Source organism: Sphingobium sp. FG58 (assembly GCF_057809055.1).
This window is the reverse complement of the sequence record NZ_JBMDJF010000004.1, coordinates 284,480-342,150: the sequence shown is the minus strand read 5'-3', so window position 1 is coordinate 342,150 and position 57,671 is coordinate 284,480. Positions and strand designations below refer to the sequence as shown.

At 63.0% G+C, this 57,671-nt stretch carries 50 protein-coding genes (2 of these 50 running past the window's edge); 27 read left to right on the top strand and 23 right to left on the bottom strand.

Annotated features, from left to right (window positions below):
* The 11 genes from ACODR8_RS08115 to ACODR8_RS08065 form a co-directional block, all read left to right on the top strand.
* On the top strand, positions 1–574 hold the end of the coding sequence (locus tag ACODR8_RS08115) for a glycosyltransferase family 4 protein (protein WP_489006764.1). Its footprint begins 581 nt before the window's first position; 574 of the gene's 1,155 nt are visible here — the last part of the coding sequence; its start codon lies off the left edge, out of view; its stop codon occupies positions 572–574.
* Complete coding sequence (locus ACODR8_RS08110; RefSeq protein WP_489006763.1) at positions 567–1,502, top strand: glycosyltransferase family 2 protein; 936 nt, start codon at positions 567–569, stop codon at positions 1,500–1,502. The genes ACODR8_RS08115 and ACODR8_RS08110 overlap by 8 nt, the downstream gene beginning before the upstream one ends.
* Positions 1,499–2,542, top strand: a complete 1,044-nt coding sequence (locus tag ACODR8_RS08105; RefSeq protein WP_489006762.1) for a glycosyltransferase — start codon at positions 1,499–1,501, stop codon at positions 2,540–2,542. Before ACODR8_RS08110 ends, ACODR8_RS08105 begins: the two co-directional genes overlap by 4 nt.
* Positions 2,539–3,654: an acyl-CoA dehydrogenase family protein gene (locus ACODR8_RS08100; protein WP_489006761.1), complete on the top strand. Its 1,116-nt coding sequence runs from the start codon at positions 2,539–2,541 to the stop codon at positions 3,652–3,654. Before ACODR8_RS08105 ends, ACODR8_RS08100 begins: the two co-directional genes overlap by 4 nt.
* On the top strand, positions 3,648–4,328 hold the full coding sequence (locus ACODR8_RS08095; RefSeq protein ID WP_489006760.1) for a PIG-L deacetylase family protein: 681 nt from the start codon (positions 3,648–3,650) through the stop codon (positions 4,326–4,328). The genes ACODR8_RS08100 and ACODR8_RS08095 overlap by 7 nt, the downstream gene beginning before the upstream one ends.
* Entirely contained in the window at positions 4,325–4,915 is a 591-nt protein-coding gene (locus tag ACODR8_RS08090; RefSeq protein WP_489006759.1) for an SAM-dependent methyltransferase, read from the top strand. The genes ACODR8_RS08095 and ACODR8_RS08090 overlap by 4 nt, the downstream gene beginning before the upstream one ends.
* Positions 4,912–5,763, top strand: a complete 852-nt coding sequence (locus tag ACODR8_RS08085) for a glycosyltransferase family 2 protein (RefSeq protein ID WP_489006758.1) — start codon at positions 4,912–4,914, stop codon at positions 5,761–5,763. Before ACODR8_RS08090 ends, ACODR8_RS08085 begins: the two co-directional genes overlap by 4 nt.
* Positions 5,764–6,024: 261 nt before the next feature.
* Positions 6,025–8,712: a hybrid sensor histidine kinase/response regulator gene (locus ACODR8_RS08080; RefSeq protein ID WP_489006786.1), complete on the top strand. Its 2,688-nt coding sequence runs from the start codon at positions 6,025–6,027 to the stop codon at positions 8,710–8,712.
* Between the two features lie 170 nt (positions 8,713–8,882).
* Positions 8,883–9,980: a PAS domain-containing protein gene (locus tag ACODR8_RS08075; RefSeq protein ID WP_489006757.1), complete on the top strand. Its 1,098-nt coding sequence runs from the start codon at positions 8,883–8,885 to the stop codon at positions 9,978–9,980.
* The gene (locus ACODR8_RS08070; RefSeq protein ID WP_489006756.1) at positions 9,977–10,435 is read left to right on the top strand and encodes a response regulator; all 459 of its coding nucleotides are present in this window, start codon (positions 9,977–9,979) and stop codon (positions 10,433–10,435) included. Before ACODR8_RS08075 ends, ACODR8_RS08070 begins: the two co-directional genes overlap by 4 nt.
* A 97-nt stretch (positions 10,436–10,532) precedes the next feature.
* Complete coding sequence (locus ACODR8_RS08065) at positions 10,533–10,769, top strand: hypothetical protein (protein ID WP_489006755.1); 237 nt, start codon at positions 10,533–10,535, stop codon at positions 10,767–10,769.
* Between the two features lie 21 nt (positions 10,770–10,790).
* On the opposite strand, the gene ACODR8_RS08060 is transcribed toward ACODR8_RS08065, so the two are convergent.
* Positions 10,791–11,585, bottom strand: coding sequence for an SDR family NAD(P)-dependent oxidoreductase (locus ACODR8_RS08060; RefSeq protein WP_489006754.1), 795 nt, complete (start codon positions 11,583–11,585; stop codon positions 10,791–10,793).
* Between the two features lie 124 nt (positions 11,586–11,709).
* Here ACODR8_RS08060 and ACODR8_RS08055 point away from each other — a divergent pair, with 124 nt between their 5' ends.
* Positions 11,710–12,711 (top strand): GlxA family transcriptional regulator, encoded by a 1,002-nt coding sequence (locus ACODR8_RS08055; RefSeq protein WP_489006753.1) that lies wholly within the window; start codon positions 11,710–11,712, stop codon positions 12,709–12,711.
* Positions 12,712–12,808: 97 nt separating this feature from the next.
* On the opposite strand, the gene ACODR8_RS08050 is transcribed toward ACODR8_RS08055, so the two are convergent.
* The 6 genes from ACODR8_RS08050 to ACODR8_RS08025 form a co-directional block, all read right to left on the bottom strand.
* The gene (locus ACODR8_RS08050; RefSeq protein ID WP_489006752.1) at positions 12,809–14,065 is read right to left on the bottom strand and encodes an MFS transporter; all 1,257 of its coding nucleotides are present in this window, start codon (positions 14,063–14,065) and stop codon (positions 12,809–12,811) included.
* A 24-nt stretch (positions 14,066–14,089) separates the two neighbouring features.
* Positions 14,090–15,730 carry a sulfatase family protein gene (locus ACODR8_RS08045; protein ID WP_489006751.1) on the bottom strand — a complete coding sequence of 547 codons (1,641 nt, stop codon included), beginning with the start codon at positions 15,728–15,730 and terminating at the stop codon, positions 14,090–14,092.
* Positions 15,727–16,659: a formylglycine-generating enzyme family protein gene (locus ACODR8_RS08040; protein WP_489006785.1), complete on the bottom strand. Its 933-nt coding sequence runs from the start codon at positions 16,657–16,659 to the stop codon at positions 15,727–15,729. The genes ACODR8_RS08045 and ACODR8_RS08040 overlap by 4 nt, the downstream gene beginning before the upstream one ends.
* Before the next feature lie 4 nt (positions 16,660–16,663).
* Positions 16,664–18,598: a glycoside hydrolase family 3 protein gene (locus ACODR8_RS08035; protein WP_489006750.1), complete on the bottom strand. Its 1,935-nt coding sequence runs from the start codon at positions 18,596–18,598 to the stop codon at positions 16,664–16,666.
* Positions 18,592–20,283 (bottom strand): glycoside hydrolase family 3 protein, encoded by a 1,692-nt coding sequence (locus tag ACODR8_RS08030; protein ID WP_489006749.1) that lies wholly within the window; start codon positions 20,281–20,283, stop codon positions 18,592–18,594. The genes ACODR8_RS08035 and ACODR8_RS08030 overlap by 7 nt, the downstream gene beginning before the upstream one ends.
* Before the next feature lie 61 nt (positions 20,284–20,344).
* Positions 20,345–22,720 (bottom strand): TonB-dependent receptor, encoded by a 2,376-nt coding sequence (locus tag ACODR8_RS08025; protein ID WP_489006748.1) that lies wholly within the window; start codon positions 22,718–22,720, stop codon positions 20,345–20,347.
* Between the two features lie 255 nt (positions 22,721–22,975).
* On the opposite strand from ACODR8_RS08025, the gene ACODR8_RS08020 reads away from it, so the two are divergent.
* Entirely contained in the window at positions 22,976–24,040 is a 1,065-nt protein-coding gene (locus ACODR8_RS08020) for a LacI family DNA-binding transcriptional regulator (RefSeq protein ID WP_489006747.1), read from the top strand.
* Here the strand turns inward: ACODR8_RS08020 and ACODR8_RS08015 are convergent.
* The gene (locus ACODR8_RS08015) at positions 24,028–26,112 is read right to left on the bottom strand and encodes a TonB-dependent siderophore receptor (protein WP_489006746.1); all 2,085 of its coding nucleotides are present in this window, start codon (positions 26,110–26,112) and stop codon (positions 24,028–24,030) included. The two genes, ACODR8_RS08020 and ACODR8_RS08015, sit on opposite strands and share 13 nt — an antisense overlap.
* Positions 26,113–26,294: 182 nt before the next feature.
* Between ACODR8_RS08015 and ACODR8_RS08010 the strand changes: the two genes are divergently transcribed.
* Positions 26,295–26,591 carry a lipoprotein gene (locus ACODR8_RS08010; RefSeq protein ID WP_489006745.1) on the top strand — a complete coding sequence of 99 codons (297 nt, stop codon included), beginning with the start codon at positions 26,295–26,297 and terminating at the stop codon, positions 26,589–26,591.
* A gap of 101 nt (positions 26,592–26,692) precedes the next feature.
* On the opposite strand, the gene ACODR8_RS08005 is transcribed toward ACODR8_RS08010, so the two are convergent.
* The 4 genes from ACODR8_RS08005 to ACODR8_RS07990 all read right to left on the bottom strand — a co-directional run bounded on the left by ACODR8_RS08005 (position 26,693) and on the right by ACODR8_RS07990 (position 29,669).
* Positions 26,693–27,841, bottom strand: coding sequence for an extracellular catalytic domain type 1 short-chain-length polyhydroxyalkanoate depolymerase (locus ACODR8_RS08005; RefSeq protein WP_489006744.1), 1,149 nt, complete (start codon positions 27,839–27,841; stop codon positions 26,693–26,695).
* A 236-nt stretch (positions 27,842–28,077) separates the two neighbouring features.
* The gene (locus ACODR8_RS08000; protein ID WP_489006743.1) at positions 28,078–28,530 is read right to left on the bottom strand and encodes a PA2169 family four-helix-bundle protein; all 453 of its coding nucleotides are present in this window, start codon (positions 28,528–28,530) and stop codon (positions 28,078–28,080) included.
* A gap of 111 nt (positions 28,531–28,641) precedes the next feature.
* On the bottom strand, positions 28,642–29,469 hold the full coding sequence (locus tag ACODR8_RS07995) for a transglutaminase-like domain-containing protein (protein ID WP_489006742.1): 828 nt from the start codon (positions 29,467–29,469) through the stop codon (positions 28,642–28,644).
* Between the two features lie 77 nt (positions 29,470–29,546).
* Entirely contained in the window at positions 29,547–29,669 is a 123-nt protein-coding gene (locus tag ACODR8_RS07990) for a hypothetical protein (protein ID WP_489006741.1), read from the bottom strand.
* Positions 29,670–29,683: 14 nt separating this feature from the next.
* Between ACODR8_RS07990 and ACODR8_RS07985 the strand changes: the two genes are divergently transcribed.
* The 6 genes from ACODR8_RS07985 to ACODR8_RS07960 all read left to right on the top strand — a co-directional run bounded on the left by ACODR8_RS07985 (position 29,684) and on the right by ACODR8_RS07960 (position 35,423).
* Positions 29,684–30,463, top strand: coding sequence for an N-formylglutamate amidohydrolase (locus ACODR8_RS07985; protein WP_489006740.1), 780 nt, complete (start codon positions 29,684–29,686; stop codon positions 30,461–30,463).
* Between the two features lie 70 nt (positions 30,464–30,533).
* A complete protein-coding gene (locus ACODR8_RS07980; protein ID WP_489006739.1) occupies positions 30,534–32,033 on the top strand; it encodes a UxaA family hydrolase in 1,500 nt (499 codons plus the stop codon).
* Between the two features lie 53 nt (positions 32,034–32,086).
* Entirely contained in the window at positions 32,087–33,121 is a 1,035-nt protein-coding gene (gene rsgA, locus ACODR8_RS07975) for a ribosome small subunit-dependent GTPase A (RefSeq protein WP_489006738.1), read from the top strand.
* Positions 33,122–33,232: 111 nt separating this feature from the next.
* Complete coding sequence (locus ACODR8_RS07970) at positions 33,233–33,538, top strand: hypothetical protein (RefSeq protein ID WP_489006737.1); 306 nt, start codon at positions 33,233–33,235, stop codon at positions 33,536–33,538.
* Positions 33,535–35,118, top strand: a complete 1,584-nt coding sequence (locus ACODR8_RS07965) for a PepSY-associated TM helix domain-containing protein (protein ID WP_489006736.1) — start codon at positions 33,535–33,537, stop codon at positions 35,116–35,118. Before ACODR8_RS07970 ends, ACODR8_RS07965 begins: the two co-directional genes overlap by 4 nt.
* Positions 35,115–35,423, top strand: a complete 309-nt coding sequence (locus ACODR8_RS07960; RefSeq protein ID WP_489006735.1) for a hypothetical protein — start codon at positions 35,115–35,117, stop codon at positions 35,421–35,423. Before ACODR8_RS07965 ends, ACODR8_RS07960 begins: the two co-directional genes overlap by 4 nt.
* Here ACODR8_RS07960 and ACODR8_RS07955 read toward each other — a convergent pair.
* The 10 genes from ACODR8_RS07955 to ACODR8_RS07910 all read right to left on the bottom strand — a co-directional run bounded on the left by ACODR8_RS07955 (position 35,410) and on the right by ACODR8_RS07910 (position 46,691).
* The gene (locus ACODR8_RS07955) at positions 35,410–36,327 is read right to left on the bottom strand and encodes a response regulator (RefSeq protein ID WP_489006734.1); all 918 of its coding nucleotides are present in this window, start codon (positions 36,325–36,327) and stop codon (positions 35,410–35,412) included. The two genes, ACODR8_RS07960 and ACODR8_RS07955, sit on opposite strands and share 14 nt — an antisense overlap.
* Positions 36,324–39,683: a hybrid sensor histidine kinase/response regulator gene (locus ACODR8_RS07950; protein WP_489006733.1), complete on the bottom strand. Its 3,360-nt coding sequence runs from the start codon at positions 39,681–39,683 to the stop codon at positions 36,324–36,326. Before ACODR8_RS07950 ends, ACODR8_RS07955 begins: the two co-directional genes overlap by 4 nt.
* Positions 39,683–40,327 carry an urease accessory protein UreG gene (ureG, locus tag ACODR8_RS07945; protein ID WP_489006732.1) on the bottom strand — a complete coding sequence of 215 codons (645 nt, stop codon included), beginning with the start codon at positions 40,325–40,327 and terminating at the stop codon, positions 39,683–39,685. Before ureG ends, ACODR8_RS07950 begins: the two co-directional genes overlap by 1 nt.
* Complete coding sequence (locus ACODR8_RS07940) at positions 40,324–41,040, bottom strand: urease accessory protein UreF (RefSeq protein WP_489006731.1); 717 nt, start codon at positions 41,038–41,040, stop codon at positions 40,324–40,326. Before ACODR8_RS07940 ends, ureG begins: the two co-directional genes overlap by 4 nt.
* Positions 40,994–41,491, bottom strand: a complete 498-nt coding sequence (gene ureE, locus ACODR8_RS07935) for an urease accessory protein UreE (protein ID WP_489006730.1) — start codon at positions 41,489–41,491, stop codon at positions 40,994–40,996. The genes ACODR8_RS07940 and ureE overlap by 47 nt, the downstream gene beginning before the upstream one ends.
* 121 nt (positions 41,492–41,612) lie before the next feature.
* The gene (ureC, locus tag ACODR8_RS07930) at positions 41,613–43,325 is read right to left on the bottom strand and encodes an urease subunit alpha (RefSeq protein ID WP_489006729.1); all 1,713 of its coding nucleotides are present in this window, start codon (positions 43,323–43,325) and stop codon (positions 41,613–41,615) included.
* A gap of 157 nt (positions 43,326–43,482) precedes the next feature.
* Positions 43,483–43,788, bottom strand: a complete 306-nt coding sequence (locus ACODR8_RS07925) for an urease subunit beta (protein ID WP_489006728.1) — start codon at positions 43,786–43,788, stop codon at positions 43,483–43,485.
* Between the two features lie 67 nt (positions 43,789–43,855).
* Positions 43,856–44,158, bottom strand: coding sequence for an urease subunit gamma (locus ACODR8_RS07920; RefSeq protein ID WP_489006727.1), 303 nt, complete (start codon positions 44,156–44,158; stop codon positions 43,856–43,858).
* 4 nt (positions 44,159–44,162) lie between these two features.
* A complete protein-coding gene (locus ACODR8_RS07915; RefSeq protein WP_489006726.1) occupies positions 44,163–45,011 on the bottom strand; it encodes an urease accessory protein UreD in 849 nt (282 codons plus the stop codon).
* Between the two features lie 183 nt (positions 45,012–45,194).
* Entirely contained in the window at positions 45,195–46,691 is a 1,497-nt protein-coding gene (locus ACODR8_RS07910) for an agmatinase family protein (protein ID WP_489006725.1), read from the bottom strand.
* Between the two features lie 169 nt (positions 46,692–46,860).
* Here ACODR8_RS07910 and ACODR8_RS07905 point away from each other — a divergent pair, with 169 nt between their 5' ends.
* The 5 genes from ACODR8_RS07905 to ACODR8_RS07885 all read left to right on the top strand — a co-directional run bounded on the left by ACODR8_RS07905 (position 46,861) and on the right by ACODR8_RS07885 (position 53,273).
* Entirely contained in the window at positions 46,861–47,313 is a 453-nt protein-coding gene (locus ACODR8_RS07905) for a (2Fe-2S)-binding protein (RefSeq protein WP_489006724.1), read from the top strand.
* On the top strand, positions 47,310–49,493 hold the full coding sequence (locus ACODR8_RS07900) for a xanthine dehydrogenase family protein molybdopterin-binding subunit (RefSeq protein WP_489006723.1): 2,184 nt from the start codon (positions 47,310–47,312) through the stop codon (positions 49,491–49,493). The genes ACODR8_RS07905 and ACODR8_RS07900 overlap by 4 nt, the downstream gene beginning before the upstream one ends.
* Before the next feature lie 411 nt (positions 49,494–49,904).
* A complete protein-coding gene (locus ACODR8_RS07895) occupies positions 49,905–50,708 on the top strand; it encodes a peptidyl-prolyl cis-trans isomerase (RefSeq protein ID WP_489006722.1) in 804 nt (267 codons plus the stop codon).
* Position 50,709: 1 nt separating this feature from the next.
* Complete coding sequence (locus ACODR8_RS07890) at positions 50,710–51,711, top strand: HupE/UreJ family protein (RefSeq protein ID WP_489006721.1); 1,002 nt, start codon at positions 50,710–50,712, stop codon at positions 51,709–51,711.
* Positions 51,708–53,273, top strand: a complete 1,566-nt coding sequence (locus ACODR8_RS07885) for a tetratricopeptide repeat-containing sulfotransferase family protein (protein WP_489006720.1) — start codon at positions 51,708–51,710, stop codon at positions 53,271–53,273. The genes ACODR8_RS07890 and ACODR8_RS07885 overlap by 4 nt, the downstream gene beginning before the upstream one ends.
* A gap of 35 nt (positions 53,274–53,308) precedes the next feature.
* Here the strand turns inward: ACODR8_RS07885 and ACODR8_RS07880 are convergent, their stop codons facing one another.
* A complete protein-coding gene (locus ACODR8_RS07880; RefSeq protein ID WP_489006719.1) occupies positions 53,309–55,741 on the bottom strand; it encodes a TonB-dependent receptor in 2,433 nt (810 codons plus the stop codon).
* Between the two features lie 360 nt (positions 55,742–56,101).
* Here ACODR8_RS07880 and ACODR8_RS07875 point away from each other — a divergent pair, with 360 nt between their 5' ends.
* The gene (locus ACODR8_RS07875; protein WP_489006718.1) at positions 56,102–57,535 is read left to right on the top strand and encodes an agmatinase family protein; all 1,434 of its coding nucleotides are present in this window, start codon (positions 56,102–56,104) and stop codon (positions 57,533–57,535) included.
* Positions 57,535–57,671 carry the start of an agmatinase family protein gene (locus ACODR8_RS07870; protein ID WP_489006717.1) on the top strand. 1,249 nt of this gene lie beyond the right edge of the window, so 137 of the gene's 1,386 nt are visible here — the first part of the coding sequence; it begins with the start codon at positions 57,535–57,537; the stop codon falls past the right edge of the window. The genes ACODR8_RS07875 and ACODR8_RS07870 overlap by 1 nt, the downstream gene beginning before the upstream one ends.

Sequence of the window (57,671 nt, the reverse complement as noted above, 5' to 3'; positions counted from 1 at the left end):
AAAGGGATTACATCTGGCGATCGCGGCTGCCCGACAGGTCGGTCTCCCGCTCAGGATTGCGGGACCAATCCTTGACGATGATTATTACCGGACACAGATAGCTCCAGCGCTGGGCCAGAATGTCATCCATGTTGGGCATCTCGCGCACCAGCAACTCGCCCGGCTTGTGGGTGGCGCGCGGGCCTTCCTCTGCACCCCTATGTGGGATGAACCCTACGGCCTTGTCGTTGCAGAAGCGCTTGCCTGTGGCGTGCCAGTCGCGGCCTTTGCGCGCGGGGCGATCCCTGAAATATTGGATGCGACATGCGGGGTGCTTGCGACCCCGGACGATGTTGCCTCGCTCGCCAGCGCCGCGCTGTCGGCCCTGACGCTAGACCGCAGCGCCTGCCGCACCAGGGCGGAACAGATGTGCGATGCCGAACGCATGGTCGACAATTATGAGTCGCTCTATCTGCGGCAGATCGACAGGGCGGCGGCACCCTCGCGTGCCGACCGTACGGCGTCGATCCACCTGATGCCCTCGACGCTCCCGTCCCATGCGGCGCTAGACCAGAGATCGGTTTCCCATGGCTGACGCCAGCGCCATGACCCTGTGCGTCTGCGTCCCGGCGCGGAACGAGGCAGCGCGGTTGCCGATATTGCTGGATGCGCTGGCGATGCAGGACTGGCCCGGTCCGATCTCGGTTGCGATAGCCATCAACAACAGCACTGATGATAGCCGGGCCGTTGCGGACGCTGCACGCCATCGTCATGCCGGACGGCTCGACATCCGCATAGTCGAACGCACTTTCGCGCCGGAACTGGCGCACGCCGGATCAGCCCGACGGATGGCAATGGACACAGGCCTTGGCCTTCTGCCCGCGCTGGACAACGCTGCCCTCGTCAGTACGGACGCTGACAGCCGCCCTCCGACAGACTGGCTGCGTAATATCGCCGCTGCCTTTTCGCGTGGTGCCGACATGGTCGGCGGCCGGATCGACATCGATAGCGATGAGCCACTGCCACCGCCCGTGCATCGCCTGCGCACGGCATGGGACCAATATTGGGCCGCCGTCCGTGCCATTGAGGATGCGATCGATCCTCTGCCCTGGGATCCGGCACCACGCCACGGCGATCATACCGGTGCATCGCTCGCCATCCGGGCAGAGCTTTATCTGGCCTGCGGCGGCGTTCCGGCCATAACAAGCGGAGAGGACCGCGCGCTTGTATTGGCGGCGCTTGCCCGCGGCGCGCGCCTTGTTCACCCTGTTACGGTTTACACCCGCGTCTCCCCGCGTCTGGAGGGACGCGCGGAAGGCGGCATGGCGATTGCAATGCAGACGCTGTTCGAAAGCGCCGAAAATAGCATCTCACCCATGGCGCCTGCCTTCGCCCATTGGTGCGAGCGTGCGCACTGGCGCAAGCAATTGCGTGCGCAGCCCGATGGCGCTGCTTTGATCGCCCGTCAGGAACCGTTACTGCCTCCGATGCCGCACGACATGATGCTGGAACTCCAGCCATGACCCGCCGCCCGATCGGCTATTATGTCCATCATCATGGCGCTGGTCATCGCGCGCGGGCGGAGGCGATTGCCGCTGCCATCGACTGGCCGATCGTCCTGTTGGGTACAGGGCTGGGCGCAGCAGGAATTGACCTTGCCGATGATCGCCCCATTTCCGGCCGATTCGACGGGATGGACGACACGGCCTCACGCCCCGCTGCCCTGCACTATGTGCCGCTGGACCATGACGGCGTGCGGTCGCGCGTGGCGCGGATCGCACAATGGATCGCGACGGAGCGCCCTGCGCTGATGGTCGTTGATGTTTCGGTCGAAGTTGCGATGCTGGCGCGCCTGGCATCGGTGCCTACTATTTATGTGCGGCTCAACGGCGACCGTAGCGACGCGGCGCATCTCGACGCCTTTCGTGGCGCTACAGCGCTGCTCGCGCCGTTTCATCATGAGCTGGAGATGCCATCGACGCCCGCGTGGATCAGGGACAAGACCCGCTATCTGTCCGGTATCACTGCCGCTGCTCAGGATCATCCCCGGCAGGACGACCATATCCTCATAGTGATCGGCCGGGGCGGCCCGCCCGGCGATGGCGCAGCGATCGCACAGGCCGCACGCGCCTGCCCGGATATGTACTGGCGCGTCATCGGCCCCGTAACTGCGCCGTCCGATCAACCCGCCAATCTCGATCTGGCCGGATGGGTTGACGATCCGGCGCAGGAAATCGCCCGCGCCGCGCTGATCGTTGGCGCTGCCGGAGACGGGTTGGTGAACGCAGTCCTCGCCGCCGACCGCCCTTTCCTCTGCATCCCTGAGGACCGCCCTTATGGTGAGCAACGGGCAACGGCACGCGCCCTACATGCGCTGGGCGCTGCGATCATGCTCGAAACATGGCCGTCCCCCGACCAATGGCCAGCTTTGATCAGCCAGGCAAAGGCATTGCCGCCTCACGCCCGTAAACGCCTGCACGATCGCCATGGTGTGGACACAGCAGCAACCTGGCTCGCGACGATGGCTGCCGCTGCGGTCGATGAACTGGAATCTGTAGCATGACCCTGTCCCGCCATCCCCGTTCCAGCATCGACACCCCGATCGCGCGCGCCGGGGCGATCACATCCACCCTTGCCGCGCTCGGCAGCCGCTATGATGCCGCGCCGGTCTTTCCGGTGGAAAGCATGAAAGCGCTCGTCGCTGCCGATCTCCATCGCACCTTCGCCCCACTCGAAAGCGGCGGCGAGGCCTTTGACGATGCCGTCGCCCGGAACCAGTGCCTGATGACCGTCCTGCGGATCATTGGTCGCGCGGATCTGAGCGTCGGGCGGCTCTATGAAGGCCATGTCAACGCGCTCGCTCTGTTCGATTGGTTCGGCTCTCCCGCGCAAAAGGCCGATTTGGGCCAGAAACTCGCTCAGGGCGCCTTTTACGGCGTATGGGCCACCGAACCGCAACCGGGCGTACAGCTACGCCAATCCGCACTGGATGGCCGCAAGTCTTTCGCGACCGGCGCTGGCGGTCTTGCCCATGCCGTCATCACCGCGCAGCCCGAAGAGGGCGAACGGCGACTGGTCGTCATCCGGGCCGATGATCCCGCCCGGACCGACCTGTCGCAATGGCGGGTCAGGGGTATGCGGGCGACGGGCAGCGGCTTTTATGACCTGACGGGCATGGCGGTCGATCCATCGCATCTGCTCGGCCAGCCCGGCGACTATGATCGCGAACCGCGCTTCACCACGGGCGCCTGGCGGTTCACTGCCGTGCAACTGGGCGGGATCGAGGCGCTGTTGACCGAAATCCGGCTTGCCATGTCTGATGCGGCGCGCGCCGATCCGCTGCAACGCGCGAAATTCGCCGACGCCGTCGCCGCGACCCGTACCGCCTATCTCTGGGTCCGCGAATGTGCGCTCCGGACTGCGCGCGACGATCCTGATGGCTCCGCCTTCGCCCGCATGACGCGCGGCATAGTCGAGCGTGCGGGCCTGGACGTCATGGAACTGGCGGCCCGCATCACCGGCACGCGCAGCGCGATGGACGGGCAACGGATCGACAAGATCATCCGCGACCTCAGCCTCTATCTGCGGCAGGGTGGACCCGACTACGCCCGCGATCAGGCGGCGCTCGCCTGGCTCGACCATGACGCCTGGGGCGCGGAGGACGCCTTGTGGTAGGCCTTTCTTTGTCGGCAAAACCCTGGCGAACGCGGCGATGGCTGGTCCTTGCGCCGCATCCCGATGACGAGACGCTTGGGGCTGGCGCGCTCATCGCGCAGACGGCGAGGGCTGGGCGACTGGCGGGCCTTGTCTATCTCACCGACGGGTCGGGCTCGCATGAGACCGCGCAAGGCCGATCGGGGAAACTGGTGAGCAGCCGCAAGCGTGAAGCCGCCGCCGCCTTGCACCGCCTGACCGGTAGTCGCCGCCAATCGCCGTTGCATCTTGATTGGAAGGATGCTGCTCCTGCCCAGCCGGGGCATCCGGCTTTCGACCGGGCTACCCGACGGCTGACCGCCCTTTGCCGTCGCTGGCAGGTCGATGCCCTTGCCGTCACCGCCAGCCACGAACCCCATTGCGACCATCAGGCCGCCGCGCAGCTGGCCTATGCAGTGGGGCAACGGGCCAGGGGCAGGCTGGTCGTCGCCGAATATGTCGTCTGGTCGCAAGCCCCCGATTCCCGCACCCACCGGAAGTTGCGCACCGCGCCCATGTTGCGCGGACAACGCCGTCACGCCCTGGCCGCGCACCGCAGCCAGCTCACCGCGTCCCACGGTCCCGGCTTCCGACTGCCCGCCTCGCATCGTGCCATGCCTGCCAGCGATATCCTTTACCTGCGGAGAGCCAAATGACGCGGCACGAAACCAGCCTGGGTCACGATTATTTCGAGACGATGTTTCGCGCGACCGACGATCCCTGGGAACTGGAAAGCAGCGCCTATGAGCGGGACAAATATGCCCATAGCATCCGCGCGCTGGCGGGACGGACCTATGAACTGGGTTTCGAAATCGGATGCGCAAAGGGTGTACTGACACAGTCGCTGGCACCCCATTGCCACGCATTGCTGGCGATCGACGTCAGCGAAACCGCGTTGAAAGCAGCGCGCGAGCGCTGTGTCGCATTCGACCATGTTTCCTTCGGCCGGATGGCGTTTCCGGGGCAGGCACCCATGGGGAGCGCCTTCGACCTCATCATCCTGTCCGAAGTCGCCTATTATTGGGATGACAAGGATATCAGCCGCGCCGCCCAGTGGATCACCACCCATATAGCGCCCGGCGGCGACATCTTGCTCGTCCACTGGACCGGCGAAACTGACTATCCCCAGAGCGGCGATGATGCAGTGCTAAAATTGCAGGCCGCTCTCGCCCCTGCAATCACTGTCATCACCACAGAGCGCATGCTTGACTATCGCCTCGACCTGTGGCGTGCGCACGCATGACCCTTAGCGTCCTCACCATCGTCAAGGACCGGTCGGCCCATCTGGCGCAACTGATCGAAGGTCTGCGGCGCAGCACGCATTACCCCGACGAACTCATCATCGTCGACATGGCCAGCAGTCCGCCGATCAGTGTCGGACAAGCGCCATTCCCGATTCAGATCCAGCGTCTCGATGGCCCCGGACTGCCACTCGCGGCAGCCCGGAACTGCGCCGCGCGGGCGGCCAGCGGCGACAAGCTGTTGTTCCTAGATGTCGACTGCATCCCGATGCGCGCCCTCACCAGTGCGATCACGCAATGCCTGAACGACCATGACGCGCTGGTCTGCGCCGACATCCGCTATCTTGGTCCTGACGACGCCCGTGGCGATTGGCAGGAAGCGGATATCCTGTCGCGCGCGCAGGGGCATCCTGTTCGACAATTTCCCGCAAACGGAGTGCGGCAAGAGGATAATGCCGGTCTGTTCTGGTCGCTGGCGTTCGGCCTGCATCGCCAGAAATTTTTTGATCTGGGCGGGTTTGACGAAGCCTTCACCGGCTATGGCGGTGAAGATACCGACTTCGGCTTCCGCGCGCGCGAGGCAGGTCTGCCGCTGCTATTCATGGGCGGCGCGGGTGCCTTTCACCAATATCACGACGTTTTCGACCCGCCGCTCCAGCATCTGGAGGACATTGTCCGCAATGCCGGCCTCTTTCGGGCGCGGTGGAACAAATGGCCGATGGAAGGATGGCTCGATGCATTCGAGAAGGCCGGATTGATCACCCGAAGCCGCGATATGATTAGTTTGCTGCGCTTGCCTGACGCCGGTGAAATCAGACAGGCGAAGGTCGAACCCTTCATGGCGTTGTAAAAGATGCGCTGCCATCGACCTCGACAATCTTGTCTGGCTCCCCATCAAATGCATATATCGCTTCCTGAAGTAATTAAGGCTGCAACATCTGGACATTAGCTTTGGGGACGATAGTTTTGGTATAATATGACCGACCGATTGCCAGACATATTTCCCGGCGATTCCGTGATGAGCGCCCTTATGCGCGCGCATGATTGGGAAGCGACGAATCTGGGGCCACCGGACCAGTGGCCGGAGGGGTTGAAAGCATCCCTTCGGCTCATGCTCCTGTCGCGGTTTGAAATGTGGCTTGGCTGGGGAGAAGATCTCAGCTTCTTCTATAATGACGCCTATATTCCCACATTGGGTTCCAAGCATCCCGCTGCTCTGGGCCGCCCCATGGCGCAGGTTTGGAAGGAAGTTTTCGAGGACGTCAAGGATCGCATCATATCTGTCATGCGCGATGGTGTCGCGACCTGGGACGAGCAGTTGCTTCTCTTCCTTGAGCGCAATGGCTATCCTGAGGAGACCTACCACACATTTTCCTACAGCCCGCTGATCGGCGACGCCGGTGCCGTCGAAGGGCTTATGTGTGTCGTCAGCGAAGAGACGGACAGGGTTATCAGCGAACGGCGGATCAAGCAGCTGAATGATCTCGCCGCTGCCTTGCTCAAGGCGCAAAGCCGGTCTGACGTGACGGATGCGGTCCGTGCCAATTTTGGCAGCGAGAGCCGCGACTTCCCGTTCGCTGACCTCATATTATTCGATCTGCCCGGCAGTCCTTATCCGGCGTCCGGGGACGCAGCACGTTGGCCTATCACTGCCATCGAACAGGGTGAGAAGCAGACGGTCATCGGACTTGCTGGTTTGGCGCAGGACGTTCCAACCGGGTTTTGGCAGATACCGCCGCGCGACGCGTTGATCCTTGCAGTTGAACAGTCAGGCGAGACGCAAGCCGTCGGCGCACTGGTTCTGGGATTGAATCCCTATCGTATTCTCGATGAAGCAACCCGTGATTTTGCAAGCCTTATCGCAGTGCAGATTGCCGGTGCGCTCGCCACGATCGACGCCGTGTCGGCCCAGCGCCGTGACCGTGATCGGCTATGGTCGCTCAGCCAGGACTTGATGCTCGTGTGTGACTTCGACGGTATCATCCGGTCGGTCAACCCGTCGGCAACCCGGCTTTTGGGATGGCAAGAGGATGAGATTATCGGCCAGATACTGTCCGATTTCATCCATCCCGACGACGTGGCCAGCACAGCCAGGGAAGTCGAAAAGCTCAGCCAGGGCATTACCACCCTTAGCTTCGAGAATCGCTATCGATGCCGGGATGGCAGCTATCGCCTGCTCGACTGGAACGCTGTGCCGGATGCGGGCCGCATCCATGCGGTGGCGCGTGATATCACGCAGGAGCGTCAGCTCGCCCGCGACCGGGAACGGATCTGGGCGATCTCCCCCATCGTCAAGGTGGTGGCGACAACCCAGGGCATCATCAGCGCCGTCAATCCATCCTGGACCAAGGTTCTTGGCTGGACCCAGGCTGAAACGGTCGGTCGCAATATACTGGAGTTCGTCGCCGAGGAACGGGACGCCGCGGAGAAGAGATTGGAGCGCCTCTCCCGGCCCGATGCCGCGGTTATCGAGTCCCAAAGCGTCTTTCGCGCGCAGGACGGCAGCCATCACCGCTTTGCCTGGACGACCGTACCAGAGGGCGGGATGCTATATCTGTTCGGGCGGGATATTACCGTCGAAACCGAAGCGGCTGCGGCGCTAGCGGCGACCGAGGAGGCTTTGCGCCAGAGCCAGAAGATGGAAGCGGTCGGACAGTTGACCGGTGGCATCGCCCATGACTTCAACAATCTTCTGGCCGGTATTCTGGGCAATCTGGAATTGCTGGAGCTGCGGATTGCGCAAGGTCGACTGGAGGCGATTGGCCGCCATATCGATACGGCGCAGGGTGCCGCAAAAAGGGCGGCGGCGCTGACGCAGCGACTGCTCGCCTTTTCGCGTCGCCAGACGCTCGATCCTACGCCTGTCAATGTGAACCGCCTGATTTCCGGCCTGGAGGACCTGATACGTCGAACCGTCGGCCCGTCCATCGAGATTGAGGTGGTCGGGTCTGGCGGCCTGTGGATGACATTGGTCGACCGCTACCAGCTTGAAAATGCGCTTCTGAACCTGTGCATCAACGCCAGGGACGCGATGCCGGACGGCGGGCGACTGACGATCGAAACCGCCAATAAATGGTTTGATGATCGCATGGCGCGCGATCGCGAACTGTCGCCGGGCCAATATGTGTCGCTGTGCGTCAGCGACACCGGAACCGGCATGACGCCCGATGTCATCGCCCGTGCCTTCGATCCCTTCTTCACGACCAAGCCGCTTGGCGAAGGCACGGGCCTTGGCCTGTCGATGATCTACGGCTTTGTACGTCAGTCCGGCGGACAGGTGCGCATCTATTCGGAGGTCGGCGCGGGTACGACCATGTGTCTGTATCTGCCACGCTATACGGGCGCTGGGGTCGAGGCCGAGCAATACGCCAAGCCGACGCATATCGATCCTGGTGGCCATGGTGAAACGGTGCTTGTTATCGATGACGAGGCGTCGGTCCGGTCGCTCATTGTCGATGTCCTCACCGATGGCGGCTACCATGTCATCGAAGCAGCGGATGGTCCCACGGGTCTCAAGGTGCTGGAATCCGACCTGCGTATTGATCTTTTGATCACGGATGTGGGCCTGCCGGGAGGATTGAACGGTCGCCAGGTCGCGGACGCCGGACGGGTGCATCGTCCCGGGCTCAAAATTTTGTTCATCACAGGCTACGCCGAAAATGCGGTTGTCGGCAACGGCTTGCTGGGACAGGGCATGCACGTCATTACCAAGCCCTTTGGTATAGACGCCATTGCCAGCAAGGTGCGCGATATGATCGACGATGCCGACAAGTCCGGGCGGTCGATCGACGGCCTATAGCGTTCAGCCGGCACGACCGTGCGGCCCGCCATATATGTGGCAGAGCGAACGTAACTATCTGCGGTCCCACTCCCATTGTTTGGCCGTCAGCTGTAACAACCGGAACGTTTAAGACAGGCCAAGGTTACTTCCTCACGCATAGCGACGTGCTGTCGCTGGAAGGAGAGCTTGTGGAGCAACGCGACGATTGGCATTTGACCCAGGCGATCAAGCATGACCTGGGCCGGGGCGATCCTTTCGCCGCAGCGGTCCGCGCGACCCGAATGCCAATGGTGATCACCGACCCCGCGCAACCCGACAATCCCATCATATTCTGCAATGAGGCATTCCAGGCGCTGACAGGCTATGAACGGCGGGAGATTGTCGGTCGCAATTGCCGGTTCCTGCAAGGGCCGGGGACGGATCGTCAGGCAGTCGCCAGGATCCGGCACGCGATCGAGCAGGGCACCAATATCGAGGTCGACCTGCTCAACTATCGCAAGGACGGCTCTACCTTCTGGAATGCCCTCTACCTCAGCCCCGTACGCGACGATGCCGGCCACATTCAGTTCTTCTTCGCCTCGCAGCTCGACGTCTCCGCCCGTGTCGATGCGCAAACCGAAATCCACAGACGTCATGACGAGATCGAGCGCGAGGTCGAACGCCGGACAGCCGAGCTGAACGAGGCGCTGGAGGCCAAGACGCTGCTGCTGCACGAAGTCGATCATCGCGTGAAGAATAATCTGACGATGATCGGTTCACTGCTGCGGCTGCAGGCGCGCACGATCGATGATCCGACGATCAGCGCAAAGATAGAGGCCATGCTGGAGCGGATCGACGCGCTCGCGACAGTCCATCGTCGTCTCTACCAGTCGGACGATGTGTCGCGATTTGATCTGGGTGCCTTCACCGCCAATCTGGTGGCGGATGTTGTCGGTTCGAGCGGTCGCGATAATATCGAAACAGTGGTCGATATCGTACCGATAGAGGTGCCGTCGGGTCATGCGGCCGCGCTTGGACTGGTCCTGAACGAAATATTGACCAACGCGATCAAACATGGATTTGCCGACGGACGATCGGGTAGTCTGACGGTATCGGCCCAAAAATCCGGTCGTCAGGCGATGATCACCATAGCAGATGATGGACCCGGCATGTCGCCCACCGACATTGTCGATGGACTGGGCCGTGTCCTTATCAAGCGACTCTCCCGGCAGGTCGGGGCGCGCGCCGAATGGGCATCGGCCGATCCCGGCACACAAGTCCTTGTTACCTTTTCCTTGGAGGCATGACCATGCAGCGTCCCCGGCCTCCCCTTTCCGTTCTTGTTGTAGAGGACGAAGCTTTGCTCGCCATGGATATCGAGGCGATGATCGAGGATATCGGCCATCATGTGGTGGCGGAAGCGACATCGCTTTTCGACGTGCAGGCACTATCCGATACGCTTGATCCCAACCTCGCCTTCGTCGATATTCAGCTTGCCCGGCAAACCAGCGGCCTCGACGTTGCCCGGCTCATAACGCATCGGTGGCCTGATGCCTTCATCATCTTCATCACAGCCAATCCCAAGAAGATACCCGATGATTTTGCGGGTGGCCATGGCGTCATTCCAAAGCCCTTCTCGCGAAGCGGACTACAATCGGCGATCCGCTACATTGAAGAGGGGGTCTGCGATCCTCCGCCCACATCCCCGCAACCATCAAGCTTTCTGGCGTCTCCGGCCTTTGCCGCCAGCTGGACTGCGTGACGCTTCAGATAGCCGCGTCGCGATCATTTGCCAGTCCTGCCCCCATTGCGCGGCCAGAACCTTCTGCAGCTGGGCAGGTGGCATATGATGCGCGGCATTGCGCAGCGCGATCGTTGCGACTTACCGGGAAGGCGATTTCCACTATCGCATCCCACTCGACATTGGGCGCTATCAGGTGAAGCTGACATTCGTCGAACCATCGACCGCTGGCAAAGCGCGGCGCTTCTCTGTTTTGGCCAATAGAAGGGTCGCGATCACGGACGGCCTGCTCGATCTTCACTTCAGGCCGACAAAGGGGCAGGCGATCGTTTCCGCGATCGAGGTCGTCCGCTGACCGCCACGCCGCCTCGTCTCCTCAATGGGTCAGATTTCTGGCGGTGTAGCGGGCCGCAGCCCGGTCTCGCGACAGATTGGGGCGCAGCGCGGCGCGCGCGGCCAGATAGGCGTCGAGATCGGCCATGTCGGGCAGCGAGGGGATGGTGATCGTCTCGCCCATGTCCAGCCCGGCAAAGGCGGCATCGACCATGGCGTTCACCTCCATCACCATCTCCGCCGGGATGGTGGCCAGTTGCTCTTCTTCCCAGATGGCGGTGCGGGTGATGCCGGGCAGCACCGCCTGCACGCGCACGCCCTTTGATCCCAGTTCGACCTGCAACGCTTCGGTAAAGGCCAGCACGAACGCCTTGCTGGCGGGATAGACGGCGGTGAAGCCGTCGGGCATCAGCGCGGTTACCGACGTCATGTTGATGATCGTGCCGCCACCCAGTGCGGTCAGCCGCGGCGCGATGGCCGCCGTCAACCGCGTCACGGCCAATATGTTAAGGTTGATCATCCCGGTCAGATAGGCAGTGTCCGCATCGACCAGGCTCGTCTCGCCCGCGATCCCCGCATTGTTGACCAGGCCGGTGATCGCGCCATCGCTGCGCAACCGCGCCTCGACGCTCGCCAGCCCGTCTGGCGTCGAGAGATCGGCGCTCAGCGTCTCGACCGTAACGCCGGTCTCAGCCTCCAGCTTCTGCGCAAGCGCCGCCAACTTGTCGGCCCGCCGGGCGACCAGGATCAGGTCATGGCCGCGCCGGGCCAAACGGTCTGCATAGACCGCGCCAATGCCATCGGACGCGCCGGTGATGAGGAAAGTGCCTTTGGTCATGGTGTGATCCCTTCGTTGATCGGGCGGTTGCGCCCTGTGATCCAGGAGATACTATCATTGGCGTCGCGGCAGGATCGGCAGTTCCGACAATAAGCAGGCCAAAACCGACAAACGGGAGTTCAGCATGGTGGATGCGGCGCGGACGGCTGCCGGTGTGATCGCCGAAGTGGGACTGGTCCTCTATCCCGGTTGCCAGCAGGCGATGGTCCATGGGATTACCGACCTGTTCGCCATCGCTTCCCATTTTTCGGTGAACCGGGGCGGCGGCGTGTTGCGCGTCAGCCATTGGGCGATGGACGATCAGGGCGGTTTTTCCCGTGCATTCGACACCCACCCGGCTGAGGCGACCTTGCCCGCCATGCTGATCAGTCCCGGCCGCCTGACCGGCCCGCCCGACGCGCAGGAAGCGGCCCCCTATGCGCGCTGGATGCTCGATCGTCACGCGCAGGGCGTAGTGCTGGTTTCGACCTGCGGCGGCGCATTCCTGCTGGCGGAGACCGGCTTGCTCGCCGGGCGGCCCGCGACGACCCACTGGCTGTTTGCCGACCAGTTTCGTGACCGTTTCCCCGACGTGCGGCTCGATATCGACAAGATGGTGATCGAGGATGGGGACATCATCACCGCGGGCGGGCTGATGGCGTGGACGGATCTGGGGATGCGGATCGTCGATCGCCTGCTTGGTCCCACGGTGATGATCGAGACGGGCAAATTCCTGCTGATCGACGCATCGGGCCGCGAACAGCGCCATTTCAGCAGCTTCGCCCCGCGCCTGACCCATGGCGATGCGGCTGTGCTGAAAGTCCAGCACTGGTTGCAGGAGCGGGCCGGGCGAGCGGTGAGCGTGGGCGACATGGCGGGGAAAGCGGGGCTGGAGGAACGTACCTTCCTGCGCCGGTTCAAGGGGGCGACAGGCATGAAGCCGATCGAATATGTCCAGAATCTGCGCGTGGGCAAGGCGCGCGAATTGCTGGAATTTACCAAGCGATCGATCGACCAGATCGCCTGGGCGGTGGGCTATGAGGACTCCACAGCCTTTCGCCGGATATTCTACCGCATCGTGGGGCTGTCACCGGGCGACTATCGCAACCGCTTTTCCAGCGGGGCCGAGTTGCCCGTCGCGGCGTGAGGTTGGGTCTTGCAAGCGGATGGGGTGCGATGACTTTACCCCGGCCCGTTCGTTTCTCGACTAAGCTCGAAACGAAAGGAGGTTGGGCGTTACCAATTCATCGTGACCGCCGTACCGGACAGATGGTGACGGCCCCCAACAGGGCAAAACCACAGCCGACGATGTAGAGGACGGCATAATCGTCCCCCTGTGCGCTGCCGATGGCCAGGATGATCGGGGCGATCGCAGGAGCCAGCGACTGGGGCAGCGAATTGGCGATCTGGAACACCCCCATATCCTTGGCGCTGTCCTCCGGCCGGGGCAGGATGGCGGCGAGCAGGGCGAGATCGACGGCGAAATACAGCCCCTTGCCGATACCCGCCATCGCTACGCCGACCAGAAATTGCGGGACGGACGGAGCCAGCGCGATCGTCAGAAAACCGGCGGCCTCCAGCGTCGCGGCCAGGAACACCAGCGGCTTGCGACGCCCGGTCCAGTCGGTGATGAAACCGCCCACCAGCGAGATGGCGATGGTCGCGGTCGCGATGATCGCCATGGATTTGACCATCACCTGCGTCGCCTCGCCGCGCGGCAATGACAGTTGGTCGGTCAGGAAAAACAGCTGGTAGGTCAGCAGGAACGACCAGGCCATCATGATCAGGAAGCGGCTGCCGAACGCCCAGCTAAAATCCCGGTCGCGAAACGGCGCACCAATCGCGCGCAGCATGGCGAAAGGACCAAGTCGGCGAAGATCGCCACCCTGCGCCGGGTGATCGGGCAGGATCAGGCACAGCGCGCCAATGCCTGCGACGGTGATGGCGAAGGGGCCAAGGAACATCAGCAGCGATGAACCCTGCGTATATTGGGTGATCCAGCTACCCGCAAACGTCCCCATGGTCGATGTCATGCCCAGCATACCGGCGACGCGCCCCTGCCAGCGCACGGGAATGACATCTGGCAGGATCGGCAGACAGCCCGCCTGCATCGCGTTGAACCCGGCCTGGCAAATGACCCAGCCCAGCCCCAGCAACAGCAGGTTGGGCGCTAGGCCCAGGATCAGCAGGCCCGAACCCGCAACCACCAGACCGCCGACCAGCCATGGCCGCCGCCGCCCGAAGCGGCTGCGCGTCCGGTCCGACAGCGCGCCGCAAATCGGCGTCGCGACCAGCGCGACGAGGCCGCCAATCGCCAATATGATGCCCAGCCAGCGCCCCTTTTCCGCCTCGCTCGCAATGTCGCCGACCCGCAGCGCCAGCGTCAGCACCACCGGCGTCAGCAGCGCCACCCATATGCCGAACTGCGCCAGCACATAGACCGCAACGAAGCCAAGCGACACCGGCGGACGGTTCGCTTGCGGCGATGGCGACGGGGTCATCGAAGCGACCTTTCAAATGGGCGATCAGGGGTGATAGCTTTTGCCTTCCGCATCGGCCTTTGCCTTGGCCGGGCTGTCGGCGAACAGGTCGTTCATCTTGGTCGGCAGGTTGGGCCTTACATACCAGTCGGCCGGGAAGTCGGCAGCGTGCGGGCCGTCGATGTTGCGGTTCACCAGACCCGAACTGGTCTTGCGCGTATAGGGAACAACATGTTGGCCCTTGCTGTTGCCAAGCTGTTCGAACAGTGCCTTGCGCAGGGTGATCTTGGTATCCAGCCATTTTGGATCGTCGATCAGATTGTGCATCTCGTCGGGATCGCCCTTGAGGTCGTACAATTCCTCCAGATCCCAGACGCCATGATACTGAATATATTTCACCCGGTCGCGCTCGATCGCGAAGGTGGTGGGGGTCTGCGGGAAGCTCCATTCCCAATAATATTCATAGACGAAATCGCCGGGATTCCAGGTCTTTTCATCGATCTTGCCTTCCGCGAGGGCCAAGAAGCTCTTGCCCTCCATCTGCGTGGGCTTGGCGACATGGGCGATGTCGAGGAAGGTGGGCGCCAGGTCGAGATTGCGCACCACCGCCGGGTTGGTCACCCCCTTGGGCACCATGCCGGGCGCCCAGACGATCATCGGCACGCGGACGGATGGCTCATAGGCATTGCGCTTGTCGATCAACCCATGTTCGCCGATCAGGAAACCATTGTCGGAATAAAAGACGACCATCGTGTTGCGGTCGAGCTTGTTCTTTTTGAGATAGGCCATGATCCGGCCCAAACTCTCATCCACGGGGGAGAGGGTGCGATAATAGTCGCGCACCTGCTCTGTCATCGGGTTGTTGGTATGGTAGGGGAAGTCCGCGCCATGCCAGCTGTTGCGCTGGTTGCGCACCCATAGCGGCTTGCCCGCATTATTTTCAGGCGTATTCGCAATGCTGGCGGGCAGCTTGATGTCCAGCTTGCTATATTGCGTCTTGTATCGGTCGGGCGGCAGCGGGTCGCTATGGACGGCCTTGTGGCTCAGATACAGGAAGAAGGGCTTGGACCGGTCGCGCCCTTTCTCCAGCCAGTTCATCGCATAATCGGTCAACTCATCAGTGATGTAACCGGTGCGTTTGACGGGCGTGCCATCGACATTGAGCATCTGCCGATCACCTGCCGCGATCCGCGCCGGCGAAAGCTGTTCGGTCGGGAAATAGGTGCCTTGCCCCTTGAAGCTGACCCATTTGTCGAACCCGTCGCGCGGGGCATCGGTATCAAACCCCATATGCCATTTGCCAAAGAAACCAGTCTGGTAACCCGCTGCCTGAAGATATTTTGGGAAGAAGGTCAGCCCTTCCTCCGAACTATTATTATTGTCCACGACGCCATGGTTGCGCGCGGTCTGGCCAGTCAGGATGGTGGCGCGGCTGGGCGAGCAGAGCGACGAGGTGACGACGGCATTGGGGAAATAGACGCCATTTTTTGCCAGCGCGTCGATATTGGGGGTCTGAAGGCCCGGCGTCAGGAATCCCATCGCGTCATAGCGCAGATCATCCACCAGCACGAAGATCATGTTGGTCGGCTTTGTCGGCGCGTTCACCGGTTTGGCCAGCACGCCCGGACCCAGCAGAGTGCAGGCGGCGATCATGGCGGCGTTCAGCGCGCGGCGGGCAGTGTTCATGGGCGCGGTCCCTTCTTGTCCCGGATGATGCAGCGAAAACCGATATGGCTGGTCGAACTGTCCACCGCCTGCGGATGGCGCGCGGCGGGGCGATAGCGCTGGCAATAATTAGGCGCGCACAGATGCGATCCGCCTTTCAGCACCTTGCGCGGAATGGCGATGTCGGGCGTCGCCGGGTCCATACTTTCGCGCTTCGTGCCGCCGCGCGGATTGGCGGGGACACAGCAGCTTCCTTTGGCCTTGCGCTCGATCCGTGGCCGGGCGAACCAGTCGCTCGTCCATTCCCAGACATTGCCGATCATATCGAACAGGCCATAGCCATTGGCGGGATAGGTGCGGACGGGCGAGGTTAATTCATAACCATCCGATAATATATTGGCGAAGGGGAAGGCGCCTTGCCAGTAATTGGCCTGGCAAACACCGCCCGGCGCCAGCTCGTCACCCCAGGTATAGTCTGCACCATCCATCCCGCCGCGCGCCGCATATTCCCATTCCGCCTCGGTAGGCAACGCCTTGCCCGCCCATGAAGCATAGGCCTCCGCATCGACATAGGCGACATGGACGACGGGATGATCCGCCAATATGTCCAGCTCAGTGTCGGGTCCATGGGGGTGCCGCCAATTTGTGCCGATGCTAAAGCGCCACCACTGGCTGGCATCGTCGAGCGGCACCGGGCCGCTGGTGCGCTGGAACAGCAGCGACCCGGCCTGCGCCATCGCCGGGTCCATACCGGGATAGTCTTTGGGATCAGGCGCAATTTCCGCCTGCGTGATGTGGCCCGTCGCCTCGACAAAGCGGGCAAAGTCTCGGTTCGTAACGGGGGTCTCGTCAATCCAAAACCCATCCACCTGCACCCGGCGTACCGGCGCTTCTTCGGGATAGAATCGATCCGACCCTATCTGGAACGCGCCGCCGGGCAGGTGGATCATACCATCAGTCACGGCTGGCGGCAGCCTTCAGCAATATGCCCGCACCGCGCAGATAGGCGGGCGGCGGGCCGTCGTCGGGCAGGTCGGGGCTTTGCACCTCGACATCGGCCATGGAGCGGGGCAGCGAGAAGGGCAGGCGTCCCTTCGCCACCGCGCGACCTGTCACAATGTCCAGCACTGCCGCATCGGTCGCGCCGAAAGTGACGATCAGGGCGCGGGCCATCGGCTCGATCGCGGTCAGGATGGCGGGGCGGTCCATCTCTACAGCGACGATCGTGGGGACATGGGCAGAGGCGCGGGCGATCGCCTGCACATCCTTGTCAGCCGCACGGAAATCGAGTCGCCCTTCATGCTGGCGCGCGCCAAAGAAATGATAGGGATGCAGCGTTTCAAAAGGGGTCGCGGTGCGAACCAGCGCAATGTCCGCCTGCGCCGGATCGTCCACCACTGTGAAACCTGCCGCCCGCGCCGCCGCTGCATCGACGCCATACAACCAAATCCGCTTGCCCGTCGCGACCGGCAGGGTCGCCTTGTCGTTGCGCAGCAGCACCTGACTGGCGCGCTGGACGGCGTCGCCCTCAGCCTGCGCCTCGCGGCTCCCGACAATCCGGGCGGCGGCGGCTTCATCAACATAGGGATTGTCGAACAGCCCCAGTTCAAACTTCAGCCTCAGCACACGGCGCACGGATTCGTCGATCCGCTTTTCGCTGACCAGCCCCTTGGCAACCGCGTCCAGAATCGGTGCGGGATCGTCCGCACCGCCAAATTGGTCGATGCCCGCCTCTATCCCCTTGGCAAAGCGGGTCGTCTTGTCGGCCGCCTCCATGCCCCAGGGCGTGCCAATCGACGCGGGCGTCTGCGGGTTGGTGGCGTCGGGGGCCATGCAGGCTTGCGGGCAATCGCGGGTGATCGACCAGTCCGATACGATCAGGCCGCGATACTTCTTCTGTCCCCGCAACAGCCCTGTCAACATTTGCTTGTTGAAACCCGCCGCGACTGGCTCGATTGGCTGGCCTGCAATTTTTGGTCCATGGACGATGACATAGGTCGGCATGACCCCAGCACTGCGGGCAGCGAGGCTGTCGTCAAAGGCGCGGACATGCTGGGCAAAGGATGCGTCGCTCAGCGTGGCATTACGGCCATAATAGTTGTGGCCGTCAAACCCTTCCGGCTCCGCGCCATAGCCGACCCAATGTTTGACCACCGTGGCAACGCCATCGGGCCGCACGCCGGTACGGCCATGTTGGAACCCTTCGACATAAGCGCCCGCAAGGCGTGATACCTCAGCCGGATCGGACCCGAAGGTGGCGGCAAAGCGCGGCCAACGCGGTTCGGTGGCAAGGTCGGCTTGCGGCGATAGCGCCATATGGATGCCGACCGCGCGATATTCCTGCCGCGCAATGTCGCCGAAGCGCCGAACCGTATCAGCATTCCCCAGCGCCGCGAAGCCGAGCGTGTCGGGCCACAGCGAAAAGCCGCCGCCGGTCGTGCTGGCGCCCAAAGTCGCCTGAAAATGATGGCGCGGATCGGTGCTGATCGTGGCCGGGATACCAAGCCGCCCAGCCTCGGCGAGCTTCTGCACCACATTATTCTGTGCCGCCAGATCGGAAGGCGACACAACCAGACGGGTGATGAAGCTGCTGATATGGCGATCACGCAGCAGCTTTGCGGTCGCGTCGGCATCGTAGATATTGCCCCCAAAACCGATGGGGGAGCCGGGCGTTGGCAGCGTCCCGTGCAGCAGCATCCCCGCCTTTTCCGGCAGCGTCATCTGCCTCAGCAGATCCTCGACCCGCGCTTCGATCGGCACGCGCGCATCCTCGTAGCGATCGAGCCGACCATTATGGTTGAGGTCGCGCCAGCCCTTGGGCGGCGACGCCGTGCCGCCCAGCGCCAGCACGAAAAGCGATGCCGCTACGATCCGGCGCACTTTTACCATTTCAGTTGTTCCCTCCCGCAAAAGGCGTCGACCGGGCTGACCCCGGTGAAGGGCGCATCGCCTGTCAGCCTCTCCACCAACGCCGTCTGGACATCGGGCAGCGAGGCATAGGCGTTGATATAGGTCGCGAAATTGGGCGCGTCATACAGATAATAGGGTTGACCGAAGGAGACGAGCAGGGTCGGGATTTCGCGGTTGAACTGGATCATGCCGTTGCGCGGGCTGGCGTGCAGCCTGGCGAAATCGAGGAAGATATGGCCGAGCGAGGGCGTCGCTTCCTGGCCGATCAGATAGAGGATGAGGTCGGCATCGGCGGGCGTCGGCATCGTTTCAGGGTCGAAATCGCGGATGGTGAAACCCCGGCTTTCAAGGCCCGCGCGCAGCGGCGTGAAGTCGCGGTCCGGCGCCCCGGAAAAGAAGCTGGAGCCTTCATCAGCGATGATGACGACCCGCTTGTGCCTGTCGGGGGTGATGGGCAGCAGGGCGTCGCGATCCTTGACCAGCGTGATGCTGGCCGCACAAGCGCGTGCTGCCTGATCGAGATGGCCGGGCTGGCGCAGCGTATCGCGCACTTGGCCTAGAGGGGCGATCCGTTCGTCCAGCGTCATGCGGTGTATGCCCAGCTTTGCCTTCAATGACAGGAAGCGGGTGACGGCTTCGTGCAGCCGCTGTTCCGACAATCGGCCCTCACGCAGCCCTTGCAGCATGAAGGCCATGTCCTGCGCCGGATCGCGACTGAACAGGAACACGTCGCAGCCATTTTCGATCACCGCAGGCACCGCCTCAGCGCGCGCCATCCAGCTGGTCAGGCCGCCCATGACGGTCGCGTCGGACACGATCAGGCCTTGGAAGCCTAATTCCTCGCGCAGCAATTCCTGGTTCAAGAGGCGGGAGACAGACGCAGGCTCAAACGCCTGCGCCCCGACCTGCGGCATTCTCTCGCGAATATAGGCGGGCAGCGCGATATGCGCCGACATGATCGTCATCACGCCATCATCGACCAATGTGCCAAAGATGCGGCCAAAGGTTGCGTGCCACTCGGCCATGTCCATGTCATTGACGCTGGTGACGAGATGCTGGTCGCGATCGTCCAGCCCGTCTCCGGGCCAGTGTTTGGCGCAAGCTGCAACCCCCTGCGCCTGCAACGCGCGGACATAGGTGCGCGCTTGCGCCAGGATGCGGTCGGGGTTGGACCCATAGGATCGGGTCCCGACCACCGCGTTGCGAAAGGCGCGATTGATGTCGACGACCGGCGTGAAGGACCAATTATAACCCAGTGTCCGGCTTTCGCGCCCGACGATGGTGGCCAGTTCCGCGCTGAGGGTGAGATCGTTACAGGCCGCGATGCCCATCTGGTTGGGAATGGCGGTGGTGAAGGGATAGCTGATCGTGCCCCCTTCAATATCGCCTGACAGGATCAGGGGGATCTCGGAACGTTCCAGCGCATCGCGGGTCGCGGCCCAGGCAGTGTCGAGATTGCGGGTCGGGAAGCGATGGAGGCCGCCCGGCGCATGGGCAAGCAATCCCGCATTCTCCTCTGCGCTGTCATGCCGCGCCGACAGGACGAACAGCTGCGCGATCTGCGCCTCGACGCTCATGGCGTCGCGCGTGCGTTCCACCCAGCTTTGATCTTCGGGCGACAGGGCAAGGGGGTTGGGAGAAGCGGTAGGAATGACGGGGCTCATTTCGGATCGGGGGAGGCGTCGTCTTGGCGGGCGCGGCGGTATAGGCCGCCGCGCCCTTCGATCAGAATTTGAAGCCCAGCGTCGCACCGAAATAGCGGTCAGCGTCCTTGTTGAAGGTGCCGACCAGATCGGTGGCACCACCCAGGAATGACGAGTGGCCGATGCTGGTCAGGTAATTCTCGTCGAACAGATTCTTGACGAACAATGTCAGGCTGTAACGGCCGTCAATCTGCTTGATGCCGATGCTGGCGTCGACCAGCGTATAGGCGGGCTGTTCCAGCAGCGGGTCCTGTTCGACCGAAAAGTTCATCGCGCTCTGGAAGTTGACGCCGACTTGCGCGAAACCGGCAAAGTCGGTGCCGGGAATGTCCGCCTCGTAACGCGGGGCGACGGTGATCTTCCACTTCGGGCTGACCGGCTGGGCCGCATCGCGCAGATTTTGCGTAGGGGTGACGCCAGCGGCGGAGCGGTAGCAGATGTTCGTCGGCTTGCCCGACAGTATCGGAGCCGCCGCGTTGAGCTGCTGCGGACAGTTGAGACCATCAATGTCAATCCGCGCATCCGAATAGGTTACTGCGCCGGTCAGGCTGAAATGATCGTCGGGACGGACGGTCGCTTCTATTTCAAAGCCCTTGGTGCGCGACTTGCCTGCGTTGGTCGACACGAACTGGACCACGCCCGCGGCGAGATCGGACCGGTTCGCCTGCACCTGAAGATTGCTATAATCGGCCAGGAACAGCGCAGTGTTGAAGCTCAGCACGCCGTCGGCGGTGCGACCCTTGAACCCGATTTCATAGGCGTTGACATGTTCCGGCTCCAGCACGGTCTGGTTGGCCAGGTCCGTGCCGATTTCCATGTCATAGCCCAGCCCCTTATAACCGCGCGTATAACTGGCATAGACCTGCGCATTGCGGCTGAATTCATATTGCAGGCCCGCCTTGCCGGTCACTGCCGTATCGCTGGCCGTGATCGATCCGCTGACCGGGGCATTGCCCGGCAGCACCGCATCGCCCGGCACCAGTGGTGAAATGCGGCTGCCGCTATTGGTGCCCTTTTCATATTGCAGGCGCAGACCCCCGATCGCCTTCAGTCCGCCGACGATCCGGTAATCGACCTGGCCAAAGACGGCGACGCTGTCCTGCTTCAGGCGGACGTTGCTGGCCGACGACTGATAGATGGTATTGGCAGGCGCGCAGGGCTGGCCAAAGGTGCCGGCGGTGCAGCGCGCGCGGCGGCGGTCGAACGGGCGCTTGATGTCGGAATGCATGTAAAACACGCCCGCGACATAATTGAGGTCGCCACCACCATTATTGGCGATGCGCAATTCCTGGCTGAAAGCGCTCAGGTCCAGCTGCCCATGGTTCTGGCTCCAGTCGGCATAAGCAGCGGAGGCGCCGACGAACAGCGGCACATTGCTGTTGATCCGCTCGATCGGCTGGTTCACGTCCAGATTATAGGATTGGTAGGCGGAAATGGACGTGACCGTCGCAGCACCCAGATCCCAGTCGGCCTGCAACGAATAGGTCTGCTGGTCGCTGTTGGAATAAGTGACCGTCTCGTCATTGAGCGTGCGGTTGTTGCGGGTGGCGGTGATCGGGCCGACCAGCGCCTGGAGATTGGGGTTGGTAATCGCGATCCAGGTCGATGCGCAGCAATCCGCCTCGGTCTTGCGATATTCGCCAGTGAACAGCAGGTTCAGATTCTCGGTCGCATCCCATTCCAGCTTGCCGCGCACCCCCCAGCTTTTGGAGCCATTGTCCCAGCTGTCGGTGGCGATGTTGCGGGCAACGCCGCGCACGTCATTGTAAAAGCTGGTGAGGCGGGCGCGCAGCGTGTCGCTGATCGGGCCGGACACGGTGCCACGGGCGCGATATTCGCCATGTTCGGCGATGGTCGCTTCACCGCGCCCTTCAAATTCGCGCGAGGGGCGGGCGGTCGTGACGCTGATGACGCCTGCGGTGGCGTTCTTGCCAAACAATGTCCCCTGCGGACCGCGCAGCACTTCGACGCGCTCAATGTCGGCCAGATCGGTAAAGCCCTGGGTCTGGCGCACGGCGACCACGCCATCGACCACGGTCGATACCGAGGATTCAACGCCCTGGCCGAACAGCGCAGTGCCGATGCCGCGGATGCGGAAGCTGCTGTTGGTGGGGGTCGCGCCCTGCTGGAAGGTTAGCGAGGGGACAGCCTGAACCAGTGAACTGCTGTCGTTGATTTGGCGATTGGCCAGCGTGTCGGCGCTGACCGCGGTCACGGCCAGCGGCACGTCCTGCAGGCGCTCGGCGCGCTTCTGCGCGGTGACGACAATGTCGGTGCCATCCAGCGGCTCCTGGGGCGCTGCATCCTGCGCCATCGCGGCGGCAGGCATCATCGCGACGCTCAGGCTGAACAGCGACACTGCGGTGCGGCGCATGGTCATGGCTTTGGAAAAACGCATATATCCTCCCCTGTCCGGCGCCTGTGTCGGCGCGCGGTCTTGCAACTATGATTCCGACCAGCGGTTGTCCGCTCGGTTGTAGCGCTAAATCTTCCTGTCCGACGCTAGAGTCAACATGAATATTTTAGCGCTACATTTTTTGCGCGAATTGCGGATTTCTTGCAACAGCGCGCTGGTCATCCATTTACAAAGATCAGGAATATAGCGTTAAACGAACGCATAGCGCGTTCGCGTCCGTTCAGGGAGTTTCCAGCCATGGCCCGTTTGGGGCGTCGTACCAGCCAGGCTATCACCATCCAGACCGTTGCGGAACGCGCCGGCGTGTCAGCCATGACCGTGTCCAACGTCCTCAACAACAGCCCGCGCGTGCGCCAGACGACGCGGGATAGGGTGATGGCGGCAGTGCGGGAACTCAACTATGTCCCTAACATGGCGGCGCGGGCGCTGGCCAGCGCCAGCGCGACGCGGATCGGATTGCTCTATCGGAACATCGAAAATGCGTTCCTCAGTTCCATATTGGTCGGCGCGCTGGATGCGACCAGCCGGCTTGGTGCGCAATTGCTGTTGCGGCCGCTGGAAAGTGGCGATCCTAAGGAAATTGCGCAGCAGATGCAGGGGCTGGTGGAAAGCGGCGCCCACGCGATTTTGATCGTCCCACCCTATTGCGAGGTCGCCAATCGCCATGGCCTGACACGCGATTTCCCCGTGCCGGTCGTGGCGATGTCACCGGGCGACATATTACCGGGCGACCATATGGTGCGGATCGACGATTTTGGCGCAGCGCGGGACATGACGGCCTATCTCATCGGCCTGGGGCATCGCGATATCGGTTTCATTCGCGGCGGCGCTGGCCACATGATCCACCGGACCCGGTGCGAAGGCTATCAGGCGGCGCTGCGCGATGCAGGGCTGCCGATCCGACCAGACCTGATTGTGACCGGTGACATGAGCTTTGAATCGGGCCTCGCGGTCGGCGCGCAGCTACTGGACCTGCCGGACCGGCCGACGGCCATCTTCGCCAGCAATGACGACATGGCCGCTGCGATCATCTCGCTCGCCCACAGGCGCGGGCTGGATGTGCCACGCGACCTGTCGGTGGCAGGTTTCGACGACACGCCGATCGCGGTCAAAATCTGGCCATCGCTGACCACGGTCAAACATCCGGGCAAGGACATATCGGCGCAAGCGGCTATGCTCGCCGTCTCGCTCGCGAGAGGAGATCAGGAAGGCATAGCCGCGCCGACGGAGCAATATCTCGAACACCGTCTGGTCGTTCGCGAATCCACCGCAATGCCTGGGCAAGTCGATCAGAAGCGATAGCCGACCGTGCCCATGACGTTGCGGGGCGCACCCACGAAACAGTCGCCACGGGCAAGGCAGGACGCATAATAGCGGTTGTTCAGCAGATTGGTGGCGTTGAGTGCGAAGCGCCAGCTTTGCCAGTTGATCTCCGCCAGACCATCGACCGTAGTGCGCGCCGGGGTGACGATCGACCAGAGGGCGCTGGTGGAGATGCTCTTGCCGCTATAGACGACACCGCCGCCCAGGCGTAGCTGCGCTTCGCCCGGCAGGCCGAACGTCTTGGTCGACCAGATCGATGCGGTATGGCGCGGCATATAGTCGAGGCTGGTGTTGCTCTCGGATTTGAGCTTGGCGTAGCCGTAATTGGCGAGCAGCTCGAAATTGCCGGGCAGGGTGTGGCTGGCCTCGATTTCGAAACCCTTGGTGTCGAGTACGCCCGACTGGGTCGTGCCGCCAGCGGCCAGATAAAGGACGCGGTTCTGTTCCTTGATCTTGAATACCGTGGCCGTGACCAGCGTGTTGACGCCCGGCTGCCACTTGATGCCCGCTTCATATTGAGTGCCGTTCTGGGGCTTGTAGGGCGCGCCGGGCGGCGCTTCGGGATCGGGATCTTCGACACGGCCGGCGATCGGCAGGAAGCTTTCAGTATAGCTGAAGAAGGGTGAGAGGCCCGCGCCAATCTCGCCGATGATACCGGCACGGAAAGTGGTGGCATTGTCCTTCTGGCCCGATGAACCGGTCACCCGGTCGCGGCGTGCGCCCAGCACGACAGAAACGCGGTCGAAAAAGCGGATCTGGTCCTGCAGATAGACGCCCAGCTGCTTTTGCGATTCATAGGTGAAGGAGCCGGTCGGATCATAGGTTTGGAGCGCGTCCTGATCGATATTATAAAGGTCGATCGTCTCGACCCCGAAGGCACCGCGCTTGCCGACCTTGTTCCAGCTATAATCAAGGCCGACGAGCAGCTTATGCTCGATATTGGCACCGGTGTTGAAGCTGAACTGGAGATTATTGTCGGTCGAAAAGACATTCATCCGCGCATCGCTGGCTTCTGCGTAGAGACCGATGGTCCGGCCGTCGGCTGCAAAGGGATTGGTCGGGTTGGAGTAGCTGTTGGCATAGTGGGTCTTATATTCCAGGTCGCTGTCGATATAGCGTGCCTTGACACTGAGCCGAACATGGTCGGAGAAATTATGGGTGATGGAGCCGCCGCCCTGAAGCGAGCGGCCATTATAGCGGTCCCAGCCCGGCTTGCCGACGAACGCATATTGATCGAGCTTGCCCGCCGGATAGGCATTGTTCGGCAGGAAGGTGCCGACGATCGGCAGGAATTGGGAGGTCGATCCGGTGTCATCCTCCTGATAGAGGCCGGTCAGCACGATGTCGGTATCGGGCGTCGGCTGCCACCGGATCGACGGCGCGAACATCACGCGATCGTCGGGGACATGATCGACATAGGTGTCGGCATCGCGGACGCGGCCGACGGCGCGGATAGCGAAATTGTCGGCCAAGGCGAGGTTGACGTCGGCCAGCGCTTCCTTGCGGTCGAAACTGCCATAGACCAGGCTGGCTTCGCCCCGCGTCTCAAACCCCGGCGTCTTGGACACCAGATTGACCAGGCCGCCGATCGATCCCTGGCCGAACAGCACCGACGCCGGGCCGCGCACGATTTCGACGCGGTCGAAATTATAGGGGTCGGACGTGATGCTGGCATAATAAGAGAATATGTCGCGCATCCCGTCGCGGAATTGCAGCGCATCAAGGCCGCGCACATTGAAACCATCGACACGGGTGTCGCGGCCATAGGGGTTGGCGAGGACGCCTGCGGCATATTTGACCGTGTCGCTGATGTTGATCGCACCCTGCGCCAGATATTGGTCGGACGTAATGACCTTGATTGGCTGAGGCAGCTGGATCAGCGGCGTTTCGGTTTTCGTCCCGGCATTGGCGGCGGTGACGATGATCTGGCTTTCGCTATCGTCAAAAGGAGCCTGGGCAGCGTCGGGAGCCTGTTCTGCCGCTTGGGCGACTGTGCCGCAAAGGGCGATAAGCGCAGCGCCGCAAAGCGTGAAGGAGCGGGTGGCGGACATTGATTCAGTTTCCCTGTTGCAATTGATTCTCATCAGGGAAGCCGGGTAACGCTATTAATAGTTATTCGCAATATATAATTGGGAGACCGCTACCTTCTCGCGGCCCGCTATCTTAAGGTCGATGGCTATGGACCCAACCACGCCCCAAGCCGTTATATCCGCTCCATATCGGGAGAGAGACTATGAAGCGTACATCCACCCTGGCAGCGATCGTCGGTTTGAGTTTGACGCTGGCCGCATGTGGCGGCAAGGGCGACGACAAGCTGGGCGAGCAGGCCCAGGAAGCGGCCGAGAACAAGGCCGACAAGATGGACGCCATGGCCGATAATATGAGCGGCACCGCTGAGGATCTGATGCAGGCCAAGGCGGATGCGACGCGCGAAGCGGGCGATGCCCGCGAAGAGGCGATCGATGAATCCGATATCAACGCCGCCGCACTGACGCCTGCCGAGCGGGCGAAAGTCATCAACGGTAATTGATGTCCGGCACAATGCCGACCGATATGCCGCGTTGCATGTCGGTCGGCTTGCGACCATGTTCAGTCGCGTGGCGATGGCCGCGTCCGCCTGGTCGGCGCAGCTTAGCGCATCAATCCGGCGGTGCGCAGGGCGTCCTCGATAATCTTCTGGACGCTGCTTTTGGCCGCCGCGGTCGGCGGAGGTTGAATAGCCGACAGCGGTTCAAGTTTCGCCCTTTTCAACATCGGCAGATTGGGCGTTTCAACTTTCATTGTGCCATCGGTTTGGGATTGCGGCTTAGCTTTGCGCCTACCCAGAAGATCCCAGGACGCGGCGATCCTGCGGGTCGATGAAATGCCCGCTTCCAGCATATGGGGCATTGGCGTTCCACATGCATCATCCCCGGTGGTGGCGAGCGGCGTGCCATGGCCCATATTTGTAATCCGATAATCCTCAACCAGCGCGCGACCATTGCCGTCATTCCAGACACGGTGGCGATGACCGACGACATTTTGCGTCGCGCTCGGCTTGTCATCCAGCCCATGAACCGACAACCATTGGGCCAGGATCGCATCGGCATTGCTGCTGTTGACGGTGGGGTCGGCCGCGCCGTGCCAGATAGAAACACGCGGCCAGGAACCGGCATGGTCAGTCGCGCTCCGCACGCGATCGCCAAGCTGGGCGCCACTGGATGGACCCGGCGTGCGCATCGCCTCCAGCGCTTGCGGGACGTTGGATGCAGCGCCGAAAGGCAGTCCTGCAATGATCGCGCCGCCAGCAAACAGCTCAGGATAGCTAGCCAGCAATATCGATGTCATGGCGCCACCGGCGGACAGGCCGGTCACGAATATGCGCGACCGGTCGATGCCGTGCGTGTCGATCATGGTCTCGATCATTTGGCGGATCGAGAGGGCTTCGCCACGATCACGTCCATTATCGGCGGGCGAGAACCAGTTGAAGCAGAGGTTGGGATTGTTGGCGCGCTGCTGTTCGGGGAACAGGAGGATGAAGCCATGCTCGTCGGCCAGCTGCGACCAGCCTGCGCCACGATCATAGCCGTCCGCTGTCTGCGTGCAGCCGTGCAGGACGACGACCAAAGCTGGCTTGCTGGCGACCTGCGCGGGTATGTGACATTTCGCCTTCAACGCGCCCGGATTGCTGCCGAAGGATCCGACATCCTGCAACCGGCCCGGTTCGTTCCGGTCCATGGGCGCAGCCGCGGCAGTCCGCATGGCCATTAATTGGGCGATATTGGCGGATAATTTTCTCATGACATGACCTCCGGCCTTGAAGAGCGGCCATATTGGCCATGATAGTCGGCGGCGGATTATGCTGCACTGCACAATATGGCTATCCGCGCCGATGCGACAAGGTGAGAGTTCAAAATTTATCGGTAATGTCGCTGAGTAGGGAGGGGACTTGCCGCAGTCCGGTGCGGTGTGGGGCGTTGTCGGGATAAGGTTGCACCGGAAAGAAAAATGGCGGGGTCACCCCCGCCATTTCTGCATCAATGCTGCATCGAATGTTTGATGTCGCGCATCTCGTCATGGCCAGCCTTGACCGATACATAGCTAGTCTGAATCAGATCGCGCACTGTCGGGCTGAGCTTAGTGTCCTCCAGCGCATCCTCGAACTTGGCCTTAATATGATCTTCGCCGGCTTCGACCTCGTTGATGATCGCCTTGTCATCATTGCCCGTGACAACGGATTTGAGGTTGAGGAACATGCGATGCGCCCCGGCGAGCAGCGTGCCGTCATCTTCCGGGTTGCCGCCCAGTGCGGTCACCTGCTGCTGCAAGCGGGTGGCGATGGCGCGCCTTTCGCTGGCGCGGCTGGTGAACAGGGTCGTGAAACGGCTATTTTCGCTGTCCTTGGCCGCTTCGGTATAGCCATCGGCGCTGTCGATGGTCGTAGCGATCAGGCCATTGAGGGTCGAAATATCGTGGCTGTTATCGGACATAGGAATTTCCTCTCATAGGGGTGGCAGTTGCCGCGGCGGTTGGCGACTGCATGGTCCATCAACGACGATCCTTCATGAAAGTCGCATCGATTGCGCCCCGCTTAACCTCCATCAGTATGATTTTTCGTCGATCGACGGCACCTCGTCGGTGTGGACGTCGAACCGGACGAGATTTGTCGGCCCAAAGGCCGTGGTCAGCGCGACATCGGTCGCGTCGCGACCCCGCGCCATCAGGACGCGGCCGATGCGGGGCCGGTTATGGCGCGCGTCGCGCGTATACCAGTTACCATCGATATAGACGTCGAACCAGGCGCTGAAATCCATCGGCGCATCGACCGGGGGCACGCCAATGTCGCCCAGATAGCCGGTACAATAGCGGGCCGGGATATTCATGCAGCGGCACAGGGTGACGGCCAGATGGGCAAAATCGCGGCACACGCCGCGCTTTTCCTGAAAAGCGTTCCAGGCGGTCATGTCCGAGCGGGCATGATGATAGCCAAATTCGATATGGTTGTGGGCGAAATCGACAATGGCATCGACCCGCGCCTTGGCGGTCGTATAGTGCGCGAAATTGGCCCAGGCGAACGCCATCAGCCGGTCTGTCTCACAATAGCGGCTGCCCAGCAGGAAGGGCATTACTGCATCGGGCAATTCTTCGACCGGGGTGTGCGGTCCATCGGGGGCGGGCAGGTCCACCAGTCCGCTATCCTCAATCACGAAATCGCAGCACAGGGTAACGCCGCCCGCCGGAATGGTCAGGCGCGTTGCGACATTCCCGAAGTCATCCTCGAAATGATAAAGTGGCACATCCGGGCTGGCCATCAGCCGCTGGGGCGTGCGCAGGTCGAGATGGCGGGAGGGATGCAGGCTAAGCATCGCCATCATCGCGGTCTTGTTCTGGGTTTCAAATCTGATTTCATATCCGCAGCGGATCAGCATGGAGGGGACTTTCCTGAAGTGCCGACAGGGCGGCCGTTATTGGCATTAGGTAGGGGCAGGGCGACGCAGGCCGGGGATCAGTGCAGATCGGGGTGCTGGCCAAATGTCTCTGGCAAGTGCATCAAGGTGGCATGTTCGCACAGGAAAGCCGAATGCCGATCGCGAGTGCGGATGACAGGAAGGATCGTCGGCATGGTCATGGGGGTGGATCCTGATGGCCAAAGGCGCGGCAAATGAGCTATTGGGTCTGAACGATCCGGCACCGTTCGGGCTGTTCAACGCAGCAGGCGCGTCCCCGTTCCTGCTGATCGGCGATCATGCCGGGGCGGCGATACCGAAGGCGCTAGGTGATCTGGGCCTGGGCAATGCTGACCGCCGCCGCCACATCGCCATCGACATTGGTGTCCATGGTCTGGGTCATAGGTTGGCCGAACGGCTCGACGCGCCCTTTCTGCACCAGATTTATTCGCGTCTGGTTATTGATTGCAACCGCGATCCCACGCGGGATGACGCGATTCCTGCGGTGTCCGACGGCAGTCGGATCAGCGGTAATGAAGCGCTGGACGAAGCTGCGCGCGCTGCGCGGGTAGCGGCGATCCACGCGCCTTATCATCAGGCGATCAGTGACATGATCGACGCGCGGAGTGCCGCCGGTCGTGATACGACCCTGCTATCGCTCCACAGTTTCACGCCGGTCATGGGCCGGATTGCCCGACCGTGGGAGGTGGGTGTCCTGCACTGGCGCGGCCGCACCGATTTTGCCCATGCCATGCTGGCGGCGTTGCGCGACACAGCGACCCTTACCGTGGGCGACAATGTTCCTTATGCCATGGATGCGACCGACTTTACCGTGCCTTTCCATGCCTTTCCCCGCGACCTTGCCTATGCGGAGATAGAGGTTCGGCAGGATTTGATCGACCGTGTCGAGGGACACATGCTCTGGGCCGATCAATTGGCGCACGCCGCAAAAGACGCTTTGCAACGCATCGGTTGATGGCGAATCCGCATCATGTGTCTGGCCGATATGGCTTGTGCTAGCGCTGGCAACGATCTATTCCAATGCCATGCCAGACCCAGAAATCATGGCGCTGCAAGTCGCGCGGGACGATGATGTAGCCGTTGCGTTGATGCCGCTCGTGCCGGGCCAGGTGGTTGCCATCGGTGATCGCGAAGTGACCATTGTCGATGCGATCGCGCCGGGCCACAAATTTGCCGTCGATGACATATCCATCGGTAGCGCCGTCCGCCGTTATCGCGCCCCGATTGGCACCGCGACGCAGCCGATCGGCGTCGGTGAGCATGTGCATAGTCATAATGTGCAAACCGCGCTGCGGGGCGAACTTGCATACGAATATACGGCTAAGGCTGCGGAGGCGATCGAAACGCCGGGCGGTGAACGGCCCGGTTTCATGGGCTATGTCCGGCAGGACGGCAGCGTCGGTATCCGCAATGAAATCTGGATATTGCCCTCGGTCGGCTGCGTCGGCCGTTTGGGCGAAAGGCTGGCCCGCTGGGGCGAGGGTCTGGTCGGCGACCATGTCGATGGCGTCCATGCGTTCAACCATCCCTTTGGCTGCTCGCAACTGGGCCATGATCTGGAAGGCACGACTGCGATCCTTGCTTCGCTGGCGCAAAACCCCAATGCAGGCGGCGTGTTGATCGTCGGCCTGGGCTGCGAATCCAACCAGCTCGACCTGATATTGGCGCAGATCCCGCCAGAAAAACGGGCGCGGGTCCGCACGGTGCGGGCGCAGAGCGAGCAGGATGAATTTGCCGCGGGCAAGGCGGCGCTGGAGGCGCTGGCCGATCTGATGGCGCAGGATGTGCGGCAGCCTGTGCCGCTGTCGGCGCTGCGGCTGGGGGTCAAATGCGGTGGCTCCGACGCGATGAGTGGCCTGACCGCCAATCCGCTGATCGGCCGGATGGCGGACGCGGTTACCCAAGCGGGCGGAACGGCGGTCCTGACCGAAATTCCCGAAATGTTCGGCGCGGAACAATTGCTGCTGGCGCGGGCGGAGAGCCAGGCGGTGTTCGACCGGCTGACGCAAGTGGTCAATCGGTTCAAACGCTATTTTCTGGACCATGGCGAGCCGGTGTCGGAAAATCCCAGCCCCGGCAATATCGCAGGCGGCATCACCACGCTGGAGGAGAAATCGCTCGGTGCGGTGCAAAAGGGCGGTCTGGCGCGCGTCGTGGATGTCATCGATTATGGCCATATCGCGACCCGGCACGGGCTGACGATATTGGAGGCGCCGGGCAACGACGCAGTATCGACGACAGCATTGGCGGCAGCGGGCGTGACGCTGACACTGTTTTCCACGGGCCGTGGCACCCCGCTCGGCAGTCCAGTGCCGACTATGAAGATCGCGTCCAACTCGGCTCTGGCAGCGGCCAAGCCGGGCTGGATCGACTTCGACGCAGGCATGGTCCTGACCGACGGCATCGATGCCGCTGCGAACGCCTTGCTGGATCGCATCGTCGCCGTCGCGAGTGGTGCGCAGGCCTGTAATGAGCGCAATGACGAACGCTCCATCGGCATCTGGAAACGCGGCGTCACCCTTTAGGCGCGCGCAACGCTCCCTATACAAACGGCCATTTGCGCGGCATGGCAGAATGTATGGAAGCAACTCATCAGACGTTGGACGAGCTGGGCTGGCGCGCCTTTTTCAGCACGCAAGTCCTGGAGGCTGACGACAACGGCGGCAAGCCATATCGCGTGATGGCGGTCCATCGCGGCAAGATCGCGGTGGCAGGCGAGGGTGGGGCGCTCGATATCCAGCCCGGCTTTGGCGATGGCCTGGCGGCTGAGGATCATCCCACCGTTGGCGACTGGGTACTGGTCGATCCTGCCACGCTTCAGATCACGCAGATTCTTCAGCGCGCCAACCTGTTCAAGCGGCGAGCGCCCGGTGGTGACCAGAAAACCCAGCTGATCGCCGCCAATGTCGATACGCTCTTCATCGTCGCGTCCTGCAATCAGGATTTCAGCATCCCCCGGCTGGAACGCTATCTGATCCTGGCGCGCGAGGTGGGCGTGCATCCCGTGATCGTCCTGACCAAGACCGATCTGACCGACACGCCAGAGGTTTTCGCGGCGGCGGCGCGTGATTTGCAGCCGGGATTGCAGGTGGAAACCATCAACGGCAAAGACCCCGCCAGCGCGGCGCGCCTCTCCGACTGGTGTGGCAAGGGGCAAACCGTCGCGCTGGTCGGGTCGTCCGGCGTTGGCAAATCCACGCTGGTCAACACCCTGCGCGGATCGGACAGCATCGCGACCCAGGATATCCGCAAGGCCGACGGCACGGGGCGGCATACCACGACCGTGCGGGAGATGCACCGGCTGCACCAGGGCGGCTGGTTGCTCGACACGCCGGGGATGCGTGAATTGCAACTGACCCACGTGGCGTCGGGCCTTGCCGTTGTGTTTGCCGACATAGTCGAGGCAGCGGAGCAGTGCCGCTTTTCCGACTGCGCCCATAAAGGTGAACCGGGGTGCGCGGTTCAGGCGGCGATCGCGAGTGGCACGCTGACGCCCGCCCGTCTGGACCGCTGGCGCGCGCTGGTGGCGGAAGAGACCTATAACAGCGCCAGCCCGGCCGAACGCCGCGCGTTGGACCGTATCGCCGCAGCGGCGGCCGCCAAGCGAAAATGAGATGCGATCCGCTGCATTGAGCGACATAATGTCTGTCGCTACTGATGATAATGACTTGCAATATGCAGTAACGGCGATATGGGATTGGCGATGTTCCATTGAGGTCTTGCCATGTCACCCCGATCACGCCGCTGGATACGCATAGCGCTCGCCGGACCGGGGGCGGTGATCGTGGCGCTCGTCATGACGGCGGGCATGGCGCTGTGGCTGCCGGGCGGGGCGGCAGGGATCGATAATCTTGTGCTCCCGCTGATATTGGTGCCGCTGGTCTGGGCCGGGCTGTTCTTCCACGCCTGTCTTGACCGGCGGCTCGGTCGGGTCGCGATCATCGCAGGGGGGCTGTTGCTGATCCATGGCGGGCTGATCGCGCAGAAATTTGGGGCAACACAACCCGCCGCAACGGAGAGCCATCGATGATCCACCTGCCCAAGGATGAAACCAAGGCGATGGTCGCGGTGCATGGCTGGTCGGGCATCTTGCTCGGCCTGCTGCTCTATGCGGTGGTGCTGACCGGCACGGCGGCAGTGTTCGCCGAGGAGATCGGCATCTGGTCGGCGGGCCATATCACGTCGCAATCAGCGTTCGAGCGGCCGATGGCGGACACAATGCGCGCGCTGGGCGAGCGCACGCCCAAGCAATATCATGAAGCTGTCGATCTGTTCGAGGTGGGTGACCATGATCTGGGCGCCTTCTTCCACCGGCATGAGATGGACAAGGGCGAACTGATCAGCCGGGGCATCTTCTATGTCGTCGGCAAGGATGGCCGTGTCACCCACAGCCAGCAGGGGACGGACGAGGATGTGTACGGCCCGCGCAACGACAATGCGCTGAGCAGCTTCCTGGTCGATACCCATGTGCGGCTCCATGTCCCCAATCCCTGGGGGCTGTTGCTGACTGGGATCGTCGGCCTGTCGATGCTGGTCGCCGCAGTGTCCGGCCTGCTGATCCATCGTCATCTGTTCAAGGATATCTTCACGCTGCGTCGCAAGGCGAACCCGGTGCTGGTCAATCGCGACCGGCACAGCGTGGCTGGCACATGGAGCCTGCCCTTCGCCTTCATCCTGGCCTTTACCGGCAGCTTCTTCTCCTTCTTCGGCACGATCGGCGTGCCGATCGTCGCGATGGCGGCCTTTGGTGGGGATGTCGTCGCGCTGACCGAGGCGGTCTATGGCACCCCCGGCAAGCCCGATCCCCGGCCCGCTGCCATCGGCAATTTTGATCGTATCACCAGCGATGCGATCGCGCGGGCCGGGGCGATCCCGACCTTCGTCGCGGTCGAGAATTACGGGCGTGCCGATGCCAAAGTGACGACCTATCACCCTCCAAAAAGCGGCGGCCTCGCTCCCATTTCCCTGCTCTATGATGGTGCCACGGCGCAGTTCAATCAGGTCAAACCACTGATCGGTCCCGCGCCCTCCGCGGGCGGCACATTGGCTGCGATCATGTCACCGCTCCACTTCGGCAATTTCGCCGGGATGCTGTCTAAGGCGATCTGGTTCGGCCTGGGTTTTGCCATGTGCTACGTCACCTATACCGGCATCCGCCTCTGGCTGGTGCGGCGGGAGGAGGGCGCGCGGTCGCTGGGCTGGCTTGATCGGTCGCTGGTCATCGTCGGGCTGGGCCTGCCCGTTGCGCTGCTGGCTTCGACTGCTGCTTTCCTTGTCGCCATGCCGCTGGGCAGCGCGACCTACTGGACGCCCGCCAGTTTCCTGATCGCGTCTGCCGCCATCATCCTGGCCGGGTTCCTGTGGCCGACCAGCACCGCCTTCGCGCGTGTGCTGCAAGGGGCGATGGCGGCCATCATGCTGGTCCTGCTGCCGCTGCGCCTGCTGACCGGTGGCCCCGGCTGGGCGAACGCGATGGCGGCGGGGCAGCCGGTTATCGTGGCGCTGGATCTGGCTTTCCTGCTGACCGGTGGCTGGTTGCTATGGTCGGTTGTTCGGACCAGCCAGAGCCGTCAGAGCGCTGGGCATCGCGTCTTGCAGGCAGCGGAATGATGGCCATGCTGCTGGCCTCGATCGCTTTTTCCGCTGGACTTCTGGCGCTCCTGTGCCTGGGCGATCCCAAGCGGCGACGGAGCATCAAATTGCCCGGCGCGGTGCAGGGGACGACCGCACGCCGACTTCTCACGGCCGCCAGCCTGTTGCCGGGGGCTGCCTTTGTCCTAGCGGGCGATGCGGCGGCGTTTCTGCTGTGGCTCGGCGGCTATGCTGTGGTCGGCTGGCTCGTCACCCTCGCCTTTTCGGCATGGACGAAACGCATTGAGGCTAGCCGCGAATCAGGCGTGCCTATTGCGCGATGATCCTGACTGCGAAGGCTGCCGCCGCCGCCCGTGTCTCCACGCCCAATTTCTCGAAAATCTGCTCCAGATGCTTGTTCACCGTGCGGGGGCTGATGACCAATATCTCGCTGATGACACGGTTGGGTTTGCCATAGCTGATCCATAGCAGCACTTCGGCTTCGCGCTGGGTCAGGGCGAAATGGCTTTGTAGCCGGGCAATGTCGGCCTGCGGGTCCAGATGATTGAGGCGGATCAGGGTTTCGCCTGCGCGGGGGCGACCGACGATGATCAGTTCCACCGTGTCGCCGCCGGGGCTGTCGGTCTTGACCGTGGTGCCTGCGGGCAGATCGTCGGGCAGCAGGCGGGCGACCGGCGTCCGCAGCATTGTGGGGAGTGCGGCGTCGGTGCGCGACCAGCCGGGTTCGAGCGCTTCCATGAGTTTGTCCGCGCCGGGCGTGCGCCACGACAGCGCGCCGTCGCTGCCGACCGCGATCAGGTTGCGGCCGGTCGCGTCGAGCGCATAATGGCCGCCCTGCGTCTGGCGCGCATTGGCCATATGGACGCGGACGCGGGCAAGCAGTTCCTCGACCACGATCGGCTTGCGAACATAATCGACGCCGCCCGCTTCGAGCGCATGGACCACATGTTCGCTTTCGGTAAGGCCAGTCATGAAGATGATCGGCACCGGCGCGCCGCGCGGCATCTGCTTGATCGCGCGGGTGGTTTCAAAGCCGTCGAGGCCCGGCATCACCGCGTCCATCAGGATCAGGTCGGGCGTCACATGGGCCAGCAGTTCGAGCGCCGCTTCGCCGCTGGTGGCGATCAGGACGGAAATGGCCGCCGCCTCCAGCGTGTCGGTCAGGAAACGGAGCGATTCCGGCGTATCGTCGACGACGAGGACGGTGTCGGCATGGGGTGTGGTCATTTGACGGCCCTTATGATTTTTATCAGCCCCTTAAGGTCGAAACGGTCGAGATGGGCAAGCATCCGCGCGACGAGCGGCTGGGCCTCCGGTACGGCTGCTTCGAGCGCCCGGATGCTCGATTCGATGCCGCGCACATGGCCGATGATCGCCTTCTGCTCGATATCGGCCAGGATGGGCAGCGCGTCCTCTGGCAGGATCGGCAGGTCCATGTCGTCGGGCGCTGGCGCAGGCGGCAGCGGGGCGTCGCCGGTCCAGCGGATATGGAGCTGATCGGCGATCGCGTCCAGCAGCGCGTCGAGATCGACCGGCTTCATCAGGAACATGTCATGCGCGGCCTGCCCGTCGCCGCCGCGATGATATTCATGGGCGTTCGCTGACACCATGATGATCCGCACTGCGCCGCCCAGCGTTGCGCGCAAAGCCCGGCTGATGTCCCAGCCGGATTCGCCAGGCATGGAGATATCGAGAAGGATGATGTCGGGCGCATCGCGGGCCGCGATGTCCAGCCCCGCGCGACCGCTCAGCGCTTCCATGACGGTGAAGTCGAGCGGTTCGAGCAGCCCGCGCAGCACCGCAACCTGCGCCGGATCATCGTCGATCAGCAATATCTTGCGGCGATCGCCGACATAGCCCGAAATCCGGTCCACCGGCGGCGCATCCTCTACCGGGTTGGCGACATGGCCCAGCATCAGGCGGACGGTGAACTGGGTTCCGCGACCGGCTTCACTGACGACGGACAGGTCGCCGCCCAATATCTGGACCAGCGCTTGGGTGATCGACAGGCCAAGGCCGATCCCCTTCTGCCGCTGCGCGTCGGGGTTGCTGCCGCGATCAAACGGGTCGAACACGCGCTTCAGGTCATCGGGCGCGATGCCGATGCCGGTGTCGATAATGTCGAAGGTCGCCATCTGGCTGCGATAGGCGACGCGGAAGGTGACCGAACCGGAACGGGTGAACTTGATCGCGTTGGACAGCAGGTTGATCAGGATCTGGCGCAGGCGTTTCTGGTCGGTGCGGACGAAATCGGGGAGTTGTTCGGGACGTTCGAACAGGAAGTCGATGCCCTTCGACTGCGCCTGCGGGCGAAACATGTTGGCGATCTGATCGACAAAGGGGGTCAGGCGCACCGTTTCGCTGCTGATGCGCAGCACGCCGCTCTCAACCTGGCTGATGTCCAGCAGCCCTTCGACCAGATTGGTGAGATGTTCAGCGCTGCGGCGGATGATTTTGGCGGCTTCGACCGGGGCGATGTCGTGGCCGCGTTCCATCAGCTGGGCGTAGCCGTAGATGGAGTTCAAGGGCGACCGGATTTCATGGCTGACGCTGACGAGATAGCGGCTTTTGGCGGCATTGGCGGATTCGGCGGCTTCCTTGGCCTTTTGCAGCTGCGCGCCGGTCACGTCATGGGCGATCACCTCTTCCATCAGCTTCTGCACATGATGCTCGCTTTCCTGCATCGCGGATCGGCGGCTTTGATGGGCCAGCACGATCATCCAGGCGATGACCCCGCCGAACAGCGAAAAGAGCAGGAAGAGGCCGAGCATCAGGCCGGACATCTCCGCCGCAATGTCGGGCATCCGGCGACCGATCTGCCAGTTGATACCGCCCAGCAAGGCGGCATTGGCGATGGTGATGGCGGCCATGACGGCGATGAAATGGCCGACCGGCGTATGGACATAGCGGGCTATGCTTTGTGGCAGCAGGCGTTCGAGCCAGCGCGCGGCCTGCTGCGTGGCGCGGCTGTCGCTCTTGCAGCGATCATGGCAGCGCGCCTCCAGCGTGCAGCAGAGCGAACAGATCGGCGCGGCATACATGGGGCAATGCGCCATATCGACAGGCTGGAATGCGTTTTCGCAGATGATGCAGGTCTTGGCGTCGTCCCCCTCCGTCACCTCGGCGCGGCGGGCGATATAATAGCGACCATGGGTGATGAGCGCGATCAGTGGTGCCGCAATGAAGGCCACGGCCATGCCGATGACCGGCGCGAAGGCCTGCGCCACCGCGCCCAGCAGGCCCAGATGTGCGCTGCCCGATATCAGGATCGACAAAAGCATCGCGCCGATGCCGACCGGGTTGATGTCATAGAGGTGCGCGCGCTTGAATTCGATTCCGGCGGGGGAGAGGCCCAGCGGCTTGGAGATCATCAGATCGGCGGCCAGCGCCCCGATCCAGCCCGCCGCGGCGGTGGCGTAGAGGATCAATATCGCCTCGATCGCGTCGAAAATGCCGACTTCCATCAACAGCAGCGCCAGCAACACGTTGAAGATCAGCCACACGACGCGGCCAGGATGGCTGTGGGTCAGACGGGCGAAGAAATTGGACCAGGCGATCGACCCGGCATAGGCGTTGGTGACGTTGATCTTCAATTGGCAGACGATGACGAACAGTCCGGTGATAACAAGCGACAGCCCGGCATGGCCAGACATGGCGGTGAAGATCGCGTGGAACATGGCCGTCGGGTTGGCGGCGTCACTCGCCAAAGCCGCGCCGCCGATCAGATAATGGGCGAGCCAGGAGCCAAGCAGCAGCTTCATGCCGCCGATCAACGTCCAGCCCGGCCCCCCCGCCAGCATCGCCGCCCACCATTTGCCTTTGCCGATCTTCTTCGCGCTGGGCAGGAAGCGCAGATAATCTGCCTGCTCGCCAATTTGTGGCAAAAGGGAGAGCAGGGTGGACAGCGCGAAGCCGAAATAGAGCAGGCTGACGCTGCCATCCTTCGCGCCCAACTGACCGGTGAAGCGAGACCATTCCGCCAGCGCCGAAGGGCCGGACCAGAGGATATAGGCGATGGGCGCAATTTGCAGCGCGATCCAGATGCCTTGCGTCGCATTCTGGAAGCGGGTGATGGCGCTCATGCCGTAAAGGGCAATCGGAATGACGATGAGGGCGCTCACCAGATAGGCAATGCTCATCGCCATACCGGTCATCGCGGTCAGCGCCACGGCCATGATCGTCGCTTCGACCGAGAAGAGCAGGAAGGTGAAACTGGCGTAAATCAAGGAGGTCAGGGTGGAACCGAGATAGCCGAACCCAGCGCCGCGCGTCAGCAGGTCGATGTCCAGGCCATGTTTGGCGGCATGATAGGCAATCGGCAGTCCGATGACGAACATCAGGGCGACGGCAGCAGCGATGGCCGCGACGCTGTTGGCGAAACCATAGGTGAGCGTAATCGACGCGCCGATCGCTTCGCAGGCGAGGAAGGCGGTCGCGCCGATCGCGGTGTTGGCGACCTGCCCCGCCGACCAGCGCCGGGCGCTGTCGGCGGTATAGCGCAGGGCATAATCCTCCAATGTCTGGCTGGCGACCCACTTATTGTAGAGCCGCTTTTCGCGCAGGACATAGGCGGCGCGATCCATCAGATCGCGGCAGGGAAGGGGCGCAGGCCGCCGGTCGCAACGATGAAATCGATGACCGCAGCCAGCCCGATATTGTCCTTGAGGTTCGTGAACAGGAACGGGCGATCGCCGCGCATCTTCTTCGCGTCACGGTCCATCACGCCCAGATCCGCGCCGACCAGCGGGGCCAGGTCGATCTTGTTGATCAGCAGCAGGTCCGACCGGGTGATGCCGGGACCACCCTTGCGCGGAATCTTGTCACCCGCCGACACGTCGATGACATAGATGGTGATGTCGGCCAGTTCGGGGCTGAAGGTCGCGGCCAGATTGTCGCCGCCGCTTTCTATGAAGATGAGTTCCAGGCCGGGAAATTTGCGGTGCATCGTGTCCACGGCCGCCAGGTTGATGCTGGCATCCTCGCGGATCGCGGTGTGCGGGCAGCCGCCGGTTTCCACGCCCATGATCCGTTCAGGCACCAGCGCGCCGGATCGGGTGAGAAACTCCGCATCCTCGCGCGTGTAAATGTCGTTGGTGATAGCGGCGATATTATAGTGGTCGCGCATCGCCTTGCACAGCCGGTCGGTCAGCGCGGTCTTGCCGGAGCCGACCGGGCCGCCAATGCCGACGCGCAGGGGACCGTTATGACCAGAAGGAACCGGATTCATGATCGGAACAACCTTGTATAAAGTGTTTCGTGGGAAAGGCTGGCGAGTTCAAGGTCTGGCGCGGCGGTGCCGAGATCGTCGAGCGACGTGTGGAGCGCCCTCTCTGCAATGGCTGGAATGGCATGGGATAGCGCGGCGAGCGCCAACTGGCCATCGGTCTGGCCCAGTGGCACGAGGCGGATGCCCGCCGAGACAAGATTGGCGGCGATAGAGTGCAGCCAGCCGTGCAGCGCAGGTTCCAGTGGGATGTCGTGGACGGCGCAGGCCAGCGCCATGACGGTGGCATGGGCGATGGGGTGGTCACCGTTGCGTGCCGCGAAAGCGTCGAGTGCGGGGTGCGGCCATGCTCGCCGCGTGACCGACAGGAAGGAGCCACCCTGCTGGCGGCTTTCAAGCGCGGTTTCGCTGCTGCCGCGAAAGGCGGCGGCGAGTTCGGACAGGGCATCGAACGCCGCGTCATCCTGCGCGGCGCGGTGGGCGTGGACGAACAGCACGGCATCGATCCAGCCGCCGCCGCGCGCCAGCACCGCCTCGACATAGGCGGTGACATGACCGGCCGTGGTGATGCGGCCATCCTCGACCGCGGTTTCCAGACCATGGCTGTAGGTGAAGCTGCCCACCGGATAGGAAGGCGAGGTCCAGGCCAACAGGCGGTGGAGCGCGGCGTCAGCCAGCATGGTCGTGATGATGATCATGGGAATGATCGTGGTCATGCCCGTGATGATGATGCCCGCCGCCGGAATAAGCGCCGCCTTCGGGGGTGAAGGGTGCATTGATTTTCGTGACGGTCGCGCCCAGCCCCTCCAGCATGGCGTTGATGACATGGTCGTCGCGCAGACGGATGGCGTGGGGGTGCAGTTCGGCTGGCAGGTGGCGGTTGCCGATGTGCCAGGCGAGGCGGATCATCGCGGCCGGGTCTGCGGCGGTTACCTCGACCAGCGCTTCGGGCGCGGCGAGGATTTCGACCAGACGCCCGTCGGACAGTTGCACCGCATCGCCATGATTCAGCACCGTCGCACGGGCCAGGTCGAGCAGGAACAGCGTGCCATGGTCGGCAGTATAGACCCAGCGGCGGCGGTGGCGCGCGTCATGGTCGAGCATGATATGGTCGGCGGCGGGGCCGGACCAGTGGCCGTGGGGGATGACGGTGTTGGCGGTTAGCATGGGGATGCCCCGATCTGAAGAATAACGTGCTCCCGCGCAGGCGGGAGCCCAGTCGAGACGGCTGAACTGGGCTCCCGCCTGCGCGGGAGCACGTTACGGGATCGGGTGTGTATCGTCCCGGTCAAAACAAAAAATAGCGCTGTGCAAACGGCAGCACGCTCGCCGGTTCGCATGTCAGTAACTCGCCATCCGCTCGCACCTCATAGGTTTCGGGATCGACTTCGATATGCGGCATCGCATCGTTCAATAGCATCGACGCCTTGCCGATCCCCCCGCGCGTGTTGCGCACCGCCTCCAATGGTCGCGCCAGTTGCAACCGCTCTCCGATCCCGTCCGCTATCCCCGCCGCCGACACGAAATGCACCGCCGACAGCGCGCCCGCCCGGCCCATGCTGCCGAACATCGGACGATAATGGACCGGCTGGGGCGTCGGGATGCTGGCATTTGGATCGCCCATCGGCGCGGTCGCGATGCTGCCACCCTTGATCACCAGATCGGGTTTTACCGCGAAGAAGGCAGGGGACCACAGCACCAGATCGGCGAGCTTCCCCACCGCGATCGAGCCGACAATGTGGCTGATGCCGTGGGCGATGGCCGGGTTGATCGTATATTTGGCGACATAGCGTTTGGCACGGAAATTGTCGCTGTCAGCATCGTCCGATCCCAAAGACCCGCGCTGCTGCTTCATCTTGTCGGCGCTCTGCCAGCAGCGGATGATGGTTTCGCCGACCCGCCCCATCGCCTGGCTGTCCGACGACATCATCGAGAAAGCGCCAAGGTCGTGGAGAATATCCTCCGCCGCGATCGTCTCCTTGCGGATGCGGCTGTCGGCGAAGGCGACATCCTCGGCGATGCGCGGGTCGAGATGGTGGCAGACCATCAGCATGTCGAGATGTTCCTCGATCGTGTTGACGGTATAGGGCCGGGTCGGGTTGGTGGAGGAAGGCAGGACGTTGGGCAGCCCTGCCAGCTTGATGATGTCGGGCGCATGGCCACCGCCCGCACCTTCGGTATGGAAGGCGTGGATGGTGCGGCCCTTGAACGCGCCGATCGTGCTTTCGACGAAACCGGCTTCGTTCAGCGTATCGGTATGGATCGCGACCTGAATATCAAACTCGTCCGCGACCGACAGGCAGCAGTCGATCGCCGCAGGGGGCGTCCCCCAATCCTCATGCAGCTTGAGGCCACACGCCCCTGCGCGGATCATTTCGACCAGCGCGGCGGGCTGGCTGGCATTGCCCTTGCCCATCAGCCCGAAATTCATCGGCATGGTTTCCAGCGCCTGGAGCATCCGCCCGATATGCCAGCTGCCCGGCGTGCAGGTGGTGGCCAGCGTGCCATGCGCCGGGCCAGTGCCGCCACCCAGCATGGTGGTAATTCCTGCGTTGAGCGCTTCCTCCACCTGCTGCGGGCAGATGAAATGGATATGCGCGTCGATGCCGCCTGCGGTCAGGATACGGCCTTCGCCGGCTATAATTTCCGTGCCGGGGCCGATGGGGATGGTGACGCCGGGCTGGACGTCCGGGTTGCCCGCCTTGCCGATCGCGGCGATGCGACCATCGCGGATCGACACGTCCGCCTTGATGATCCCCCAATGGTCCAGGATCAGCGCGTTGGTGATGACCGTATCGGGCGCGCCGTCGGCGCGGCTCATCTGGCCTTGCCCCATGCCGTCGCGGATCACCTTGCCCCCGCCGAACTTCACCTCCTCGCCATAGACGGTGAGGTCATCCTCGACCCGGATGAGGAGGGAAGAGTCGCCCAGCCGCACCCGGTCGCCGGTGGTCGGGCCGAACATCCCGGCATAGGCGCGACGGGGGATGGTTACGGGCATGGCGATGCCGCCCCGAAATCATCCGTCATCCCCGCGCAGGCGGGGATCCATCTCCCAGCCTTGCATCCGACTGAAAGGGTCGGAGATAGATTGGCTGACGCCGAACTTCGTTTCCTGCCTGCGCTGGAATGACGATGAATGAGGGGAAAGACATTCATCACAATTCCCCCATCACATCACCGCGAAAACCGATGACGATCCTGTCCCCGGCATAAGGGATGAGTTGCACGTCGCGACTCTGCCCCGGCTCGAAACGGACGGCGGTGCCGGACGCAATGTCCAGCCGATAGCCGCGCGCCGCCTTGCGATCGAACAGCAAAGCCGGGTTCGTCTCGGCGAAATGATAATGGCTACCCACCTGGATCGGCCGGTCACCGCTATTGGCGACGGTCAGGCTGATCGGCACCCGCCCTGCGTTCAGGACGATGTCGCCAGCGGCGGGGATGATTTCGCCGGGGATCATAGGATGACGTCCGACACAGCGTGTTCCCGCCTGCGCGGAAACAGGATCAACTTTGTTGCCACCGCCCTCACCGGATCGGCCGATGCACGGTGACGAGCTTGGTGCCGTCAGGGAAGGTCGCCTCCACCTGAATGTCATGAATCATCTCGGCGATGCCCTCCATCACCTGGTCGCGGGTCAGGACATGACCGCCGCTGGCCATCAGCGCAGCGACCGACTGTCCGTCGCGCGCCCCCTCCACCACATGGTCGGTGATCAGCGCGATCGCTTCGGGATGGTTCAGCTTCACCCCGCGCGCCAGCCTCTGCCGCGCAACCATTGCGGCCATCGCAACCAGCAATTTGTCCTTTTCGCGCGGCGTCAGGTTCATGGGCTTAACAATAGCAGATTGTGGGCATGGAGGGCGACAGTCCGAATATCGCTGCGCGTAAAATGCCCGCCGCGCGCATCACGTCCTTGCGCAGCGCCTGCGCGTCATTGCGGGTCAGGCGCAGGATCAGCAACCCGTCAAAGCTGGTCGCGCCACCGGTCGGGGCTTCGACCAACGTGCGGGCGAGATCGAGATAATCGGCGGCATCCGGCCCGGCATAGACGAGGGTGGCGATCGCGCTCGCGTCGCCAAAGCCGAACGGCGCGCGACCTTGTGATGCAAAGTCGCCCTCGACATGCAGCGCATCCGCCCAGACCAGCCGCCCGCCGCGGCGGATGCGCCAGCTGTCGTGGATCAGCCCGCTCTGGTAGCTTTCTCCCATGGCGCTGCGCCCCAGCACCAGCATCTCCATCGCCAACATGCGCGCGTCGAGGGCCATGTCGGCCTCCAGCGTGCGGCGCATCTTGCTGCGGTCAAACAGGATCGCTTCCTGCGCCAGCCATTCGCAGGTCGCGCCTGCGCCGATGCTGATGCGGGTTTCGATGCGGGTCGGCTCATCCTCGTCCAGCGCGCGATAGAGCTTTTCCGCCGCCTGCGGCACGATCGTCGCGGCGACGCCCGGATCGACGATGATATCGAGCGCCAGCCTATCCCCCCCCGTCAGCCCGCCGCAGGTGGTGACAGTGACGGCCAGCGGAAAATCACCCTCCCGCCCGTCGGGAAACAGCAGCCGAGCCGGGGCGACCTGCATCATGTCGCGGATACCGCGCGCCCCGAACGCCACCATGGCGCGGCCATCGACGCGCTGGTGCCGGGACTTGGGCGGCACGGTGATGGCGCGTTGCAGGGTCATGGTCACCATCTGATCAGGCGCGGCAGGTCACGACATGGGGCATATGACGTATGGAACGAAAGGGCGGCTCTGGCCCGCCATCAACCGGCTTAATTGAGTGAGGTGTTCCCGCGAAGGCGGGAACCCAGTCCAGACGCCGGAACTGGATTCCTGCCTTCGCAGAAACACGCGGTGCGCCAAGCCTCAGGTCGTCGGACGCCGCCTGCCACCCCGCCCGTAACCCGGATCGACCTTCTCGGTCTTGCCCTCCTTCGCCGCTTTCTCGCCATAGCCCGGCTGGCCATGTTCGGTCGTCAGGTCGGACAGATAGCCCACCTGCCTGATCCCCTTCTTGCGCATCGCCACTCCGGTCAGGCAGGCGTGCATGATGAAGTTGGCGTTCAATGCGCTGCGATAGGTCGGGTCCAGCACGGGGGCGAGTTCGACGATCTCGAAGCCCACCAGCTCATTTTCCGCGCACAGCCGCCGCACGATCGGGATCGCTTCCCGCATGGTCAGTCCGCCTGGAACCGGGGTGCCGGTGCCGGGAATGAAGGCGGGGTCCAGCACATCGACGTCGAACGAGATAAAGATTTTCTTGCCGCTCTCCCGGGCTTCCTTCAGCGCCCGCTCCATGGTGGCGGCCCAGCCATTTTTCTCAATCTCTGGCATTGCATGATAGCGCACGCCATTGTCGCGCATCCATTCAAAGCCTTCCTTTTCCGGCCATGGTCCGCGCAGCCCGACCTGGATATAGTTTTTGCCCTGGACATGGCCTTCCTTGACCGCGCGATAGACCGGGGCGCCATGGGTGATGAAATGGACCCCGCCCTTGCCCGCATCATAGTGGGAATCGAAATGGACCACGCCAAAACTGCCCTTGCCATGGACATCGGCCAGCCCCGCGACATCGCTATATTCCAGGCTATGGTCGCCCCCGACGATGAAGGGCAGCGCGCCAGTGCGGGCAATCTCCGCCACCCGTTCACGTACATGGGCGACGGAGCGTTCGGTCGACATATTGTCGATGGCGATGTCGCCATAATCGACGATCTTCAGCTCCTTTGACGGATCGACCATGGTGTACATGTCGATGCCGCCCGCGCCATATTGGGTGCGCATCGCCGACGGCCCGCCCTTGGCTCCGCGATAGCCCGATCCCATGTCGAGCGGCGCGCCGACGATCGCCACGTCCACCTTGCCCGCGACCAGATCTTCGGGGAAGATCGCGACCGGCGCTCCTGCAAAGGTAGCAATCCCGCCGCCATAGACGCCGCCGCCGCGACTGTTGGCGTAATAGCTCAGCTCGAACGGCCCCGGTTCGCGCTTGGGGTCCAGCCCGTCGGGGCGGCGCAGTTTCCAGCCGTTGAAATTCTCATTGTCGGTGTCGAGCGGGATCGCGGCCATGTCCGTCTTGGCGTTGAACTTCGACGCCTCGACCGCCGCCATCATTCCTTCAATATAAGCGTCGATCTCCTGTGGCGTCTTGGTCTGCAACCGCTCGAACAATTTGTCGTAGGACCCGGCAAACATTTCGGCCGGATCGGAAATCAGGAAGTCGCGCTTGGCCTTGGACAGCCCCTTGATCTTGGCTTCTAGCGCGGCGGGAATGGCCGGCTTGTCCGATTGGGCGATCACCGCCGCTGATGAAATCACCGTCGCGGCGAGCAGCGCGCCCAGTGCCATGCGTTTGAACGTCATACAGTCCTGCCCCCGATTCCTGTGTCGCGCCAAAGGCTAGGGCGCGATTCATGCGCGACCAATGGGGCGATTGACGTAGCTTTGCGCGGGACGCTGTGGCGCTGAACCGACTGGACAGATGCCTGCCGATCAGCCTCTAATGCGCGCGACACAGTCTAAGGTGGGCGAGATGGCAATCAGTCTGACGGTAAATGGAGCCAAGCGGCAGGTGGAGGGCGATCCGGCCAAGCCCTTGTTGTGGGTATTGCGCGAGGATCTCGACCTGGTCGGCACCAAATTCGGCTGCGGCGCGGGCCTGTGTGGCGCCTGCACCGTCCATGTCGACGGGCAGGCGGTACGATCCTGCCAGACCTTGCTGGGCGATGTGAAGGGCGCGGCGATCACCACGATCGAGGGCGCAGCTGCCACCGATGTCGGCAAGCGCATCGCGGCCAGCTGGATCGCGCAGGACGTCCCCCAATGCGGCTATTGCCAGGCCGGGCAGATCATGAGCGCCACCGCTTTGCTCCGCCAGACGCCCAAACCGACCGACGAGGATATTGACGCAGCCATGATGGGCAATCTGTGCCGCTGCTCCACCTATGTCCGCATCCGCGCCGCGATCAAGGCAGCAGTCGCATGAGCGCCGCAACCCTCTCCCGCCGCAGCTTCATCTCCGCCTCGCTGATCGCTGGCGGCGGTTTGCTGTTCGACCTCGCCGTGCCGATGGCGCAGGCGGCGGACGGCACGCCGGTCATCCTCAACGCCTTCATCCGCATCCTGCCCAACAATCGCGTCATCATCGGCGCTAAAAATGCCGAGATTGGCCAGGGCGCCAAGACGATGCTGCCAATGCTGATCGCCGAGGAACTGGACGTCGACTGGGCGCAGGTCAGCATCGAACAGACCCATGCCGACGCCAAGATTTTCGGCGGCCAGAGCGCAGGTGGCAGCCGCACGACCCCGCGCGAATGGCTGCCCACGCGGCAGGCGGGTGCAGCGGCGCGGGCGATGCTGGTCGCCGCCGCAGCGGCGCAATGGGGTGTGGCAGCGGACATGCTGACGACAGCCAGCGGCAAGGTGGCCGATCCCAAATCGGGCAAGTCTATCCCCTACGCTGCGCTCGCCACCGCCGCCGCAAAGCTCACCCCGCCCGATCCTGCGACGCTCACCCTGAAAGACCCGGCGAAATTCCGCATCATCGGCCAGTCGATCGGCGGCGTCGATACCCCCGCCATCGTCGCGGGCAAGCCGTTGTTCGGCATCGATTTCAAGTTGCCGGACATGCTCTATGCGGTGCTGGAAACCTGCCCGGCGTTCGGCGGCACCTTCAAATCGGCCAATCTGGACGCGGTCCGCGCGCTGCCCGGCATTGCCCATGTGCTGACGATCAAGGGCGATGGCACGCCTGAATCGGGCTATGACGGGGTCGCCATCCTCGCCAAAAGTTGGTGGACCGCCAATCAGGCGCGCGAGACGCTGAAAGTCGAATGGGACGACAGCGCGGTCACCGGTTTTTCGACGCAGGGCTATGCCGCGCAGGCCGTAACCCGCGCGAAGGGCAAGGCGGATGGCGACATCGTGCGTACCGGCAATATCGATGCTGCCTTCGCGTCGGCGGGCAAGGTCGTGACCGCCGATTACAGCTATCCCTTCCTCGCCCATGCGACGCTGGAGCCGCAAAATTGCACGGCTTTGTTCAAGGATGGCGCGATCGAGATTTGGGCGCCGACCCAGAACCCGGAAAGCGGGCGCGGATTGGTCGCCAAGGCGCTCAATCTGCCGCCGGAGAAAATCCGCATCAACTTCACGCGCATCGGGGGCGGGTTCGGGCGGCGGCTGATGAATGATTATATGGTGCAGGCGGCGCTTGTCGCCGCGCAGGTGCCGGGCGTGCCGGTAAAACTGCTCTTCACCCGCGCCGACGACATGCGCCGCGATTTTTATCGCCCGGCGGGCTGGCACGGCTTCCGCGCCGCGCTGGACAAAAGTGGCGCGCTGACCGCCTTCCACGATCATTTCATCACCTTCGGCAAGGATGGCAAGCCGGTGCGGTCGGCCGAATTGTCGCCGGGCGAACTGCCCGCGGGCCTTCTGGACAATGTGCTGCTGGAACAGAGTTTCCTGGCGACCAACATGCCCACGGGCTGGCTGCGTGCGCCCGGCTCCAACGCGCTGGCCTTCGTCTATCAGGCGTTCCTGGACGAAATCGCGGCGGCGGCGGGCAAGGATCTGCCCACGCTCATGCTCGAACTCCTGTCCAAAACCGCGCAGGTCAGCCAGGGCGCCAACCGCCCCCCCTTCGTCACCGCGCGCGCCAAGGGCGTGATCGAAAAGGCGCTAGCCATGGGCGACTGGGCGAACCGCAAATCGCTGCCAAAGGGGCAAGGCAAGGGCTTTGCCTTCTATTACAGCCATGCTGGCTATTTCGCCGAGGTGCTGGAGGTGGCGGTCGCCGACGGCGTGCCGAAGGTCAAAAATGTCTGGGTTGCGGGCGATGTCGGCAGCCAGATTATCAACCCGATCAATGCGCTGCATCAGGTGCAAGGATCGGTGATCGAAGGGCTGGGGCAAGCGCTGGCCGGACAGGTGATCACCCAAGTCGGGGGCGCTATCGAGCAGGCTAATTTCGACACCCACCCGCTCCAGCGCATTCCCGACACCCCCACCATCCACGTCGAATTCGTCAAGACCGACTATCCACCCACCGGCCTGGGCGAACCCGCGCTGCCCCCGGTCATTCCCGCCTTGGTCAACGCCATCCACGCTGCGACGGGCAAGCGCATTAGGTCGCTCCCGGTGACGGCGGAGATGCTGGCTTGAACGCCCCTTCGCCCCATGGGGGAGAAGGATACGAAGCCTTGGTGCCGTAGGCACCTAGGCGAAGTTGGAAGAGGGGGATCGACGCTGATGTGGCGCGTGTCTATAAGGTCAGCGCACCCTCTCCCAGCTACGACTAAGGCAGCAAGCTGCCAAGTCTCCGCAGCCCTCTCCCTCAAGGGAGAGGGGTAAGAGGAGCACACCCCATCATCACCCCTTCCAATGCAGGATTTCCTCTGTTCTACCTGATCGGATGGACCAGCCATCCTCCGCCTCGCCCCACCTGTCGTGCCGCCGTCCCACCGCTCCGCCCCCAACCCATGCGTCATTTGACGTAGAGGGACGCATCCAGCGCCTCGTCATAACCGGTATCGACGCCTGCCTGTCGGGCGCATGTGAAAGGGTGTTGCGCTGATGCGCCGACTGGTTGCCATGCTGCGTGGGATCGCCGCCCGCGATCCGTTCATCGTCTTTCTGGCCGTGGCGGGGGCGATTTTCCTGCTCTATTGGGCGGTCACCGCCCGGCGCGAGACGATCGAGGTGCCGCGATCGGTGCAGCAAAGCCTGTCCGACGATTATACGATGATGGCGGGCAAGGCACCCGACGCCACCGCCAAAGCCAAACTTATTCACGATTATGTCGCCGACGAACTGCTATTCCGTGAAGCGATGGATCGGGGCATGCACATGACAGACAAGACCACCAAGCAGCGGCTGATCGACCGGGTACGTTTCCTGATTGCGGGTGCGCCGCCAGAGCCGAGCGAAGACCAGCTGATCGGCTATTATGCGACCCATCGCGACCTCTATCGCGCCGAACCGCGCCTGTCGCTTACCCATGTGTTTTTCGAAAAAGCGCCTGCCAATGCCCCCGCGCTGCTGGCACGGCTGCAATCGGGCGGGACGGTCAAGGGCGATGATTTTTGGATGGGGCATGACCTGCCCGATTATGGCGTGTCGATGCTGCGCGGCATGTTCGGAGCGCCCTTCCTCGACGCGCTCAACAAGGCGCAGGCAGGCACATGGATCGGCCCGCTCCGCTCGACCCGCGGCTGGCATTTCGCGCGGGTGCGGGATCGGGGGGCCGCGGCGATGCTCCCCTATCCGGCGGTGCGCGATCAGGTGAAACAGGATTATCTGGCGGCAGAAACCGGCGCGCTGGTGGACAAGGAGGTCGCCCGACTGGAGGATCGCTATCATATCCGGGTGGAGCCATAATATGCTGGCTCGCGTGCTCTGGATGATCGTTCTGTTGCTGGGCCTCGTCGCCCCGGCACAGGCGGATATATTCCGGGTCGGCGACTATAGCATCCAACCGGGCATCGACCCCGGCAGCTTTGATCTCAGCGCCTCCATCCCCGCCGTGCTGGCCAGTAATGCCCCGCTAGGTCTGCCCGACGGATGCCGGGAAACGGCGCGCGAACGGCTCAATGAGGCGACCGTCACCCGCTATGCCATCACCATCGCCTGCGACCGCGCCATTGCCCCCGATGACGCTATCGTCACCCCCTGGGCAGTCGATGGCGGCACCTTCCTCTCCACCGCCACCGGCACCCGCGTCCAGCAGGCGCTCCAGCCCGACGGCGACAGCCTGTCGTTGCCGATCGGCGCAGTCGCCGCGCGCGAACGGGCGCTGCCGGAGATTGCGGTCGATTATACCTGGGAGGGGATCGTCCACATTCTTGGCGGCTGGGACCATCTGGCTTTCGTCCTGTGCCTCTGCCTGCTGGCGCGCGGGCGCTTCCTGCTTTTGCTCGTCACTACCTTTACCATCGGCCATTCGCTCAGCCTGGCGCTGGCCTTTTTCGATGTCGTCACGGCGCCAGTGCCGCCCGTCGAGGCGGTGATCGCACTCTCCATCGCCTTCATGGCGCGCGAGGCGATCCGTACCCGCGACGATGCGCTGCCCGATCCCGGTAAACAACGCCGCCAGCTGGCGGTGGTGGCGAGTTTCGGTCTGCTTCACGGCCTTGGCTTTGCGACCGTTTTGCGCGAATTGGGCGTCGCGCCGCAGGAGCGGCTGCCGGGACTGCTCTTCTTCAATGGCGGGGTCGAACTGGGGCAGTTATTCTTCGTCGGCTGCGTGCTGGGCGTCATGAAGCTTGCCGCAATTTTCGACCGGCAGCAGATGGTGCGGCAGGCGGCGCTCTATGGCGCCGGAATTGTCGGCTGTTTCTGGATGATCGAGCGGGTGGTGGGCTTCACCATGGGGGCGGCATGAGCCTGGAGGCGCGGGCGCGCGCGGCGCTGGAGCGGGGCGATCTGGCGCAGGCGGCACAGGCGGCGCAGCAACTGGCCATGACGCACCCCGACCAGCCCGCCGGTTTCTTCCTGCTGGGGCTGGCGGCGGCGGAAGCGGGGCAGGTGGCCAAGGCGCTGCCGATGCTGGAGCAGGCGGTGGCGCGCGGGCCGGTGGCGGAACATCTCGCCCAATATGCAAGGCTGCTGATCCTGCTGCGCCGCGATGGCGAAGCGGGGCAGGCGGCGCGGCAGGCACTGACGCTGGGCGGGGGGGATGCGCTGACGTCCGACACAATCGGCTGCGTGCTGGCGCGGCTGGGCGACCATGAGGCATCGGTGCCGCCGTTCGAGGCCGCCGTGGCGGGCGAACCGGATAATCTCGACTATCGCTACAATCTCGCCGCTGCCTGCGGCTTTACCGGGCGCGTGGAGGCGGCGCGGCACCAGTATGAGACGATCCTGTCCGCTGATCCCGGCCATGCCCGCGCCCATTATGCGCTCGCCATCCTGTCGCGCCAGACGAAAACGGCGAACCATATCCCCCGGCTGGAGGCGGCGCTGAACGCCGCGACCCGCCCAGACGATGCGCTGCGCATTCGCTATGCGCTGGCCAAGGAGGCGGAGGATCTGGGCGATGCATCCGCCGCCTTTGCCCATCTAAGCCAGGCCAATGCCGCGCATAAACGCGCCATCGGCTATGATTTTGCGCAGGACGCCGCGATTTTCGATGCGATCGAGCGGTTTTTCGGCGACGGCCCGCCACGCGGGTGGGGCGAGGGTCTCGAGGAGGACGCGCCACTCTTCGTCGTCGGCATGCCGCGCACCGGCACGACATTGGTGGACCGGATATTGTCCTCCCATCCAGACGTCGGGTCGGCGGGCGAATTGCAGGCGATGCCGCTGGCGGTGAAGCAACTGGCTGGTACAAGGTCGCGGCTGGTAATCGACCCGGAAACGATCGCGGCCAGCGCGGCGGCTGATCCGGCGGCGATCGGCCAGGCCTATATGGCCCGCGCCAGCCATCATCGCCCACCGGGCAAGCCCCGCTTCATCGACAAGCTGCCCGCCAATTTCCTCTATATCGGCCATATATTGCACGCCCTGCCACAGGCGCGGATCGTCTGCCTGCGCCGCCACCCGATGGACACGTTGTGGAGCAATTATAAAAATCTCTTCGCCAGCCAGTCAGCTTATTATGCCTATAGCTACGATCCTATGGACATTGCCCGTTACTATGCGCGCTTTGACCGGTTGATGGCGCTGTGGGAGCGGCTGTTTCCCGGCCGGGTGTTGCAACTGTCCTATGAAGCGCTGGTCGCCGATCAGGAAGGGCAGACGCGGCGCCTACTCGCTCATTGCGGTCTGGCATGGGATGCCGCCTGCCTGTCCTTCCACGAAAATAGCGCCGCTGTCGCAACCCCTAGCGCCGCGCAGGTCCGCAGGCCGATCAACGCCGATGCCGTGGCCCGCTGGAAAGCGCATGAGGCGACGCTGGCCCCGGTGCGCGACTGGCTGGGAAGCCAAGGGATAGAGGTGGAATAGGGGGCGACCTGCCGTCGGAAGACCGCCCCTGTTACTTAGAATTTCACGCGGCCTTCCACGCCGACGACGCGGGGTTTGGCGACGGTGCGGCCATAATAGCGGGAGATCACCCCGCCATTGACAAAGCCGAAGCGGCTGAGGTCATTACTGACGCCGGTGACGGCATATTTGTTGAAGATATTGTTGGCGAACAGGGACAGTTCAAACTGCTCGGTCCTGTAGGTAGCCGACGCCCGGTGCATGATATAGCTCGGCAGCTTCTCGCCAAAGCCGCGCGCGCCCACGCGGGTCAGGATGCTGCCGGTATAGGTCGCGGTCCAGTTGAAGATGGTCTCATTGTCGCCCATCGGCAGAGTGTAAGTCGCCGATACCGCACCCGAATTCTTGGACGAACCGGGAAGGCGATCGCCAGCAAACACATCGACTTCGCTGAACTTGGGCCGGAACCGCGGATCAAGGCTGTTACGGATCTGGAGCAACTCCGGCACATCCTCTGTCAGCTTGGCATCGAGATAGGAATAATTGCCACGCAGCGAGAAGCGGTCGGTGACCTTCGCCGTATAGGAGAAATCAAAGCCACGGTTGCGCGCCTTGCCACCATTGGTGGTGATGCCGATGCCGCCATTGAGGGTCGACCCGCCCAACTGAATGCCATCCCAATTGACCTGAAATACCGACAGGGTGGCGTTGACGCGATTGTCGAACAACCCGGCACGGACGCCCAGTTCGATATTCTCGGTCTTGTCGGGACCAAAGAACAATTCGTTCGGCAGGGCGCAGATATTCTGCACATCGGGATCGAGCGGCAGGACGCAGGGCGCAGCACCAGTATTGGCACCACCGATGCGATAGCCGGTGCTGTACGTCAGATAGGCCATGAGGTTCGGGGCGAAGGTATAGGATGTGTTTGCCTTCCACACGAAACCGTCCGCCTTGGCCGCGCCTGAGCTGGAGGGAATGTCGAGATCGTCGGTCACCGCGCCATCATAATAGGGCAGGGTCGAACCGCCAAAACGGCTGAGGTCATATTTATAATAGCGCACGCCGCCGGTGACCTGCCATTGCGGGGTGATCTTGAACGACGCTTCGCCAAAAACAGCCTTCTCCTTGGTCGTGCTGCGACCGAAGGAGGCATATTCATTGTCGTCCGCATTGGGGATGACGCCAAAGTCGATGCCGGTCGGCGATGCGGCAAAGCCGGGAATATATTCGCGGTAGGAAGTTGCAGTCTTGAGCTTGTTGTAGAATGCCCCGATTACCCAGCTGAACGGACCGCCATGGGTCGAAACCAGGCGTAATTCCTGATTGAATTGCTTGTTTTCAACGCGCGAACGGGTGAAGCCGGTAAAGGCGGGGAAGGCTTCATAGCCATAGTCCAGATCCAGCAGCAGGTCGGTGACGTCGACCGAACTGACATTCTTGGTCTTGGTATAGGCGGTCGCCGACACCAGCTGGGCGATGTCACCCAGTTGGGCTTCCACTTCCAGGCTGAGCAAGTGCGATTTGCGATTGGACGGCTCCATCACGCGCCATGGGCCTTCATATTTGCCTTCGCCCAGTACGCCGCCGCCATTGGCCTGACGACCGCCGGTCTTGGTCTGCTGGAAGGCGTAGGTCAGATAGGCGTTGAGATTTTCAACGGTCAGGCCAAGCTGGTTGCGGGTCGTAATCGTCTTTTCATAATTGACGTCGTTCTTGGGATCGAAATTGGCGGTCTGGTCAGCCTCCGAACCCAGCGGATTGGATGCTGGTCCCGGCTGGGGCAGGGACGTGCCGATCGTCTTCACCGCGAACGGATAGTCGATGAAGCCCGGATCATAATAATAACCGGTCGCGGATCGGAAGGCGAGATAGTCCTTGATGATCGGCAAGTTGATCGCGCCTTCAGCGATGTAACCAAGGCCGCTGCCTTCCTTCACGTCATACAGTCGCCCATGGACATAGCCGCCGAAGCGGGACGCATCGGGGCGTTCGGGAATATAGCGGATGGCACCGGCCAGCGTGCCGAGGCCATATAGCGTGCCTTGCGGGCCGAGCAGCACTTCGACGCGCTCAAGGTCGATCATCTTGAAATCAAGATAGAGCGGTATTTCGCCCAAATAGGTGCCGATCGCGTTATTGCTGTTGTCGGCGAAGTTGCTGGTGTCGTCGGCGCTCAGGCCGCGCATGACGATCGTACCCGCGCCACGCGGCCCGGTGTCGGTGACGGTGATGCCCGGCGTGAAAGCGCCCAGGTCGCGCACATCGTTCAGACGCTGTTCGTTGAGCTGTTCGGTGCCGATTGCCGATATGTTCATCGGCGTTTCCATCAGCGTGGTGCTGCGGCGGGTGCCGGTGACGACGATGACGTCGCTGTCGGCTTCGGCGGCGGCAGGTGTGTCCTGCGCCAGCGCGGGTGCGGCAAGGGCCGCACTGGTCATCATCGTGGCGGACAGCAGTCCCAGCCTCAGCGTCTTGCGATATGACATGCTATTCCCCTTTTGTATCCAATAGCTCCCTGACATCAGCCCCTCCCGGTGTGCGTCTGGCTGCCCCTTTTGCGGGGGCCATCACGCTGTGGGCGACCGCGCTGCCGCCTCGTGCTTTTCTGCAATGGTGGGAAGGCTATGGACTGCGCAGGCAGTCAGACATGGGGCATTTGACGTAGCCTGTTCGTCTGTCAGACTTGCGCGCCATCCTACGTCAAATGCCCCATGGGGGGCGACGCACGGGTCGCTTACCTCTTGGGAAAAGGGCCAGGTGCGCCCTTTTCCTGCCCACAGCCTTTGCCTGCGCCGCGCGGGCCGGAGACGATGATGCCTTCTTTGACCGCCGTTACAGGATGGAGCATGGCCGGGATCGCGGCGATTGGGGCCGTGCTGGCAGGCGACCTGCCCAACGCGGCCACGCCCGCGCCGCAAATGCCGGCCGAAGATGATATGGGCAAGCCCAAGCCGCTGGAATTGCCCAAGGATGTCGAGGCGAAGCTGGTCGGCATCGACAAGGCGAAAATCGACTTTCTCAAGAGCGGCGTCACTGGTCGCTATGTCGAAAAGGACGCGCTGTTCGATCGTATCCGCACCAGCAAGCCCGAAGAGATCAGCGCCTATATCGACGCGATGCAGGCGCTGCACGCGCAGGTGGAGTTCAAGGCCGGGCGCGATGTCGCGGCGATCCCGCTCGACACATCATCGCGCTGGTTCAACGCCTGGAAGGCGAAGCGCCCCGCGACGATGGACCCACGGCGTGAGGCCGGTCCGATGGAACTGACCCGCTATATTGGTGGCTTTGGCGGGGGCTTTGCAACCTTTGCGGGTGCGCCGCTGGCGATGACGCCGGAGGATCTGAAAGCGGGCAAGGTCGATGTCGCCATCGTCGGCGCGCCGCTCGATATGGGGTCAGGGTGGCGCAACGCGATCGACGGGCCGCGCGCGATGCGGATGACCGGCGGGGCGGGCGGCAATGACATGTATTCGATGATCAATCCCAATGCCGCGCTCAAAGTCGTCGATTATGGCGACATTGCCATCGACCAGAATTCGACCGAACGCAGCGTCGATCATGTCCGCGCGATGGTAGCGGAAATCGCCCGCACCGGCGCGATCCCGATCGTCATCGGCGGCGACCATAGCCTGGAATATCCCAATGTCGCCGCCGCCGCCGATGTCCATGGCAAGGGCAATGTCGGTGTCATCCATTTCGACAGCCATTATGACATTGGCCGGGGGCGTGTGCATCTGCTCGACCATGGCCAGCCGGTCTATCGCGTCATCAATGAAGGCCATGTCCGGGGCAGCGACTATATCCAGGTGGGCCTGCGCGCGCGTGGACCCGATCTCGAAACCTTTGGCTGGATGCGCAACAAGGGCATGAAATATCACACGATGGTCGAGGTGGAAAAATGGGGCTGGGACAAGGTGATGGCCCGTGCGCTGAAAGAAGCGCGCACCAGCACCAAGAAGCTCTGGATCAGCTTCGACGTCGATGTGCTGGACCCCGCCTTCATGCCCGGCACCGGCACCCCGGTTCCCGGCGGCCTGACCATGCGGGAGGCGCAGCCGATCATGCGCAACCTGTGCGCGGAAAATGACATTGCGGGCATCGATATCGTCGAAGTCGCGCCCTATCTCGACACCAGTTACAAGACCGCGCTCAACAGCAATTTCCTGCTGAATGCCTGTTTGGCGGGCATCGCCATGCGCAAGAAGGGGCTGAAACCCGGTTATCTCAACCCGGTGTCGGTCGATCATGGGCTGGACGCTTATTATGGGAAGAAGAACTGATGGCGCGCGCCGCTTTGCTGGCGCGTGGCGCCGCTCTTGCCCTGACCCTCGCAACCTTGTCCGTCCCCGCCATGGCGCAGGGCAGCGATCCGCTGGTCAGCCTGTCGCCGGAGAAGAAGGCCTTTCTGTCCGATCC

Coding starts and splice junctions, on each gene's coding strand:
- ACODR8_RS08110 (WP_489006763.1), top strand. CDS start 567: ATGGCTGACGCCAGCGCCATGACCCTGTGCGTCTGCGTCCCGGCGCGG.
- ACODR8_RS08105 (WP_489006762.1), top strand. CDS start 1,499: ATGACCCGCCGCCCGATCGGCTATTATGTCCATCATCATGGCGCTGGT.
- ACODR8_RS08100 (WP_489006761.1), top strand. CDS start 2,539: ATGACCCTGTCCCGCCATCCCCGTTCCAGCATCGACACCCCGATCGCG.
- ACODR8_RS08090 (WP_489006759.1), top strand. CDS start 4,325: ATGACGCGGCACGAAACCAGCCTGGGTCACGATTATTTCGAGACGATG.
- ACODR8_RS08085 (WP_489006758.1), top strand. CDS start 4,912: ATGACCCTTAGCGTCCTCACCATCGTCAAGGACCGGTCGGCCCATCTG.
- ACODR8_RS08080 (WP_489006786.1), top strand. CDS start 6,025: ATGCTCCTGTCGCGGTTTGAAATGTGGCTTGGCTGGGGAGAAGATCTC.
- ACODR8_RS08070 (WP_489006756.1), top strand. CDS start 9,977: ATGACCATGCAGCGTCCCCGGCCTCCCCTTTCCGTTCTTGTTGTAGAG.
- ACODR8_RS08060 (WP_489006754.1), bottom strand. CDS start 11,585: ATGACCAAAGGCACTTTCCTCATCACCGGCGCGTCCGATGGCATTGGC.
- ACODR8_RS08055 (WP_489006753.1), top strand. CDS start 11,710: ATGGTGGATGCGGCGCGGACGGCTGCCGGTGTGATCGCCGAAGTGGGA.
- ACODR8_RS08050 (WP_489006752.1), bottom strand. CDS start 14,065: ATGACCCCGTCGCCATCGCCGCAAGCGAACCGTCCGCCGGTGTCGCTT.
- ACODR8_RS08045 (WP_489006751.1), bottom strand. CDS start 15,730: ATGAACACTGCCCGCCGCGCGCTGAACGCCGCCATGATCGCCGCCTGC.
- ACODR8_RS08040 (WP_489006785.1), bottom strand. CDS start 16,659: ATGATCCACCTGCCCGGCGGCGCGTTCCAGATAGGGTCGGATCGATTC.
- ACODR8_RS08035 (WP_489006750.1), bottom strand. CDS start 18,598: ATGGTAAAAGTGCGCCGGATCGTAGCGGCATCGCTTTTCGTGCTGGCG.
- ACODR8_RS08030 (WP_489006749.1), bottom strand. CDS start 20,283: ATGAGCCCCGTCATTCCTACCGCTTCTCCCAACCCCCTTGCCCTGTCG.
- ACODR8_RS08025 (WP_489006748.1), bottom strand. CDS start 22,720: ATGCGTTTTTCCAAAGCCATGACCATGCGCCGCACCGCAGTGTCGCTG.
- ACODR8_RS08020 (WP_489006747.1), top strand. CDS start 22,976: ATGGCCCGTTTGGGGCGTCGTACCAGCCAGGCTATCACCATCCAGACC.
- ACODR8_RS08015 (WP_489006746.1), bottom strand. CDS start 26,112: ATGTCCGCCACCCGCTCCTTCACGCTTTGCGGCGCTGCGCTTATCGCC.
- ACODR8_RS08010 (WP_489006745.1), top strand. CDS start 26,295: ATGAAGCGTACATCCACCCTGGCAGCGATCGTCGGTTTGAGTTTGACG.
- ACODR8_RS08005 (WP_489006744.1), bottom strand. CDS start 27,841: ATGAGAAAATTATCCGCCAATATCGCCCAATTAATGGCCATGCGGACT.
- ACODR8_RS08000 (WP_489006743.1), bottom strand. CDS start 28,530: ATGTCCGATAACAGCCACGATATTTCGACCCTCAATGGCCTGATCGCT.
- ACODR8_RS07995 (WP_489006742.1), bottom strand. CDS start 29,469: ATGCTGATCCGCTGCGGATATGAAATCAGATTTGAAACCCAGAACAAG.
- ACODR8_RS07990 (WP_489006741.1), bottom strand. CDS start 29,669: ATGACCATGCCGACGATCCTTCCTGTCATCCGCACTCGCGATCGGCAT.
- ACODR8_RS07985 (WP_489006740.1), top strand. CDS start 29,684: ATGGCCAAAGGCGCGGCAAATGAGCTATTGGGTCTGAACGATCCGGCA.
- ACODR8_RS07980 (WP_489006739.1), top strand. CDS start 30,534: ATGCCAGACCCAGAAATCATGGCGCTGCAAGTCGCGCGGGACGATGAT.
- rsgA (WP_489006738.1), top strand. CDS start 32,087: ATGGAAGCAACTCATCAGACGTTGGACGAGCTGGGCTGGCGCGCCTTT.
- ACODR8_RS07970 (WP_489006737.1), top strand. CDS start 33,233: ATGTCACCCCGATCACGCCGCTGGATACGCATAGCGCTCGCCGGACCG.
- ACODR8_RS07965 (WP_489006736.1), top strand. CDS start 33,535: ATGATCCACCTGCCCAAGGATGAAACCAAGGCGATGGTCGCGGTGCAT.
- ACODR8_RS07960 (WP_489006735.1), top strand. CDS start 35,115: ATGATGGCCATGCTGCTGGCCTCGATCGCTTTTTCCGCTGGACTTCTG.
- ACODR8_RS07955 (WP_489006734.1), bottom strand. CDS start 36,327: ATGACCACACCCCATGCCGACACCGTCCTCGTCGTCGACGATACGCCG.
- ACODR8_RS07950 (WP_489006733.1), bottom strand. CDS start 39,683: ATGGATCGCGCCGCCTATGTCCTGCGCGAAAAGCGGCTCTACAATAAG.
- ureG (WP_489006732.1), bottom strand. CDS start 40,327: ATGAATCCGGTTCCTTCTGGTCATAACGGTCCCCTGCGCGTCGGCATT.
- ACODR8_RS07940 (WP_489006731.1), bottom strand. CDS start 41,040: ATGACCACGATCATTCCCATGATCATCATCACGACCATGCTGGCTGAC.
- ureE (WP_489006730.1), bottom strand. CDS start 41,491: ATGCTAACCGCCAACACCGTCATCCCCCACGGCCACTGGTCCGGCCCC.
- ureC (WP_489006729.1), bottom strand. CDS start 43,325: ATGCCCGTAACCATCCCCCGTCGCGCCTATGCCGGGATGTTCGGCCCG.
- ACODR8_RS07925 (WP_489006728.1), bottom strand. CDS start 43,788: ATGATCCCCGGCGAAATCATCCCCGCCGCTGGCGACATCGTCCTGAAC.
- ACODR8_RS07920 (WP_489006727.1), bottom strand. CDS start 44,158: ATGAACCTGACGCCGCGCGAAAAGGACAAATTGCTGGTTGCGATGGCC.
- ACODR8_RS07915 (WP_489006726.1), bottom strand. CDS start 45,011: ATGACCCTGCAACGCGCCATCACCGTGCCGCCCAAGTCCCGGCACCAG.
- ACODR8_RS07910 (WP_489006725.1), bottom strand. CDS start 46,691: ATGACGTTCAAACGCATGGCACTGGGCGCGCTGCTCGCCGCGACGGTG.
- ACODR8_RS07905 (WP_489006724.1), top strand. CDS start 46,861: ATGGCAATCAGTCTGACGGTAAATGGAGCCAAGCGGCAGGTGGAGGGC.
- ACODR8_RS07900 (WP_489006723.1), top strand. CDS start 47,310: ATGAGCGCCGCAACCCTCTCCCGCCGCAGCTTCATCTCCGCCTCGCTG.
- ACODR8_RS07895 (WP_489006722.1), top strand. CDS start 49,905: ATGCGCCGACTGGTTGCCATGCTGCGTGGGATCGCCGCCCGCGATCCG.
- ACODR8_RS07890 (WP_489006721.1), top strand. CDS start 50,710: ATGCTGGCTCGCGTGCTCTGGATGATCGTTCTGTTGCTGGGCCTCGTC.
- ACODR8_RS07885 (WP_489006720.1), top strand. CDS start 51,708: ATGAGCCTGGAGGCGCGGGCGCGCGCGGCGCTGGAGCGGGGCGATCTG.
- ACODR8_RS07880 (WP_489006719.1), bottom strand. CDS start 55,741: ATGTCATATCGCAAGACGCTGAGGCTGGGACTGCTGTCCGCCACGATG.
- ACODR8_RS07875 (WP_489006718.1), top strand. CDS start 56,102: ATGGCCGGGATCGCGGCGATTGGGGCCGTGCTGGCAGGCGACCTGCCC.